The 57,671-nt window shown below is 51.0% G+C and carries 59 protein-coding genes, 1 tRNA gene and 1 pseudogene (1 of these 61 running past the window's edge); 24 read left to right on the forward strand and 37 right to left on the reverse strand.

The genetic code is table 11. From position 1 onward, the window contains the following. From nuoN to Q9O24_12610, 22 genes and pseudogenes are all read right to left on the reverse strand, one after another. A partial coding sequence (gene nuoN / locus Q9O24_12505) for an NADH-quinone oxidoreductase subunit NuoN (GenBank protein ID MDQ7075935.1) occupies positions 1 to 1,422 on the reverse strand: 1,422 nt, incomplete at its 3' end. A gap of 21 nt (positions 1,423 to 1,443) precedes the next feature. Then, the gene (locus Q9O24_12510) at positions 1,444 to 2,955 is read right to left on the reverse strand and encodes an NADH-quinone oxidoreductase subunit M (protein MDQ7075936.1); all 1,512 of its coding nucleotides are present in this window, start codon (positions 2,953 to 2,955) and stop codon (positions 1,444 to 1,446) included. Between the two features lie 32 nt (positions 2,956 to 2,987). Further along, positions 2,988 to 4,940, reverse strand: a complete 1,953-nt coding sequence (gene nuoL / locus Q9O24_12515; protein ID MDQ7075937.1) for an NADH-quinone oxidoreductase subunit L — start codon at positions 4,938 to 4,940, stop codon at positions 2,988 to 2,990. A gap of 4 nt (positions 4,941 to 4,944) precedes the next feature. Further along, on the reverse strand, positions 4,945 to 5,250 hold the full coding sequence (nuoK, locus tag Q9O24_12520; protein MDQ7075938.1) for an NADH-quinone oxidoreductase subunit NuoK: 306 nt from the start codon (positions 5,248 to 5,250) through the stop codon (positions 4,945 to 4,947). A 54-nt stretch (positions 5,251 to 5,304) separates the two neighbouring features. Further along, entirely contained in the window at positions 5,305 to 5,907 is a 603-nt protein-coding gene (locus Q9O24_12525; GenBank protein MDQ7075939.1) for an NADH-quinone oxidoreductase subunit J, read from the reverse strand. 9 nt (positions 5,908 to 5,916) lie between these two features. Further along, complete coding sequence (gene nuoI / locus Q9O24_12530; protein ID MDQ7075940.1) at positions 5,917 to 6,396, reverse strand: NADH-quinone oxidoreductase subunit NuoI; 480 nt, start codon at positions 6,394 to 6,396, stop codon at positions 5,917 to 5,919. 26 nt (positions 6,397 to 6,422) lie between these two features. After that, entirely contained in the window at positions 6,423 to 7,457 is a 1,035-nt protein-coding gene (nuoH, locus tag Q9O24_12535; protein MDQ7075941.1) for an NADH-quinone oxidoreductase subunit NuoH, read from the reverse strand. A gap of 3 nt (positions 7,458 to 7,460) precedes the next feature. Next, the gene (gene nuoG / locus Q9O24_12540; protein MDQ7075942.1) at positions 7,461 to 9,812 is read right to left on the reverse strand and encodes an NADH-quinone oxidoreductase subunit NuoG; all 2,352 of its coding nucleotides are present in this window, start codon (positions 9,810 to 9,812) and stop codon (positions 7,461 to 7,463) included. 112 nt (positions 9,813 to 9,924) lie between these two features. After that, positions 9,925 to 11,214, reverse strand: coding sequence for an NADH-quinone oxidoreductase subunit NuoF (gene nuoF, locus Q9O24_12545; GenBank protein ID MDQ7075943.1), 1,290 nt, complete (start codon positions 11,212 to 11,214; stop codon positions 9,925 to 9,927). A gap of 3 nt (positions 11,215 to 11,217) precedes the next feature. After that, on the reverse strand, positions 11,218 to 11,709 hold the full coding sequence (nuoE, locus tag Q9O24_12550; protein ID MDQ7075944.1) for an NADH-quinone oxidoreductase subunit NuoE: 492 nt from the start codon (positions 11,707 to 11,709) through the stop codon (positions 11,218 to 11,220). Continuing rightward, positions 11,706 to 12,960 (reverse strand): annotated as a pseudogene (locus Q9O24_12555) (NADH-quinone oxidoreductase subunit D). The gene nuoE and the pseudogene Q9O24_12555 overlap by 4 nt, the downstream one beginning before the upstream one ends. Continuing rightward, positions 12,953 to 13,651: an NADH-quinone oxidoreductase subunit C gene (locus Q9O24_12560; protein MDQ7075945.1), complete on the reverse strand. Its 699-nt coding sequence runs from the start codon at positions 13,649 to 13,651 to the stop codon at positions 12,953 to 12,955. The pseudogene Q9O24_12555 and the gene Q9O24_12560 overlap by 8 nt, the downstream one beginning before the upstream one ends. Positions 13,652 to 13,664: 13 nt before the next feature. Then, positions 13,665 to 14,147 (reverse strand): NADH-quinone oxidoreductase subunit B family protein, encoded by a 483-nt coding sequence (locus Q9O24_12565; GenBank protein MDQ7075946.1) that lies wholly within the window; start codon positions 14,145 to 14,147, stop codon positions 13,665 to 13,667. Next, entirely contained in the window at positions 14,138 to 14,494 is a 357-nt protein-coding gene (locus Q9O24_12570; GenBank protein ID MDQ7075947.1) for an NADH-quinone oxidoreductase subunit A, read from the reverse strand. Before Q9O24_12570 ends, Q9O24_12565 begins: the two co-directional genes overlap by 10 nt. A 161-nt stretch (positions 14,495 to 14,655) precedes the next feature. After that, positions 14,656 to 14,740: transfer RNA gene (locus Q9O24_12575), tRNA-Leu, on the reverse strand. A 36-nt stretch (positions 14,741 to 14,776) separates the two neighbouring features. Next, positions 14,777 to 15,163: a preprotein translocase subunit SecG gene (gene secG / locus Q9O24_12580; GenBank protein ID MDQ7075948.1), complete on the reverse strand. Its 387-nt coding sequence runs from the start codon at positions 15,161 to 15,163 to the stop codon at positions 14,777 to 14,779. 11 nt (positions 15,164 to 15,174) lie between these two features. Next, entirely contained in the window at positions 15,175 to 15,927 is a 753-nt protein-coding gene (gene tpiA, locus Q9O24_12585; protein ID MDQ7075949.1) for a triose-phosphate isomerase, read from the reverse strand. A 223-nt stretch (positions 15,928 to 16,150) separates the two neighbouring features. Next, positions 16,151 to 17,488, reverse strand: a complete 1,338-nt coding sequence (gene glmM, locus Q9O24_12590) for a phosphoglucosamine mutase (protein MDQ7075950.1) — start codon at positions 17,486 to 17,488, stop codon at positions 16,151 to 16,153. 22 nt (positions 17,489 to 17,510) lie between these two features. Continuing rightward, positions 17,511 to 18,344 (reverse strand): dihydropteroate synthase, encoded by an 834-nt coding sequence (folP, locus tag Q9O24_12595; protein MDQ7075951.1) that lies wholly within the window; start codon positions 18,342 to 18,344, stop codon positions 17,511 to 17,513. A 124-nt stretch (positions 18,345 to 18,468) separates the two neighbouring features. Then, entirely contained in the window at positions 18,469 to 20,409 is a 1,941-nt protein-coding gene (gene ftsH, locus Q9O24_12600) for an ATP-dependent zinc metalloprotease FtsH (GenBank protein MDQ7075952.1), read from the reverse strand. A gap of 66 nt (positions 20,410 to 20,475) precedes the next feature. Continuing rightward, positions 20,476 to 21,099, reverse strand: coding sequence for a 23S rRNA (uridine(2552)-2'-O)-methyltransferase RlmE (gene rlmE, locus Q9O24_12605; protein ID MDQ7075953.1), 624 nt, complete (start codon positions 21,097 to 21,099; stop codon positions 20,476 to 20,478). Then, positions 21,083 to 21,370 carry a hypothetical protein gene (locus Q9O24_12610; GenBank protein ID MDQ7075954.1) on the reverse strand — a complete coding sequence of 96 codons (288 nt, stop codon included), beginning with the start codon at positions 21,368 to 21,370 and terminating at the stop codon, positions 21,083 to 21,085. The genes rlmE and Q9O24_12610 overlap by 17 nt, the downstream gene beginning before the upstream one ends. A gap of 18 nt (positions 21,371 to 21,388) precedes the next feature. Here Q9O24_12610 and yhbY point away from each other — a divergent pair, with 18 nt between their 5' ends. The 3 genes from yhbY to Q9O24_12625 are packed head-to-tail and all read left to right on the forward strand — an operon-like array spanning position 21,389 to position 23,326. Next, positions 21,389 to 21,688 carry a ribosome assembly RNA-binding protein YhbY gene (yhbY, locus tag Q9O24_12615; GenBank protein ID MDQ7075955.1) on the forward strand — a complete coding sequence of 100 codons (300 nt, stop codon included), beginning with the start codon at positions 21,389 to 21,391 and terminating at the stop codon, positions 21,686 to 21,688. A gap of 15 nt (positions 21,689 to 21,703) precedes the next feature. Further along, positions 21,704 to 22,540, forward strand: coding sequence for a squalene/phytoene synthase family protein (locus Q9O24_12620; protein ID MDQ7075956.1), 837 nt, complete (start codon positions 21,704 to 21,706; stop codon positions 22,538 to 22,540). A 27-nt stretch (positions 22,541 to 22,567) separates the two neighbouring features. Further along, the gene (locus tag Q9O24_12625) at positions 22,568 to 23,326 is read left to right on the forward strand and encodes a YciK family oxidoreductase (GenBank protein ID MDQ7075957.1); all 759 of its coding nucleotides are present in this window, start codon (positions 22,568 to 22,570) and stop codon (positions 23,324 to 23,326) included. Here Q9O24_12625 and Q9O24_12630 read toward each other — a convergent pair. Together Q9O24_12630 and prmB are read right to left on the reverse strand one after the other, a co-directional pair. Next, a complete protein-coding gene (locus tag Q9O24_12630; GenBank protein MDQ7075958.1) occupies positions 23,313 to 23,591 on the reverse strand; it encodes an FHA domain-containing protein in 279 nt (92 codons plus the stop codon). The two genes, Q9O24_12625 and Q9O24_12630, sit on opposite strands and share 14 nt — an antisense overlap. A 38-nt stretch (positions 23,592 to 23,629) precedes the next feature. Further along, on the reverse strand, positions 23,630 to 24,532 hold the full coding sequence (prmB, locus tag Q9O24_12635; protein ID MDQ7075959.1) for a 50S ribosomal protein L3 N(5)-glutamine methyltransferase: 903 nt from the start codon (positions 24,530 to 24,532) through the stop codon (positions 23,630 to 23,632). A 108-nt stretch (positions 24,533 to 24,640) separates the two neighbouring features. On the opposite strand from prmB, the gene asd reads away from it, so the two are divergent. Beyond that, entirely contained in the window at positions 24,641 to 25,528 is an 888-nt protein-coding gene (asd, locus tag Q9O24_12640) for an archaetidylserine decarboxylase (protein ID MDQ7075960.1), read from the forward strand. Between the two features lie 50 nt (positions 25,529 to 25,578). Here the strand turns inward: asd and Q9O24_12645 are convergent, their stop codons facing one another. Genes Q9O24_12645 through efp form a run of 3 tightly spaced genes read right to left on the reverse strand, consistent with a single transcriptional unit; the run spans position 25,579 to position 27,602 of the window. Then, a complete protein-coding gene (locus tag Q9O24_12645) occupies positions 25,579 to 26,067 on the reverse strand; it encodes a hypothetical protein (protein ID MDQ7075961.1) in 489 nt (162 codons plus the stop codon). Beyond that, complete coding sequence (gene epmA, locus Q9O24_12650) at positions 26,067 to 27,032, reverse strand: EF-P lysine aminoacylase EpmA (GenBank protein MDQ7075962.1); 966 nt, start codon at positions 27,030 to 27,032, stop codon at positions 26,067 to 26,069. Before epmA ends, Q9O24_12645 begins: the two co-directional genes overlap by 1 nt. Beyond that, complete coding sequence (gene efp / locus Q9O24_12655) at positions 27,033 to 27,602, reverse strand: elongation factor P (protein MDQ7075963.1); 570 nt, start codon at positions 27,600 to 27,602, stop codon at positions 27,033 to 27,035. It lies immediately after the preceding gene. 40 nt (positions 27,603 to 27,642) lie between these two features. On the opposite strand from efp, the gene epmB reads away from it, so the two are divergent. The 5 genes from epmB (at position 27,643) to Q9O24_12680 (ending at position 33,335) form a co-directional block, all read left to right on the forward strand. Further along, positions 27,643 to 28,662: an EF-P beta-lysylation protein EpmB gene (epmB, locus tag Q9O24_12660; protein MDQ7075964.1), complete on the forward strand. Its 1,020-nt coding sequence runs from the start codon at positions 27,643 to 27,645 to the stop codon at positions 28,660 to 28,662. Positions 28,663 to 28,867: 205 nt separating this feature from the next. Then, complete coding sequence (locus Q9O24_12665; GenBank protein MDQ7075965.1) at positions 28,868 to 29,563, forward strand: PAS domain S-box protein; 696 nt, start codon at positions 28,868 to 28,870, stop codon at positions 29,561 to 29,563. Positions 29,564 to 29,570: 7 nt separating this feature from the next. Further along, complete coding sequence (locus Q9O24_12670; protein ID MDQ7075966.1) at positions 29,571 to 30,962, forward strand: GGDEF domain-containing protein; 1,392 nt, start codon at positions 29,571 to 29,573, stop codon at positions 30,960 to 30,962. A 245-nt stretch (positions 30,963 to 31,207) separates the two neighbouring features. Beyond that, positions 31,208 to 32,707 (forward strand): DNRLRE domain-containing protein, encoded by a 1,500-nt coding sequence (locus Q9O24_12675; GenBank protein MDQ7075967.1) that lies wholly within the window; start codon positions 31,208 to 31,210, stop codon positions 32,705 to 32,707. A gap of 214 nt (positions 32,708 to 32,921) precedes the next feature. Continuing rightward, positions 32,922 to 33,335 carry a GlyGly-CTERM sorting domain-containing protein gene (locus Q9O24_12680; protein ID MDQ7075968.1) on the forward strand — a complete coding sequence of 138 codons (414 nt, stop codon included), beginning with the start codon at positions 32,922 to 32,924 and terminating at the stop codon, positions 33,333 to 33,335. Between the two features lie 88 nt (positions 33,336 to 33,423). On the opposite strand, the gene parC is transcribed toward Q9O24_12680, so the two are convergent. From parC to rluD, 3 genes are all read right to left on the reverse strand, one after another. Further along, on the reverse strand, positions 33,424 to 35,673 hold the full coding sequence (gene parC, locus Q9O24_12685; protein MDQ7075969.1) for a DNA topoisomerase IV subunit A: 2,250 nt from the start codon (positions 35,671 to 35,673) through the stop codon (positions 33,424 to 33,426). Between the two features lie 176 nt (positions 35,674 to 35,849). Then, a complete protein-coding gene (gene pgeF / locus Q9O24_12690) occupies positions 35,850 to 36,578 on the reverse strand; it encodes a peptidoglycan editing factor PgeF (protein MDQ7075970.1) in 729 nt (242 codons plus the stop codon). Continuing rightward, positions 36,571 to 37,536: a 23S rRNA pseudouridine(1911/1915/1917) synthase RluD gene (gene rluD, locus Q9O24_12695; GenBank protein ID MDQ7075971.1), complete on the reverse strand. Its 966-nt coding sequence runs from the start codon at positions 37,534 to 37,536 to the stop codon at positions 36,571 to 36,573. The genes pgeF and rluD overlap by 8 nt, the downstream gene beginning before the upstream one ends. 89 nt (positions 37,537 to 37,625) lie before the next feature. Here rluD and Q9O24_12700 point away from each other — a divergent pair, with 89 nt between their 5' ends. The 5 genes from Q9O24_12700 (at position 37,626) to Q9O24_12720 (ending at position 41,485) form a co-directional block, all read left to right on the forward strand. After that, positions 37,626 to 38,375: an outer membrane protein assembly factor BamD gene (locus Q9O24_12700; GenBank protein ID MDQ7075972.1), complete on the forward strand. Its 750-nt coding sequence runs from the start codon at positions 37,626 to 37,628 to the stop codon at positions 38,373 to 38,375. Between the two features lie 120 nt (positions 38,376 to 38,495). Further along, positions 38,496 to 39,194, forward strand: coding sequence for a hypothetical protein (locus Q9O24_12705; protein ID MDQ7075973.1), 699 nt, complete (start codon positions 38,496 to 38,498; stop codon positions 39,192 to 39,194). Between the two features lie 350 nt (positions 39,195 to 39,544). Next, a complete protein-coding gene (locus Q9O24_12710; protein MDQ7075974.1) occupies positions 39,545 to 39,889 on the forward strand; it encodes a hypothetical protein in 345 nt (114 codons plus the stop codon). Between the two features lie 280 nt (positions 39,890 to 40,169). Then, a complete protein-coding gene (locus Q9O24_12715) occupies positions 40,170 to 40,580 on the forward strand; it encodes a hypothetical protein (GenBank protein MDQ7075975.1) in 411 nt (136 codons plus the stop codon). Between the two features lie 92 nt (positions 40,581 to 40,672). Continuing rightward, positions 40,673 to 41,485: a DUF3883 domain-containing protein gene (locus Q9O24_12720; protein ID MDQ7075976.1), complete on the forward strand. Its 813-nt coding sequence runs from the start codon at positions 40,673 to 40,675 to the stop codon at positions 41,483 to 41,485. Positions 41,486 to 41,615: 130 nt separating this feature from the next. On the opposite strand, the gene Q9O24_12725 is transcribed toward Q9O24_12720, so the two are convergent. From Q9O24_12725 to Q9O24_12735, 3 genes are read right to left on the reverse strand one after another with little or no spacing between them, the layout of a single operon-like run. After that, positions 41,616 to 43,208 carry an IS66 family transposase gene (locus Q9O24_12725; protein MDQ7075977.1) on the reverse strand — a complete coding sequence of 531 codons (1,593 nt, stop codon included), beginning with the start codon at positions 43,206 to 43,208 and terminating at the stop codon, positions 41,616 to 41,618. A 29-nt stretch (positions 43,209 to 43,237) separates the two neighbouring features. Then, positions 43,238 to 43,594, reverse strand: coding sequence for an IS66 family insertion sequence element accessory protein TnpB (tnpB, locus tag Q9O24_12730; protein ID MDQ7075978.1), 357 nt, complete (start codon positions 43,592 to 43,594; stop codon positions 43,238 to 43,240). Next, positions 43,588 to 43,947 (reverse strand): hypothetical protein, encoded by a 360-nt coding sequence (locus Q9O24_12735; protein ID MDQ7075979.1) that lies wholly within the window; start codon positions 43,945 to 43,947, stop codon positions 43,588 to 43,590. The genes tnpB and Q9O24_12735 overlap by 7 nt, the downstream gene beginning before the upstream one ends. Positions 43,948 to 44,237: 290 nt before the next feature. Between Q9O24_12735 and Q9O24_12740 the strand changes: the two genes are divergently transcribed. Next, the gene (locus tag Q9O24_12740) at positions 44,238 to 44,474 is read left to right on the forward strand and encodes a toxin-antitoxin system HicB family antitoxin (GenBank protein MDQ7075980.1); all 237 of its coding nucleotides are present in this window, start codon (positions 44,238 to 44,240) and stop codon (positions 44,472 to 44,474) included. Positions 44,475 to 44,480: 6 nt separating this feature from the next. Here the strand turns inward: Q9O24_12740 and Q9O24_12745 are convergent, their stop codons facing one another. After that, a complete protein-coding gene (locus Q9O24_12745) occupies positions 44,481 to 46,091 on the reverse strand; it encodes an NAD+ synthase (GenBank protein MDQ7075981.1) in 1,611 nt (536 codons plus the stop codon). Between the two features lie 99 nt (positions 46,092 to 46,190). Between Q9O24_12745 and Q9O24_12750 the strand changes: the two genes are divergently transcribed. From Q9O24_12750 to zapD, 9 genes are all read left to right on the forward strand, one after another. Next, complete coding sequence (locus Q9O24_12750; GenBank protein ID MDQ7075982.1) at positions 46,191 to 47,780, forward strand: ATP-binding protein; 1,590 nt, start codon at positions 46,191 to 46,193, stop codon at positions 47,778 to 47,780. After that, on the forward strand, positions 47,777 to 49,129 hold the full coding sequence (locus tag Q9O24_12755) for a sigma-54 dependent transcriptional regulator (protein MDQ7075983.1): 1,353 nt from the start codon (positions 47,777 to 47,779) through the stop codon (positions 49,127 to 49,129). Before Q9O24_12750 ends, Q9O24_12755 begins: the two co-directional genes overlap by 4 nt. 193 nt (positions 49,130 to 49,322) lie before the next feature. Continuing rightward, entirely contained in the window at positions 49,323 to 49,745 is a 423-nt protein-coding gene (locus Q9O24_12760; GenBank protein MDQ7075984.1) for a prepilin-type N-terminal cleavage/methylation domain-containing protein, read from the forward strand. Between the two features lie 40 nt (positions 49,746 to 49,785). Further along, on the forward strand, positions 49,786 to 50,253 hold the full coding sequence (locus Q9O24_12765) for a prepilin-type N-terminal cleavage/methylation domain-containing protein (protein MDQ7075985.1): 468 nt from the start codon (positions 49,786 to 49,788) through the stop codon (positions 50,251 to 50,253). A 220-nt stretch (positions 50,254 to 50,473) separates the two neighbouring features. Then, positions 50,474 to 52,189 carry a type IV-A pilus assembly ATPase PilB gene (pilB, locus tag Q9O24_12770; GenBank protein MDQ7075986.1) on the forward strand — a complete coding sequence of 572 codons (1,716 nt, stop codon included), beginning with the start codon at positions 50,474 to 50,476 and terminating at the stop codon, positions 52,187 to 52,189. Between the two features lie 5 nt (positions 52,190 to 52,194). Continuing rightward, complete coding sequence (locus Q9O24_12775; protein MDQ7075987.1) at positions 52,195 to 53,415, forward strand: type II secretion system F family protein; 1,221 nt, start codon at positions 52,195 to 52,197, stop codon at positions 53,413 to 53,415. A 23-nt stretch (positions 53,416 to 53,438) separates the two neighbouring features. After that, the gene (locus Q9O24_12780) at positions 53,439 to 54,308 is read left to right on the forward strand and encodes an A24 family peptidase (protein MDQ7075988.1); all 870 of its coding nucleotides are present in this window, start codon (positions 53,439 to 53,441) and stop codon (positions 54,306 to 54,308) included. A 3-nt stretch (positions 54,309 to 54,311) separates the two neighbouring features. Beyond that, complete coding sequence (gene coaE / locus Q9O24_12785) at positions 54,312 to 54,968, forward strand: dephospho-CoA kinase (GenBank protein ID MDQ7075989.1); 657 nt, start codon at positions 54,312 to 54,314, stop codon at positions 54,966 to 54,968. 206 nt (positions 54,969 to 55,174) lie between these two features. Further along, complete coding sequence (zapD, locus tag Q9O24_12790) at positions 55,175 to 55,942, forward strand: cell division protein ZapD (GenBank protein ID MDQ7075990.1); 768 nt, start codon at positions 55,175 to 55,177, stop codon at positions 55,940 to 55,942. Here the strand turns inward: zapD and Q9O24_12795 are convergent, their stop codons facing one another. The 3 genes in view from Q9O24_12795 to argJ are tightly spaced (at most 6 nt apart) and all read right to left on the reverse strand, a layout consistent with a single transcriptional unit that may run on beyond the window. After that, positions 55,943 to 56,389, reverse strand: coding sequence for a hypothetical protein (locus Q9O24_12795; GenBank protein ID MDQ7075991.1), 447 nt, complete (start codon positions 56,387 to 56,389; stop codon positions 55,943 to 55,945). Then, positions 56,386 to 57,336, reverse strand: coding sequence for a Nudix family hydrolase (locus Q9O24_12800; protein ID MDQ7075992.1), 951 nt, complete (start codon positions 57,334 to 57,336; stop codon positions 56,386 to 56,388). The genes Q9O24_12795 and Q9O24_12800 overlap by 4 nt, the downstream gene beginning before the upstream one ends. A gap of 6 nt (positions 57,337 to 57,342) precedes the next feature. Continuing rightward, positions 57,343 to 57,671: the 3' end of a bifunctional glutamate N-acetyltransferase/amino-acid acetyltransferase ArgJ gene (gene argJ / locus Q9O24_12805; protein ID MDQ7075993.1), read on the reverse strand. 886 nt of this gene lie beyond the right edge of the window; the window shows 329 of its 1,215 coding nt (coding positions 887-1,215); the start codon falls outside the window, past its right edge; the stop codon is at positions 57,343 to 57,345.

Consider the following 57,671-nt stretch of genomic DNA (forward strand, 5'->3'; position numbering starts at 1 on the left):
ACCATTCAAAGCAGCAGCACAAAGCGCCATCAGACCCGCAGGAAAAAGACCCAACGCAAGAACAGTCAGGCCATTGGCACTCAGGGCAAAGCGGAAGCTGAGGCACGGTTGCAGTTCACTCTGATCTTCAGCGGCATCAAAATACATCATCTTCACCGCACGCAAATAGTAGAACGCACCGATCACCGAGAAGATCACCGCCACCGTAGCCAACCAGATCAGATCCACATTAACCACCGCCGTCAGCACCGACAACTTCGCGTAGAAACCAACGGTCGGCGGAATGCCCGCCATCGAAAAGAGAATGATCAACATCATAAAGGCAAACCACGGGCTGCGTTCATTCAGCCCCTTAAAGTCATCCAGCTCTTCCGCCTCAAAGCCCTTACGACTGAGGAACAGGATCATGCCAAACCCACCCAGCGCCATCAGCGCGTAAGTCAGCGCGTAAAACATCGAAGCGGCATAACCCTCACCCGTACCCGCCAAAATACCCAGCAGCAAAAAGCCCACATGAGAGATGGTGGAGTAAGCCAACATGCGCTTGATGCTGCTCTGTGCGATGGCGACAATGTTACCCAAACCCAGCGACAACACCGCCAACACCATCAACATCGTCTGCCAATCGGCCTGCAATGACCCCAAACCCTCCACCAACAGACGCATCGTCATAGCAAAGGCGGCGATCTTCGGCGCAGTGGCAATGTACAACGTCACCGCCGTCGGCGCACCGTGATAGACATCGGGAATCCACATATGAAACGGCACCGCACCCAACTTAAAGGCCAAACCGACAACGATAAAGGCCAAGCCCAACAACACCCCAACGCTGCTGCCCTGCTCCGCCAAACTGCTGCTGATCTCGATAATATTTAAACTGCCGGTCATGCCGTAAATAATCGACATGCCGTAGAGCAAGATACCCGAAGCCAGCGCACCCAAGACAAAATACTTCATCGCCGCCTCAGAAGCGCGTTTGGAATTGCGACAAAACGCCACCATCGCGTACATGGAGAGCGACATCAGCTCCAGCCCCAAATAGAGGCTCAACATGCTGTAGGAGGAGATCATAATCATCATCCCCAAAACCCCAAACAGCCCCAAGACGTAATATTCGCCTTTAAACATGCCACGATCTTGCAGATAACGACGTGAATAGAGCAACACCCCCATCGTCACCACATAGACAAAACACTTCAACACCACACTCATCAGATCACTGATAAAAGTGCCATTAAAGGCCAATTGAGTGCCATCGGGTTGATAGGCTAACGTTAACAACAAGGTTAAACCCAAAGAGACTTGCGCCAGCAGATAGGTGATGTTGCGCTGGCTGTCTTTTAAAAACAGATCCACCGTCAACACCACACACACCATACTAAGGAGGAAAATCTCGGGGAGGGCGGTAATAAAATCGCTCATCAATCTGTCCTGTAAGTCCGCTTAAAGCTTAGAAGCTGAAATGTGTTGCAGTAAGTTTTCCACCGTGGGGTGCATCACCTCCACCATAGGATCAGGCCAGAGACCGAAGAGCAGCACCATCGCCGCCAGCAGCCCCAAGATCAAAAACTCACGCCCGTTGATGTCTTTTAACTCCGCCACTTTCTCATTGCCCACCTCGCCAAAAATCACCCGTTTCACCATCCACAAGGTGTAGGCCGCACCGACAATCAAGGTGATCGAGGCCAAGAAGGCGTACCAGAAGTTGGCTTTGAAGCTGGCCAGAATCACCATGAATTCACCAACAAAACCCGACGTACCCGGCAGACCGGCGTTGCTCATGGCAAACAGCACCATAAAAGCAGCGAAAATCGGCATGGTGTTGGCCACCCCACCGTAATCCTTGATCTGACGAGAATGCACACGGTCGTACATCACCCCGACGCAGAGAAACATCGCCGCCGAGATAAAGCCGTGGGAGATCATCTGCACCATCGCCCCCTCAATGCCCATCGCCGCGCCGCTGCCCGCCTCGCTGCCACCGTTGGCAGCAATGCCAAAAACGATGAACATCCCCAAGGTGACAAACCCCATGTGAGAGATAGAGGAATAGGCAATGAGCTTCTTCATATCTTCTTGCACCAAAGCCACAAAACCGATGTAAACCACCGCAATCAAGGAGAGCACAATCAGCAACAGATCCAGCTCACGGCTGGCATCAGGCGTAATCGGCAAGGAGAAACGCAAGAAACCGTAACCGCCCATCTTCAACATGATCGCCGCCAACACCACCGAACCGCCCGTTGGCGCTTCCACATGAGCGTCAGGTAACCAAGTGTGAACCGGCCACATGGGGATCTTGACCGCAAAGGCGAGCAAGAAGGCCAAGAAGATCAAAACCTGCGCTTCCATTGTCAGCGGCAAATTGTGGAAATCAAGAATACTAAAGCTGCCCGCTTTGCTGGCCATGTAGATCAAGGCGATCAACATAAAGACCGAGCCAAGGAAGGTGTAGAGGAAAAACTTGATCGTCGCATAGACCCGATTTGGGCCACCCCAGATACCAATAACCAAAAACATCGGTACCAGCATCGCCTCCCAAAAGACGTAGAACAACATGGAGTCAAGGGCAGAGAAGACCCCCACCATTAGACCTTCCATAATCAGGAAGGCCGCCATGTACTGCGCGACCCGTTTTTGAATCACTTCCCAACCGGCCAGCACCACAATCACACTGATAAAGGTGGTGAGCAGAATCAACGGCATGGATATGCCATCAACACCCAAGGAGTACATGATGTTAAAGGTCGGCACCCACTGCGCGCTTTCACTGAACTGCATCGCGGCGGTGGTCAAATCAAAACCCGTGTACAAGGGAATCGACAAGACAAAGGTCAGCAGTGACACCATTAGGGCGAGCGGACGCGCGAGTTTATCGCCCGCGTACAAGATCAGGAAACCACCGAAAATCGGGGCCCAAATCACCAAACTGAGTAACGGCAAATCTGCAAACATTCGCAAAAGACCTTATAAACTTTGGACAGAAATTATCGAACCACAAACCAAGTGAGCAGCAGCAACAAGCCGATGATCATGGCAAACGCGTAGTGATAGAGGAAACCGGTCTGAATGTGGCGCAACTTACCAGAGAACCAGCCTACCGCTTTAGCCGAACCGTTCACCAACAGACCGTCGATCAACTTGATGTCACCGAACTTCCACAACAGATTGCCGAGCTTCAAGCTGCCACCACCAAAAACAGCGGCGTTGAACTCATCAAAGCCGTATTTTTTCTCCAAAATTCGGTGCAACGGACGCAAACGATTGTAAAACAAGGTCGCCAAAGCGGGCTGTTTCAAATAGATAAACCAAGCAGAGAAGATCCCCGCGAAGGCCAAATAGACCGCTGGCGCTGACAAACCGTGCAGCACAAAAGACCAGACCCCATGGTAACTTTCACCAATCTGCGCCACCACATCACGGCTCGGATCAACAAAAATCACCCCATTGAAGAAGTCACCAAACAACATCGGCCCGATGGCCAAAGCACCAATGATCACCGAAGGAATCGCCAATAAAATCAGCGGCACCGTCACCACCGGTTTGCACTCATGGCAATGAGATTTAGTCTCTTCGTCCATGCGCGTTTCACCGTGGAAGACCAAGAAAAACATGCGGAAACTGTAAAATGCGGTGATAAACACCCCTGCCATCACGGCAAAATAAGCGTAACTCGCACCGACGATTTCAGAGTGATGCACCGCTTCAATGATCGCGTCTTTAGAGAAGAAACCGGCAAAACCTGGAAAGCCGATCAGAGCCAAAGAACCGATCAGCGAGACCCAATAGGTGATCGGCATGTACTTTTTCAGCCCACCCATTTTGCGAATGTCTTGTTCATGGTGCATCGCAATGATCACCGCACCGGCAGCCAAGAACAACAAGGCTTTAAAGAAGGCATGGGTCATCAGATGAAAGATCGCCGCCGAATACGCCGAAGCGCCCAGCGCCACGGTCATGTAACCGAGCTGTGAAAGCGTCGAGTACGCCACCACCTTTTTGATGTCGTTTTGCACCATACCGATCAAGCCCATAAACAGAGCCGTGGTCGCACCAATGATCAAAATAAAGCTCAGCGCCGTCTCGCTCAATTCGAACATCGGTGACATACGCGCCACCATAAAGATACCGGCGGTCACCATCGTTGCGGCGTGAATCAGAGCCGAAATCGGCGTAGGGCCTTCCATAGAATCGGGCAGCCAAACGTGCAACGGCACCTGCGCTGATTTACCCATCGCACCGATAAAGAGCAAGATGCAAATTACGGTGATCACATCCCAAGGCGAACCAGGAATAATCTCAATGGTCTGCCCCACCAGCGACGGCATGGCTGCAAAGACGGTGTCGTAATCAAGGCTACCGGTGTACATCAAGACCGCCGCGATGCCGAGCAAGAAACCAAAATCACCGACGCGATTGACCAAAAAGGCCTTCATATTGGCGTAGATGGCGGTCTCTTTTTTATACCAGAATCCGATCAACAGATAAGAAACCAGACCCACCGCCTCCCAACCAAAGAAGAGCTGCATGAAGTTGTTCGACATCACCAACATCAACATGGAGAAGGTAAACAGAGCAATGTAGCTGAAGAAACGCTGATAACCAGGATCGTCGTGCATGTAACCGATGGTATAAATATGCACCATCAAGGAGACACCCGTGACCACACACATCATCATCACGGTCAAGGTATCAACCAAAAAGCCCACTTCAAAGCGGATGCCGTCGCTGACCATCCAAGTGTAAACGGACTGGTTAAAGACCTCACCGCCATCAAAAACAATGTGATTAAACGCAATCAGAGATAAGGCAAAGGCAGTGCCGACGCCCAAAATAGTCACCCAGTGCGAGGCCGTGCGGCCAATTTGATGACCAAACAGCCCCGCTAAAATAGCGCCCACAAGCGGCGCCAAGGGAATGGCAAGATAGAGATTTTCCATAAAGCTAGCCCTTCATGCTATCCAAGTCATTAACGTTAATGGTGCGCCAATTACGGAACAACACCACCAGAATCGCCAAGCCAATCGCCGCTTCCGCCGCCGCCACAGTCAAGATAAAGAAGACAAACACTTGACCTGCGGTATCACCCAAATAGTGTGAAAACGCGACAAAGTTCATATTGACTGCCAACAGCATAAGCTCAATGGACATCAACAAAATAATGATGTTTTTTCGGTTCAGAAAAATACCCGCGACGCTCAAGCCAAACAGCACAGCTCCAAGAATCAGGTAATACGATAACGGTACCATAACGCCCCTCTGACCCACTCTAGGCAGGCAAACCCTTCAGCACACGCTGAAAATTTAGTGTTGTTCCGATTTCATTTTTACAATGCGCAAGCGATCCGATTTTTTTACCTTAACCTGCTCTGACGGTTTTTGGTATTTGGTTTCGGGACGTTTGCGCAGGGTCAAAGCGATGGCGGCAATGATCGCCACCAACAAGATGACCGCCGCAATTTCAAACTGATAGAGGTAATCGGTGTAAATCGCTTTACCCAACTCCTCGGTATTACTGTAATCAGCACCGTGCGCCACCGCATTGCTCAATTTCTCTGAGCTGAACTTGGGCGAAGCCACCACCAACACCATCTCGGCCACCATCACCAAGCCAACCACCAAGCCCAAGGGCAAATAACGGGTAAAGCCTTCTTTCATCGGTGCGGTGTCCACATCCAACATCATCACCACAAAAAGAAACAGCACCATCACCGCACCGACGTAAACCAGCACCAAGGTCAAACCCAAAAATTCCGCTTCCGCCAGCAACCAAATGCCCGCACAACTGAAAAAGGTCAAGACCAAAAACAGCGCCGCATGCACCGAGTGATTAACGGTAATGACCCGCACCGCCGAAGCCACCGCCACCAAGCTAAAGGTTAAAAAGACCCATACTTCTATATTCATATCTCAACCCTACCGGTAAGGTGCGTCGATGGCACGATCTGCGGCCAACTGTTTTTCATACTGATCGCCCACCGCCAGCAGCTTCTCTTTGTTCATGATCTGTTCGCCACGATTTTCAAAATGGTACTCAAAAATCCGCGTTTCCACGATGGCATCCACCGGACACGCCTCTTCACAGAAACCACAAAAAATGCACTTAAACAGATCAATGTCGTAACTCTTAGTCCGACGACTGCCATCGGCGCGCTGCTCTGATTCAATCGTGATCGCCAGTGCTGGGCAAACCGCTTCACAGAGTTTGCAGGCGATGCAACGCTCTTCCCCGTTGGCGTAACGACGCTGCGCGTGCAGTCCCCGAAAACGCGGCGACATTGGGGTCTTCTCTTCGGGATACTGAATCGTGATCTTTTTTGCAAACAAGTAACGACCGGTCAAGCGCATCCCCAGGAGCAGCTCCCAAAGCATAAATGTCTTTAAAAAATTGAGCATTTAAATTCTCTCCTCAGAAATTCCTGTTACAGCCAAGGCTGCCAACCTAATAAAATAGCCACCCCTTCCACCGCCAGCCAGATAATGGTCACGGGAATAAAGATTTTCCAACCCAGCCGCATGATCTGATCGTAGCGATAACGTGGGAACGTGGCGCGGAACCACAAAAAGAAGAAGGACATAAAGGCGGTTTTAAACACAAACCAATGCATGCCATCACCCAAAATAGGCAAATCAGCCCAAGCCCCAACCGGCGACAACCACCCCCCCAAGAACATCAAACTGGCCAAGGCGGCGATCAAAATCATATTGGCGTATTCGGCCAAGAAGAAGATCGAAAAGGCCATGCCCGAATATTCCACATGGAAACCGGCCACAATCTCAGACTCACCTTCCGCCACATCAAACGGCGCACGGTTGGTCTCTGCCACACCGGCCAAATAATAAACTATAAAGAGCGGAAACAGCGGCAACAGGAACCAATCCAAGAAACCGCCCTGCTGCGCCAAAACAATTTTATTCAGGTTCAAGCTGCCACTGGCCATCAACACCCCCACCAGAGCAAACCCCATCGCAATTTCATAGGAGACGATCTGCGCTGCGGCGCGCAAGGTACTGAGCATGGCGTATTTTGAGTTGGAGGCCCAACCGGCGACGATCACCCCATACACACCCAAGGAAGTAAGCGCCAAAATGTAGAGCAAACCGGCATCAATGTCGGCCAAAATCAGACCGTCACCAAAGGGAATCACCGCCCAAGCCGCCAAGGCCGGTGCCAGTGAGATTACGGGTGCCAATAAAAAGAGGAAACGGTTGGCGTTGGTGGGGATGATGATCTCTTTGGTCATCAACTTGAGCGCATCGGCAATCGGCTGCAACCAACCCTTTGGTCCGACACGGTTTGGCCCCAAACGCACCTGCATATAACCAATAATTTTGCGTTCCGCGTAGGTCAAATAGGCCACCGCCAACAGCAGAGGCCCAACAATAACCATAATCTTGATTACGATCCAGAGCGGTGTCTGCAAAATTTCAGGTAACAACAGCATCAAATCAGGCATGGTCTACACCTTCTCCAGTTCAACAGTTGCATAAAGAGAACCGAGTGTGGTGGCCGCCGCAATGCCCGCAGGCAACCAAACCGCGCCAGCGGGAATCGACTCATCCAGCCGCAGGGGCAACTCAACAGAGCCCGTCGCCTGAGTCACTTTCACCGTCTCAGCAGAGTCCAGCGCCAGACGTTTTGCCTCAGCGGCATTGATCACCACCGCCTCCACATCCGCATCAACCGTGGCTTGCAGTGCCGTAGCACGGCGCACCAACGCATCGCCGTGGTAAATCGGCACATCACCGCTGCGCAGCAAACCCGCAGGTCGTTCAGCCAAGTTCAGACTGGCGCTGACGCTCAGACCATTATCCAAACTCAAATCACGACACGCCACTTTCAACTCATCGCGTACCTCTTCCGAAGAGATGAACTCAAAACCGTCCAGATCCAATAAGTTACCCAAGACACGCAGCACCTTCCAAGCAGGACGTGCTTCACCCACCGCTTTGGACGCGCCTTTACAGGACTGCCACAAACCGGTGGCGTTAACGTACGTACCTGAGGTTTCAGCAAACGTGGCCACCGGCAGCAGCACATCGGCCAGCGTTTTCATCGACTCACTGGCAAAGGCAGTCATCGCCACCACCTTGGCATTTTGCAACGCGGCGGTCGCCAGAGCGGGATCGGCGCAATCGCGTTCCGCCTCCACTCCAAGCAGCAGATAAGCCTGACGCGGCTCTTGCAACATCTGCTGAGCGTTCAGGCCGTGCTCTTTGCTCATGCCAGCCGGACCACGGTGTGGCAACACACCGGCCAACCAAGCACCCGCACTGTTGGCCGCTTCGGGTAAATAAGAGAAAAGCGAATCGGTCGCAACAGCAATGGCAGAGGCCAACGCTCTCAAAGCCGCGTAATGAGGATTAAGCACCGCCAAGTTACCCAACATCACACAACTGTTGTCGGCTTTTAAGCTGTTGGCAATGGCCTGATGTGCGTCGTTCGGTTTGGCATCGGCGATCCAGCTGCCCAGATCAGAAGCACCGCTCTTCACACCCACTGCCGCCGCGATGGCGGCCAGCTCAGCGACCATATCAAAAGGATCTACGCCGATATTTTCCGCCAAATTAAAATGGAATTCGTACACTTTTGGGTTAACAAAACTGATCTGTGCGCCGTTCAAACTGGCTTTACGCAGCCGGTGAGCAATCAGAGGCTGCTCTTTACGCACATTGGAGCCAACCAGTAAAACAGCATTCAAAGATTCCAGCGCCTCAATGCTCTGCCCCAACCACGGCATCACGGGTGCCTGCTCTTGATCGCTGAAATCCAGTTGACGCAGACGATGATCAATGTGGTTTGAACCCAAACCACGCATCAACTTCTGACCCAAATACAACTCTTCCAGAGAGGCGTTGGGTGATAACAGTGCGCCGACCTGATCCGCGCTGGGGGTTTTCAACAGGTCGCTGGCCACGGCCAAGGCCGCTTCCCAGCTCGCTTCCTGCCACTGACCGTTTTGCTTGATCATCGGGGTGCTCAAACGGTCATCGGCCTGCAAAGCTTGGTAGCTGAAACGATCACGATCCGAGATCCAAACCTCATTGATCGACTCGTTGTCACGCGGCACAACGCGAGTGACCCCGCCTTGCCAGGTGTGTAAAAACAGATTGGAACCGACGCTGTCGTGCGGCGCAACGCTGGCGTGCTGCATCAGCTCCCAAGCGCGGGCGCTGTAGCGCGAGGGTTTGGCGGTCAACGCGCCCACAGGGCAGAGATCAATGATGTTGCCGGACATTTCAGAGCTGATGCTTTTTTCGATAAAGGTGCCGATGCGCACATGTTCTGAACGCCCCGTAGCTCCCATCTCCCGCATCCCAGCAATCTCTTCACCAAACCGCACGCAGCGGGTGCAGTGAATGCAGCGGGTCATCTCGGTAGCAATCAAGGAGCCAATGTCCTCATCCACCACCACCCGTTTCTCTTCACTGAACTGCGAGACATCGCTGCCGTAACCGATGGCCACATCCTGCAACTCACACTCGCCGCCTTGATCGCAAATCGGGCAATCCAGCGGATGATTGATGAGCAAAAATTCCATCGTGCCTTTTTGCGCCGCAATCGCTTTGGCAGAGCGGGTGTGAACCACCATGCCCTCCATCACTTGTGTGGCACAGGCGGGCAACGGTTTCGGCGCTTTTTCCACCTCCACCAAACACATGCGGCAGTTGGCCGCCACAGAGAGTTTTTTGTGGTAACAAAAACGTGGGATTTCAATGCCGTTTGCATCGGTCACGTCAATCAACAACGCCCCACGAGGGGCTTTAAGTGCCTGCCCATCCACTTGGATTTCGACCAGATCTTCGCTCATACTCGCCTCAAAACCACTCATTCTTGCTAAAAAGCTGCCGCAGTAACCTAACAGGCTGCATTTCGGAAGCGTGCTCTGACCCCATTGGGTCGATATTTTGGCTCAGGATAACTTACGCTGCGCTGCCCAGTTTCTCTGCCACCAGACTGCGATTGTGTTCGATGTAATACTCAAACTCATGCCGATAATGTTTAATAAAACTGCGTACCGGCATCGCTGCCGCATCACCCAAAGCACAGATGGTACGGCCTTCAATTTTACTTGCCACACTGTCCAGCCGATCCAAATCTTCTGACCGACCTTTGCCATCAACGATGCGACACAACATGCGGTACAGCCAACCGGTGCCTTCACGGCACGGGGTACATTGACCGCATGATTCAGAATAATAAAAACGTGAAATACGGCGCAGCGCCAACACCATGTCGGTGGTTTCGTCCATCACGATCACCGCGCCCGAACCGAGCATGGAACCGGCTTTGGCAATGGAGTCGTAATCCATATTGCACTGCATCATCACTTCCGCAGGCAGCACCGGCACTGATGAACCACCCGGAATGACCGCTTTCAGGGCGCGACCATCCTTCACCCCACCGGCCAAGGCCAGCAGATCAGTAAAAGGAGTTCCCATCGGAATTTCAAAGTTACCCGGGTTGTTCAAATGACCGGACATGGAGAACAGTTTCTCACCACCAGCCGTTGGCACACCCAAACTCTGGAACCATTCACCGCCTTTTTGCAAAATCACCGGCACCGAGGCCAAGCTCTCGGTGTTGTTGATCGTGGTCGGTTTGCCATAAAGGCCAAAATTGGCTGGAAACGGGGGTTTGAAACGCGGCTGGCCTTTTTTGCCTTCCAGCGATTCCAGCAGCGCCGTCTCTTCACCGCAGATGTACGCACCGGCTCCCAAAGAGCCGTAAAGATCAAAGTCGATCCCCGAGCCTTGAATGTTTTTGCCTAGAAAGCCTTGATCGTAGGCCTCTTTCAGCGCCTGCTCAAAACGAGCAAAGGGTTCATCGCCAAATTCGCCGCGCAGGTAGTTGTAACCCACCGTGGCACCGATGGCAAAACCGGCAATGGCCATACCTTCAACCAAAGCATGGGGGTTAAAGCGCAAAATATCGCGGTCTTTGCAAGTGCCCGGCTCCGACTCATCGGAGTTGCAGACGATGTATTTTTGCATATCGCCTTTGGGCATAAAACTCCATTTCAAACCGGTGGGGAAACCCGCACCGCCGCGTCCGCGCAGACCGGAGGATTTCACCACCTCAATCACTTCAGTGGGGGTCATCTCACCGGCAATTATTTTTTTCCAGCTCTGATAACCGCCAATTTTCAGGTAGTTGTCGTAAGACCACGGCTGGTCAAACTGCAACGTCTGGAAGCAAACTTGATTCGTCATGAGCTACTCCAGATTGTCCAGAATCTCATCCACTTTATCGGTGGTGAGTTCGGTGTAATAAACGTGATTGACTTGCATCATCGTCCCACCGGAACAGGCGGCCAGACACTCCTCTTCCTTCTTCAGGAAGATGCGACCATCTTCGGTGCTTTCACCAATTTTGATCCCCAACTTGCGTTCAACGTGATTAATAATCGTTTCCGAGCCCATCAACATGCAGCTAATGTTGTCGCAGATAGAGACGCTGTTGCGCGCCACTGGCTCCAGCTCGTACATGGAGTAAAAACTGGCCACCTCGTAGACGGCAATCTTGTCTTGCTCCAGATAAGCCGCCACCGCATCCATCAATTCGGTGGTCAAATAACCCTGATTTTCATGCTGAACAATTTGCAGTGCAGACAACAGAGCTGAACGTTTTTGCTCTTTGGGGTAACGCGCCACCCAACCGTCAATCTCTTCACGGGCGTGAGCAGACAACAACAATGCTTCACTCATCGGTCAACCTCCCCGAAAACAATATCTTGTGTGCCGATAATCGCCACCACATCGGCCAACATGTGGCCACGAGACATCTCATCCAAACCCGACATATGAGCAAAACCAGGCGCACGAATCTTGACCCGGAACGGTTTATTCGCCCCATCGGAGATCATATAAACACCGAATTCGCCCTTAGGGTGCTCAATGGCAGCATAGGCCTCGCCCTCAGGCACACAGTAGCCTTCGGTAAAATGTTTAAAGTGATGAATCAAAGACTCCATATCGCCTTTCATTGCTTCGCGTCGAGGCGGGGTGACTTTGTGATCGGCAGCCAAAACTTCACCTGGGTTTTTCCGCAACCAGTCGATGCACTGTTCAATGATGCGATTCGATTGACGCATCTCTTCAACCCGCACTAAATAACGGTCATAAGAGTCGCCATTGGTGCCAACGGGAATATCAAAATCGAGTTTGTCGTAGACTTCGTAGGGCTGCTTTTTGCGCAAATCCCACTCCACACCTGAGCCACGAATCATCGGGCCGGTAAAACCCATCTGCATCGCCCGCTCTGGGGTCACCACCCCGATGCCGACGGTGCGCTGTTTCCAGATGCGGTTGTCGGTCAGCAGGATTTCGTACTCATCCAAATAGGTGGGGAAACGTCTGCAAAAATCTTCGATAAAATCGAGTAACGAACCTTGGCGGTTTTCGTTCAAACGTTGCAGCTCTTTTTTTATTGCGCCAGCGAGAAGGCTCGTACTGCGGCATGTGATCGGGCAGATCCCGCGCCACACCACCAACACGATAATAGGTGGCGTGCAGTCGCGCACCGGAGACCGCCTCATAACAATCCATTAGGTCTTCACGCTCACGAAAAGCATAAAGAAAGACCGTCATCGCCCCGATGTCCAGCGCATGAGCACCAATCCACAACAGATGGTTCAAAATACGGGTGATCTCATCAAACATGACGCGGATGTACTGCGCCCGTTCCGGCACCTCCAACTCAAGCAGTTTTTCGATCACCATCACATAGGCGTGTTCGTTGCTCATGGTGGAGACGTAATCGAGACGATCCATATAACCGATGCTCTGGTTATAGGGTTTGCTCTCCGCCAATTTTTCTGTGCCACGATGCAACAGACCGATGTGCGGATCGGCACGCACAATCACCTCGCCGTCCATCTCCAGCACCAAACGCAAAACGCCGTGCGCCGCCGGATGTTGTGGACCAAAGTTGAGGGTGTAATTACGAATCTCAGGCATCGGTTTGTCCCTCTTTACGAATCACGCGGGGAACCAAGACACGCGGCTCAATGCTCACTGGCTCGTAGATCACCCGCTTTTTTTCCTCGTCGTAACGCATTTCAACATGCCCCACCAGTGGGAAATCCTTACGGAACGGATGACCAACAAAACCATAATCGGTCAAAATACGTCGAAGATCGTCGTGACCTTCAAACAAAATACCAAACAGATCAAAAGCTTCACGCTCAAACCAATCAACGCCGTTCCAAATTGAGGTCACGGAAGGCAACAGCGGCATATCGTCATTCGGAGCCGAGCAACGCAGTCGCAGCCGCCGGTTAAAGGTGTAAGAGAGCAAGTGAATAACAACCGCAAAACGGGGGCGATCCAGCGCAGCAGTCTCTAACTCGTCACCAAAAACCAAACGACCATTGGCAGAACCACTCTCAACCCCACGGCTGAAACCGCTGCTGGAAGCGTCACTGGTGTCCCACTCCACCTCACCGTAACTGCTGTAATCCACCCCACAGAGATCAATCAGCTGTTCAAACTGAAACTCACTGGCGTCTTTTAGGGTTTCACACACCGCCAACAACTGCTCACTGGCAACCTCAATGGTCACCTCATCCAACACCACCTCACAACTCAGCAACTGATCTGCAAACTGGCTGCGCAGCGCACTGGCTAGATTTTCTACTCGTTCGGACATCTACCCGCCTCGCTTAGCTGACACGCGCAATGGTGCTGGTTCGACGAATCTTATTCTGCAATTGCAAAATACCGTACAACAACGCCTCTGCCGTCGGTGGACAACCTGGCACATAAATATCAACAGGAACAATGCGATCGCAGCCCCGCACCACCGCGTAGGAGTAGTGATAATAGCCTCCGCCGTTGGCACACGAGCCCATCGAAATCACCCAGCGCGGTTCCGGCATCTGGTCATACACTTTACGCAGCGCCGGAGCCATCTTGTTCACCAAGGTACCCGCTACAATCATCACATCGGACTGCCGTGGGCTGGGGCGAAACACAATGCCAAAGCGATCCAGATCGTAACGCGACGCACCCGCCTGCATCATCTCCACCGCACAACAGGCCAGACCAAAGGTCATCGGCCAGAGTGAACCGGTACGCGCCCAGTTGATCAGCTTATCGGCATTGGTGGTGACAAAGCCCTTCTCTAGAATTCCTTCTATTCCCATTCCAATGCTCCCTTCATCCACTCGTACATGAAACCGATCAGCAACAATCCGAGGAAGATCCCCATGGCCACAAAACCGGCCAAGCTGAGCTCATCCAATACCACCGCCCAAGGAAAGAGGAAGGCGATCTCCAGATCGAAAATAATAAAAAGAATGGCAACCAAATAATAACGAACATCAAACTTCAAGCGCGAGTCTTCAAAAGGCTCAAAACCACACTCATAAGTTGAATTTTTTTCCTTATCCGGTCTGTTCGGCCCGATCATCAGCCCCATAGAGAGCACAACAGCGGCAACCACCAGACCGATGATCAGGAAAATCAAGATAGGCAAATAGCTTTCTAACATTAAGGTGCTCCCAAACCAGAAACTCTTCTGGCTAACCTTTAGCAGTGTAGAAAAAACGGTTTACGAATAGGGCAAAAAACCCAACTAACACATCAGAGCTTAAAACCTGTCAGCTGGGCAATTACAATCACCTCTTAGTTGCACTGACAGCCTTCATAAAATGGTGCCGACGCCCGGACTCGAACCGGGATGGCTTACGCCACTACCCCCTCAAGATAGCGTGTCTACCAATTCCACCACGTCGGCTAAAGGTCAAACCAAAGGCTCAACCCAAAAAAACAGTTACTTCATTTTAGGCAAATCTTGCTCACCTACACCGCTTTCGCTGCCCTCGACGGGAATCAACGGCGGCAGATCATTTTTAATCGAGGGTTTTTCAACCAGCGGTGCCGAGACAGTTGACTCTTGCACCGCATCCAAAATACTGCCCGCCTGAGTGCGAGAGGCCGCGATGTAAGCCAAAAGCAAGCTGCTGGCAAAAAAGAGGATAGCAAAGGTGGTGGTCAACTTAGCCATAAAGGAGGTTGCACCGCGAGAACCAAACACCGTTGCCGATGCACCGCTGCCAAACGCCGCTCCAGCATCAGCGCCCTTGCCGTGTTGCATCAACACCAAGGCAATCACACCAACGGCCAAAAAAACATGCACAACCAAAAAGAAAGATTCCATTTAATTCGCCCCTACCCTGCCGCTTGGCAGATTGCCAAAAAGCTCTCCGCTTGCAGTGATGCGCCACCAATTAGACCACCATCAATATCGGCCATCGACAGAAGATCTGCCGCATTGCCTGCGTTCATACTGCCGCCGTATAAAATCTGTACTTTCTCAGCCACGTTGCTGTCCAGTGCCGCCAACTTCTGACGAATAAACGCATGTACCTCTTGCGCTTGCTCAGGGCTGGCGGTTTTACCGGTACCAATTGCCCAAACGGGTTCATAAGCAATGACCGCATTCGCCAGCGCCGCAATGCCTGCGCTGTTGATGATGGCATCCAATTGTGTGGCCACCACCGTTTCTGTGTCACCGGCCTCACGCTCTTCAAGCAATTCACCCACGCACAAAATCGGTTTTAAGCCTGCGGCTTGCACAGCAGCAAATTTCTTTGCCACCAGAGCATCGTCTTCGCCATAAATATTACGCCGTTCAGAGTGACCTAAAATCACATACTCGCAGCCGAACTCTTTCAGCATCGAAGTAGCAATTTCACCGGTGAACGCACCGTTCTCTTGATCTGCTGCGTTCTGCGCACCGAGCTTGATGCCGCTTTCACCGATGGCCTGCTGCACGTCTGCTAAATGAACAAACGTCGGGCAAACTACCACTGCGCTCTTACTGACCGCACTCATGCCTGCGCTAATGCCCGAGATCAGTGCCGTAACACTCTCTCGTGAACCATTCAGCTTCCAGTTTCCAGCAACCATCGGTTGACGCATATCAGTCTCTCTACAAGCCATTCCTAAAGGCAGGCAAGCTTACCTTTACAACAGCGATAAATCAATTTGAAATCGGACAAAAGTGACATTTATTGGCACACCCTTTGACCTAAAGAAAACTTTCAACGTTTATTCACACTCAACCAGCTGCAAAAGCCCGCGAGGCAGAAGATGCCTCACTGGGAATAAAAATGCAACCCTTATAAAACATTAAACGTTGCGTTTACTCAACGGAGTCACGTACCACTGAGGCAATGCGCTCGGCAATATCGCGTACTTGACGCTCATTTTCGCCCTCAACCATGACACGCACCACTGGCTCAGTTCCCGAAGAGCGCAGTAAAACACGCCCTGTTTCACCCATCTCCGCTTCGGCTTCCTCTACGGATTTCATCACCGCCGGCAAAGTGCTCAGATCCACCCGATAAGGAATGGGCACATTAATCAAAATCTGTGGGCATTTGTGCATGCCCTCTTTCAGCTCATGCAGACCTTTTTCTGAGGCCACTAGATAGGCCAGCACCTGCAAGGCCGCAATAATGCCATCACCGGTGGTGGTGCGATCCAGACAGATAATATGGCCAGAGGACTCACCGCCCAAAATCCAGCCCTTTTCGTTCAACTGCTCCATCACATAACGATCACCCACATCGGCACGTACAAAAGGCACGTCCATTTTGGCCAAAGCGTGTTCCAGACCCAAATTACTCATCACCGTACCAACCACACCGCCGTTTAAAGCCCCTTCAGACTTACGCGCCCGCGCCAAGATGTAGAGGATCTCATCGCCATCAACAATATCACCACGACTGTCCACCATGATCAAACGATCACCGTCACCGTCCAGCGCCACACCCAGATCCGCCCGTTCCAACAACACATGAGCACGCATGTTCTCCGGTGCCGTCGCGCCGCAATCTTGGTTGATGTTCAGACCGTCCGGCTCCACTCCAATGGGAATCACCTCTGCACCCAGCTCACGGAACACACGCACCGCAATGTCATAAGACGCACCATTAGCGCCGTCCACTACCATCTTCAACCCCGTCAGGGACGCACCAAAAGGGATGGTGCTTTTACAAAATTCAATGTAACGCCCAGCGGCATCCAAAACGCGATCGGCTTTACCCAGCTCAGCGGAATCCACCGTCTCAATGGGACGATCCAACAGCGCTTCGATTTGCAGCTCTACCTCGTCGGGCAATTTGGTGCCTTCGTGGGAGAAAAACTTCACCCCGTTATCATAATAAGGATTATGCGAGGCACTGATTACAATGCCTGCGGAAGCACGAAAGGTGCGAGTCAAATAAGCAATGGCTGGGGTGGGCATCGGCCCTAATAGACGCACATCGACCCCCGCCGAGGACAAACCGGCCTCCAAGGCCGCTTCAAACAGATAACCCGAGATCCGAGTATCTTTGCCAATCAAAACCTCTTTTTTACCCTGAGAGGCCAACACACGACCGGCAGCCCAACCCAAACGCAAAACAAACTCCGCATTCATTGGCGCATCACCGACCTTGCCACGAATGCCATCGGTACCGAAATATTTCCTGCTCATGGTGTTTCTCCTAATTTTTTATTTATGCGTTATTCACTGCTCGGCAAATGGCCAACGCCTCAGCCGTCGCTTTTACATCGTGTACACGTACTATTTTTGCCCCTTGCACCACCGCCATCAGCGCAGCCGCCACACTGCCCTGTAGACGTGCCTCAAGCGGCGCATCCTTCAGCACCGCAGCAATCATGCGCTTACGCGAAAGCCCCACCAACAGTGGGAAACCCAGCTCACGCAGTTGGCCTACGTTTTTCAGCAGCACTAAATTATGTTGCAGACTTTTACCAAAACCAAAACCGGGATCCAGTAGAATATTTTTTGCCTCGATACCCGCAGCCAAACAGGCCGCCACCCTCTGATTCAAAAAGTCGGCCACTTCTCGCACAACGTCCTCATAGTGAGGTGCTTTTTGCATGGTGCGCGGCTCGCCCTGCATGTGCATCAAGCAAACTGGCACCTTTAACTCCGCCACCGTCTCCAAAGCCTTTGGCGCTTGCAGAGCAAAAACATCGTTCACCATCCCTGCTCCCGCTTCTACTGCGGCTCGCATCACTTCTGGTTTAGAACTATCAATAGAAATCGGCACCGACAATTCTTGCGCCAGTCGCCCAATCAGAGGAATCACCCGTTCCAATTCTGTCGCCACTGAAACCGCCTGCGCCCCAGGCCGAGTAGATTCACCACCAATGTCGATGATGCTCGCTCCCTCAACCACCATCTGTCGTGCTTGAGCCAAAGCCGCTTCAAGCTCGATAAAACAACCGCCATCAGAAAAAGAGTCAGGCGTGACGTTTAAAATCCCCATCACCACCGATTCCGAGAGATCCAAGGCTTTATTTCCACACTGAAGCACGGGCATTAATTTACTTCTATTTTTTAGAAAGGAGGTTATATCCTGTCACTACAGACAATTTCCAGACATAAAAAAACGCCACCCAAAGCGGACAAAAGCCGCTTCAAGATGACGTTATCATGACAAACGATCAGTGCAGACTGGCAGGGCCACCAATCGAACCGTCTTTACCTTCTTTTTTGACCTCTTCATCACTGGACTTGCCTTCACCACTGCCTGCTTTGGGTGTTTTATCATCATCCCCCCAATCACTCGGCTCACCGGGTTCACGCCCTTCCATGATGTCATCAATCTGCGTCGCATCAATGGTCTCGTATTTCAACAAGGCTTTTGCCATTGCATGTAACTTATCGTTGTGCTCTTCCAACAGATCGTGAGCGCGCTGGTAGTTGCGATCAATCAACGAACGAATCTCTTCATCAATAACGTGTACGGTCTCATCGGACATCTGTTTGTGTTGCGTCACTGAGCGACCCAAGAAAACCTCTCCCTCTTCCTCGCTGTAGGTCATGGGGCCCAGCTTGGTGGACAAACCCCATTTGGTCACCATGCTGCGCGCGATGTCAGTAGCACGTTCGATGTCGTTTGATGCACCAGTGGTAACCGCATCGGCACCAAAAATCATCTCCTCGGCAATACGACCGCCGTAAAGGCTGGAAAGTTGGCTTTCGAGGCGTTTTTTGCTGTGACTGTAACGATCCTCTTCGGGCAAGAACATGGTCACACCCAAGGCACGACCACGGGGAATAATACTGACCTTATAAACTGGGTCGTGTTCTGGCACCAAACGCCCAACAATCGCGTGACCCGCCTCATGATAGGCGGTGAGGTTTTTCTCAGCGTCGCTCATCACCATGGATTTGCGTTCCGCACCCATCATGATTTTGTCTTTGGCGCTTTCAAACTCCGACATATTGACGGTACGTTTATCCGAACGAGCGGCAAACAACGCCGCTTCATTAACCAAATTGGCCAGATCAGCACCGGAAAAACCAGGCGTACCACGGGCAATCAGCGCCGGTTTAACGTCGTCACCCAAAGGCACCTTGCCCATGTGCACATTCAAAATTTGCTCACGACCACGCACATCGGGCAGTGGCACCACCACCTGACGATCAAAACGCCCCGGACGCAGCAGCGCAGGATCAAGCACATCAGGACGGTTGGTGGCCGCGATCACGATCACGCCTTCATTGCCTTCAAAGCCATCCATCTCTACCAGTAGTTGATTTAGAGTCTGCTCACGTTCATCGTGACCGCCACCCACACCGGCCCCACGATGACGACCCACGGCATCAATCTCATCAATAAAGATAATGCACGGCGCGTGTTTTTTCGCCTGCTCAAACATGTCTCGCACCCGCGAGGCACCGACACCAACGAACATCTCAACAAAATCAGAACCGGAAATGGTAAAGAACGGCACTTTTGCTTCACCGGCAATGGCTTTGGCCAGCAAGGTTTTACCCGTACCAGGTGAGCCGACCATCAACACACCGCGCGGAATATTGCCACCGAGTTTTTGAAACTTACTCGGCTCGCGCAAAAACTCCACCAGCTCGCTGACTTCGTCCTTGGCCTCTTCAACCCCTGCCACATCGGCAAAAGTGATTTTAATCTGATCTTCACCCAGCAAGCGGGCTTTACTTTTACCAAAGGACATCGCTCCTCGGCCACCACCGCCGCCCTGCATCTGGCGCATAAAAAAGATCCAGACCCCAATCAAGAGCAAGAAGGGAAACCAGCTGATAAAGATCTGCGTCAACATCGAAGGCCGCTCCGGCGGTACACCTCGAATATCCACATTGGCCTCGATCAGATCACCGATCATTGAACGATTGTCCGTTTCGGGGCTGTACGTAGTAAAGGTCTCGCTACTGGTCAATCGTCCCTCGATTTCGCGGCCATCAATGACCACCATACTCACCTGACCCGACTTCACCTCAGTCAAAAACTGCGTGTAGGTTAAAGCTTGGCTGGGTGACCTTTGGGTGCCCAAATTGTTAAAAACGGTCATTAAAATCACCGCAATCACAACCCATAACAGCACATTCTTAAGCAGGTCGTTCAATGTCACACCTCAATAATTTTGTCAAAAATGGTTAAAATAAATACAACTCAAGATCATTAGACCCTACTACAGTTTCAGCTGCCGTGCCAGTACATAGACCTCACGACTGCGAGGCCGCGACGCTTTTGGTTTACGAATCACCACCGTGGCAAAGGTTTGACGCACTTCTTTTAAAAACTCATCAGAGCCAGCCCCCTGAAACAATTTGCACAAAAACACCCCAGAAGGCTTCAACACTTCTTTGCACATCTCCAGCGCCAACTCGACTAAATAGATCCCCTTCGGCTGATCAACAGCGCCCACACCACTCATATTGGGGGCCATATCGGAAATTACAAGGTCCGCCTGCTCACCATTCAAGACCGACAAGATCTGATCCAAAACCGCCTGCTCACGAAAATCACCCTGCACAAAGGTAACGTCGCTAAAGCTGTCCATCGGCAAAATATCCGTTGCCACCACGTGTCCGCTATGGGTCACCTTTTCAGCGGCGTACTGCGTCCAGCCCCCCGGTGCCGCCCCCAGATCCAGCACCAACTGCCCCGCTTTGAGCAGCTGATCTTTTTTATCAATCTCAATCAATTTATACACCGCCCGTGAACGGTAACCCTCTTTTTTAGCACGCTGCACATATTCATCTTGAAAGTGCTCATCCAACCAGCGACCACTGCTGTTACTTTTCTTTGCCACGTCCACTCAACTCCATACGTTTAATCACTTTCTGCGTCCGCCAAATCAGCCAACCCATGCCCAACAGCCCCCCCACAAACAACAACAACAATTGCGACACCGACTCATGCAACCAAAAATCATGCACCAGCCAGAGCATCAACAACAACGCCAAAATAATACCTAACTCCAACTTAACGCCGTTGAAGGGGCTGGCTTCCACTGTCATTCCCGCTCCGCGCTGTGCTACACTCGCGCCGCTCGCTTGCGGGGATTCACGCTTTTTTTCCATTATCTAAGACTCACTCAAATGACACTCAATAAACTTCAAGAAAAATTTCTCCGCTCTCTCGCCCACGCGCTCAAACCGGTCATACGGGTCGGCCAAAACGGCCTTACTGAGAACGTCAAAGACGAGATCAAAAACGCGCTGGAATACCACGAACTGGTTAAAATCAAAATCAACGTCGGTGACCGTGATGCCAAAGCCGAGTGCATTGAACAGATTCAACAGCTGAGCAAAGCCAATCTGATCCAAAAAATCGGCAATACCGCGACATTCTATCGACGCCACCCCAAAAAGCCTAAAATTGAATTGCCGCGTCGCTAACCTCAGCGCGTCACGATGAGCCAAACTCCGGTTCCATCCGGCTCCAGCAGGCATTACAGTCTGCTGTTTGTCACCCCCTCCCAACGGAGTGCCATTCACAGTCTGTATCAATTTCAGCAGAAAATCAGCCGCGTTATTGACCAGTGCAGCGATACCAACACCGCCCAGCACAAATTAGCGTGGTGGCAAGCAGAGGTAGCACGTCTATTTCAAGGCGCAGCACGACACCCCCTCAGCCAGCAGCTTCAGCACGTTTTACAACAGCACGCTCTACCAGAGAGTCTGTTTCAAAACATCATTCAAGCCGCTGAAACCGACCTCACCTACAGCCGCTACCGCACGTTTGCCGATCTCGTGCTCTACTGCGAAACAGATTTCGGCGCACTGCAACAACTGGTTTCACAGGTGCTGGGAGGGCAGAAAAACAGCGTCCAAGCCTACGCAAAAACCTTAGGTGTCGCATTGCAACTAAGCCAAATGCTGCGCGATCTGCATCGGCACGGACAACGGGGAAGGATTTACATTCCAAGCGAAGAGCTTGAACAGTTTAACATCCAAGCCGAGCAGTTACTGCAACCCAGCGTCACACCACCAGACGCTTTGGCCGAACTGCTGGCGCTGCAAGCCCAGCGCATCCGCCAGCAGTTTCAAACCACCGTAGAACAGCTGCCCAGTGAAGCCCGTTACGCCCAACGCTCAGGGCTGGTGCTGATCAAACTGCATCAAACCCTGCTGGATGAAATGCAGCAAGCCAACTACCCCCTGCTGCAACAACGCATCAGCCTCACGCCACTGCGCAAACTGTGGCTGGCTTGGAACACCGCACGCAAAGAAAAACCCGCAGCGCCATAACAGACCGATTCATTTTTTAACAAAAGTATGTTTATGAAGATTGAAAACTACAGCCCCGAAGCCGATCTGCTAAACGATCGTGTCATTCTCATCACCGGAGCCGGAGATGGCCTTGGCCGCGCCGCCGCCAAAGCCTGCGCCCAACACGGCGCAACGGTGATTTTATTAGGCCGCACAGCGCACAAACTGGAACAGGTCTACGATGAAATCGAAGCCCTTGACGCACCACAAGCGGCCATTTACCCCTTAAATCTGGAGGGGGCAACCCAACAAGACTACCAAGATCTGGCCAACACTCTGGAAAACGAGTTCGGTCAGCTCAACGGCATTCTACACAGTGCCGCATGGCTGGGCGCATTAACGCCAATGGAAAGCTACGACGCAGAAACGTGGTTTAAAGTAATGCAGGTTAATCTCAACGGCCCTGTACAACTGACCCAAGCCTGCCTACCGCTGATGCACCAGAGTGAGACCCCCAGCATATTGTTCACCTTGGACGATAAAAATCGCGCCTACTGGGGCGCTTACGGGGTTTCCAAGCACGCCCTAAGTGGCTTGGTAAAGGTCTGGGCAGATGAGCTGGAAAACGACACGCCCTCAGGCAAGCGTCGCCGCATCCGCGTCAATGGCATCAATCCTGGACCCACTCGCACCAACCTGCGCACAAAAGCCTATCCAGGTGAACTGCCCAGCGAACTGCCCAGCCCAGAAGAAAAAATGACACGCTATCTCTATCTGATCGGCAATGACAGCCAACACATCAGCGGCGAGATCATCCGCCTTTAGGCGCAGCCTCTCCCACGGCTGCCAACAGGTCACTCACCTTCCACAGGGAGTGGCCGAACAACACCTGCTGATCCGCTTGCACATAACCTTCTTGAAACGGGATTTTTTGCTCGCCATTCAGCAAGTAGGTACCGTTGGTCGAGTTGAGATCCGTTAAATAGATCTCATTGTTCAATACCTGCAATTCTGCGTGACGATTGCTCACCGTCACACCATCCAGACAAATTTCTCCCAAGCGCCCAATCGTATAGGTTCGATCTTGCACACGTTTTCCCTCCAAACAAACCACGCAAAAAGAAGCAGCTAAAAATAACCTTGGTACTGCTTCAACTCATCGGCGGTGAGCATAAACACACCCTCACCGCCGTATTCAAACTGCAACCACAAAAAAGGCACCTCTGGGTAGAACTCTTCCAGCGCTTGCGCACTGTTGCCCACCTCAACCACCAACACCCCGTGATCCGTTAAAAATCGACCCGCATCTCGCAACATCCGTTGCACAATGTCCAAGCCCAATTCACCTGCCGCCAAACCCAATTTAGGTTCGTGTTCAAACTCTTGACTGAGCTGCGCCATCTCTGCCGTATCCACGTAGGGCGGGTTACTGACAATCAGATCATAACGCCGATCTTCAAGCCCTGCAAAAAGGTCGGCCTGCTGCACCTTGACCCGCTCCGCCACTCCGTGCTGTTCAATATTGATCTGCGCCACATCCAGAGCATCACTGGAGATGTCAGCCAAATCCACCTGCGCATCGGCAAACGCATAGGCGCAAGCAATGCCGATGCAACCCGAGCCGGAGCAAAGATCCAGAACCCGCTCCACACCAGCAGGATCAAGCCAATCAGCAAACCCCGATAAAATTGGCTCAGCCAAAGGCGAACGGGGCACCAACACCCGCTCATCAACATAAAACGCAAAACCAGCAAACCACGCCTGCCGAGTCAAATAAGCCGCTGGCAGACGCTCCTCTGCTCTACGTTTCAGCAGCGCCTTCACTTTAGCCACCTCTGCATCGCTCAGCAGGCGATCCGGCTCCGCAATCGGCTCATCCACCGGCAGATCCAAGGCAAACAGCAGCAGCCACGCCGCCTCATCGTTGGCGTTATCGGTACCGTGACCATAACAAAGATCCGCTGCGGCCAAATATTCCCCACCCCAACGCAGCAACTCTTGCAACGTCATCGCGTTATTATCAGAAATCATATTCATTTAGTTTACAGAGTAAAAGACAAACGGCATTATTGTCGCCCTTGCAACGAACCACAAGCCAGACGGCTGCAATTCTCCCCACTTACCCAACGAGTTTCACTTATGAGTTCACAACACCAAGGCGCTTCACTGGGCGACTATCTAAAAGCCCTGCCACAATACCTCCTGCCCCATCACGCCTTATCACGAGTGATCTACTTTTTTACCCGCCTCAAAACACCGCTAAAAAACCCCGTTGGACGCTGGTTCATTAAAACCTTCAAAGTTGATATGAGCGAAGCTCAAGAAGCCAATATCGAAGCGTACGCCAGCTTCAACGAATTTTTCACCCGTGAGCTAAAAACCGGCTTGCGCCCCATCGACCCGACTGAACATGGCCTCACCAGCCCCGTGGACGGCACCGTTTCACAAGCCATGCCGATTGAAAATGGTTCGGTTTTTCAAGCCAAGGGGCGTGACTACACTCTACTAGAACTGCTTGGTGGTGATGCCGACCTGACCGCACGTTTCGACGGTGGCATCTTCAGCACCCTCTATCTTTCACCGCGAGACTACCACCGCATTCACATGCCTCAAGAAGGCACACTCAAACAGATGATCTACATTCCAGGCCGTCTGTTCAGCGTTGCCGCTCACACCGTGCGCGTAGTGCCGCGCCTGTTTGCCCGCAACGAACGGGTGGTCGCGCTGTTTGAAACCGAACACGGCCCCTTAGCAATGGTGCTGGTGGGAGCGATGAACGTCTCCGCCATCGACACCGTTTGGCAGCAGAAGATCACCCCCAGCAAAGGCAAAGGCGTTCGCCGCTGGGACTACTCTGATGAGCAGGCCATCACCCTCAAACAGGGCGAAGAGATGGGGCGCTTTAATATGGGTTCTACGGTGATTCTGGTCGCCAGTGCAGGCGCGCAGTGGAGTGAGCATCTGCAAGCCGGTGAACCGGTACGCATGGGGGAATTGATTGGCCAACGGGCCATATCATCCAAATAAAAAACCAGTAGAGAGAAGGCACGCCTTCTCTCTCAGCCTATTTTTTAAATTTAAACCCGCAACTTACCCGTCAACACCCCCATTTCATCCAGCAAACCGTAACGCTGTAACCACTGCACCGCATCCTCTGCATCTCTTTCAAACCAGACCTGCGCCGAACCAAGGCGAAAGCTGTAACCCCACGCATCCATATCCAACCACATGCGCTTTCGCCCCATTGGCAAACGTTCTGCCAACAGAATTTGCAGATAACAAACCCCGTTTTCTTCGTCGTAATCACCCGCCGCATCGGTGTCCAGCGCCGCCCGACGCTGACCGTCCATGCAGAGGTAATGACACGCTTCATGCAGTGCCGAATGCACCGGCGTATCAGGGCGAACATAGAGCCGATTGGCCACCAACCCCGCCTCTTCATCCCCCCAAAAACTGCCGGTAATCGTCTCACCCTCAGCCAGCCAAATCAGTTGCAGACCGTATTCGGCCAACACCGCCTCTAAAGCCTTCGGCTCCAATTCAGCACAACGCAAAACAGAATTCATCACGCCCTCTCAATGGAAAAGGCCAACACATCACGAATGTGCTCCGCCCCACTCAATACCATCAACAGCCGATCCAACCCCAAAGCCACCCCCGCACAAGCGGGCATCCCCGCCTGCAAGGCAGCAATTAAATTGTAATCCAGCGGTGGTTGAGCCAATCTCCGCACTTGACGCTGTTGCAACTCCGCTTCAAAACGCGCCTGCTGCTCAGCGGCATCCAGCAGCTCATGAAAACCGTTCGCCAGTTCTAACTCGCCCCAATAACACTCAAAACGCTCGGCAATCGACGGATCATCAATCGAAAGCCGCGCAAGAGACGCTTGTGATGCAGGGTAGTGGTAAATAAAAGTAGGCCGATCAAGAGGAAAACAAGGTGCAACGCCTTGGCTCATCAGCCAATCAAGCAAGCTATCTCGACTCTCATCCTCTGGAAAATGAGGTGCAGACACCGGCAAACCTTCAATCACCTGATGCAGTTCAGCCACGGCAGCCGTCAGCGGGTTCAGATTCAAAAAGCGCTCAAAGGCCTGCTGATAACTCAATTTCAACGCAGGAGGAGATTCCGGCAGCAAAACCAGCAACAACGCCTCTACCTCAGCCATCAAAGAAAAATGATCAAAACCAAGCCGATACCACTCCAACAAAGTAAATTCAGGGTTGTGATAACGCCCCTGCTCGCCTTGACGAAACACTCGGCTGACTTGGTAAATATCACCCAGATCGGCAGCCAACAGGCGTTTCATGGCAAATTCGGGCGAACTGTTGAGAAAACAGCGCCGCCCATCGGCCAGTACGGTCTGCAAACATTCAATATGAGGATCGCTGCCTGCGGCGTTGGAGAGAATGGGGGTCTCCACTTCCAACACCTGCCGCTGAGCAAAAAAGGCACGAATCTGCACCAACATCTGTGCCCGCTGCTGCAACCGGCTTAACGACGCCGTTGGCCGCCACTCAAGCGCCAAAATCTACGACTTCACGCGAGAGACATACTCACCAGTACGGCTATCAATTTTCAACATTTCACCCTCTTCGATAAACAGCGGCACCCGCACCGTCGCACCGGTTTCCAATGTGGCCGGTTTGGTTCCACCCTGCGCCGTATCACCCTTCACACCGGGATCCGTTTGTGCCACCGCCAACTCAACAAAATTTGGCACCGCCACACTCAAAGGCGCACCGTTCCAAAGAGTCACATTGCAAATCTCTTGTTCCTTGAGCCATTTAGAGGTATCACCCACCGCCATCGCATCAGCCGCAATTTGTTCAAACGTGGCCGCATCCATAAAGTGCCAAAATTCACCGTCGTTGTAGAGGTATTGCAGATCCACATCCATCACGTCTGCCGCTTCCACGCTTTCACCCGACTTAAAGGTTTTCTCCACCACACGACCGGTTTTAAGATTACGTACTTTGACCCGACTGAACGCCTGACCTTTTCCGGGTTTTACAAACTCATTTTCCACAATCGTATGCGGATCGTTGCCCAACATAATTTTAAGACCGCTTTTAAACTCATTGGTACTGTAGGTTGCCATGCTGACCTCTGTTAGAATTACGAAAAAAATTGACCGGCCTATGATACCCCGAAGCGACCCCTTACAGCAGCCATCGCAATGGCAAAAAGAGCTGGCCTGCGCCATCCGCGAGCCAAAAAAACTCTATCACGCACTGGAGTTAAACCCAGACACCCTAAATGGCAGCCTCGCCGCCCACAAATCCTTCCGCTTGCTGGTGCCGCACGCCTATCTGGCCAAGATGAAAAAGGGCGATAAAAACGACCCCCTGCTGCTGCAAGTGCTGCCGCGCGAGATTGAAAATCAGACCGTCAGTGGTTTTGGCATCGACCCCGTTGGCGATCTGGCCGCCACGCAGACCCCCGGCCTGCTGCACAAATACCACGGTCGCGCCCTGCTCATCACCACCGGAGCCTGTGCAATCCACTGCCGTTACTGCTTTCGTCGTCATTTTCCCTACAACGCAAGCAATGCCAGCAGCCACCATTGGCAACCGGCTCTGGACTATTTGCACGCCAACAATGAAATCCATGAAGTGATTCTCAGTGGTGGCGACCCGTTGACGCTTTCTGACAAAAAATTGGCAGATCTGAGTCAAAAACTTGACGACATCCCCCACCTGCGCACCTTACGTATCCACACTCGCCTGCCTTTGGTGTTGCCGAATCGGATCAACGACGCACTTCTACACTGGCTGAGAAAAAGCCGCTTAAAAGTGGTTTTTGTCCTGCACGCCAATCACGCCAATGAGATCGACCACGACGTAAAACAGGTCTGCCAACACCTGCGGCATATTGGCGTGACCTTATTAAATCAGACCGTACTGCTTAAAAGAATCAACGACAGCGCAGAAAGCCTGATACAACTGAGCCACGCGCTGTGGGGCGCTGGAGTACTGCCCTACTACCTGCATTTATTGGATCGAGTTCAGGGCAGCGCCCATTACGAGTGTTCAATGCCAACCGCCTTGAGCCTTATGCAAACCTTACGAGAACAATTACCCGGCTATCTGGTACCAAAACTGGTACGAGAGGAGGCAGGCAAACAATTCAAAACCCCCATTCCAGATAAATTGGCATAACTTAAGCGTCAAAACGGATTATCGTTACATACGAGCATTTAACTGTGCCTGAATATCCAATAAATTTATGACTCCGGCGTTCAAAAGTCGCCATGCTTCACATTGTCAACTATCTATCAGGGTTAAGATTGACCCATAATGAGATCTGGATTTTTTATAACAGGGACAAATTCGCTGACAGAGACAGCGTTAGAGAGCAATCACTTTGACAAACCCCAACAGTTTACGTCTTATCATTATCGACAGCGATTTTCACAACGCCGAAACCTGCAACAGCGCACTGCGTGCTATGGGTTATGCCATCAAACCAACCCGAGTAGCAACTCAAGATGATCTAGATGATGCGCTTAAAAATGACCCTTATGAATTGATCCTCTACTGCATTGGTGCAGAGGTTCTCAGTCTGCAAGAGACGCAACAATGTCTCAATAACAATCAAAAAAACATCCCCGTTATCGCCTTAAGCAACAAACAAAATGAAAAAATTAATCCTGCTGAAATTATGCAACAAGGCGCTACCGATCTGATTCAAAGTGAAAACTTTCAACATCTAAAACAGGTCATCAAACGCGAACGCCGCCACTTTCAAAATCAACAACATCTGGAAAAAATAAATACCCTCTACAGTCACAGCGAAAAACGCTCGCAAGCGTTGATGAACAGCTCCCGTGATGCCATCGCCTACATTCACGACGGCATGCACATCCAAGTCAACGCGACCTATTTGGAGCTGTTTGGTTTAGAAGAAGAAGATATAACCAGCACACCCATCATGGATATGGTGACCACCGATCATCAGAATAAACTCAAAGAATTTTTACGTCATCAGCACAAAAACAAAAAAAGTCAGTGGCAAATTAGCGATTCAACTGCTGCACTCAGACCAAAAAACCCCCTTTAGCGGCGAAATGGAGTTCTCTCCCGCCAGCATCGACGGCGAGCAGTGTACTCAAATTATCATTCGTGATCGCAGCGATGCCAAAGAACTGGAACGCAAACTTCTACATCAAAGCCGTACCGACTCACTCACCAGCCTTTACAACCGCCAACACCTCACCACTCTGCTAGCACAAGAGGCAAAAAAAGCAAAAAATGGCAACCACAAAGCCACCTTGCTGCAAATTCGTCTTGACGATCTGGGTACCATTCAAAAAACCTGCGGAATTATCGGTGCCGATCAATTTTTAGTCGCCATCAGCAAAGTCTTGCGTGAGGTAGCTGATCCCAAAGACCTGCTGTTTCGCTTTACCGGCCCAACCTTTATGCTGCTCAGCCATGAAAGTGATACTGAAAAAGCCAAGCACTACGCGCAACGGATCATCTCTCGGGTTGAAAAATACATCTGCACCCTAAGCGGTCACACCACCTCCAGCAGCTGCTGCATCGGTATTTGCCAAATCGACGACAGCACCAAAACCGCTACCGATATTTTGTCACGCTCAGATCGAGCCCTAAATACCGCCATCGACAATAAAGACGACGACAGCAGTTTGTCTCTCTATCAACCCAACACGGCTGAACAAAGTCAAAAGCAAGTGGATCACACTTGGGCACAAAACATCACCAAAGCATTGAGGAATAATGGCTTTCGTCTTTTATATCAACCTATCGTGGCACTGGAAGGCGATCACACCGAACGCTACGAAGTGGACATTCGCCTGCTGGATGAAAACAATAAAGAGTTGGCACAAACCGAATTTCTCAATGCAGCTCAACGCACCGGCCTCTCCCGTGGCATCAACCGCTGGACAATCAACAAAGCCATTGAGCAACTGCACAAAAAACACAAATCAGGCAACAACACGGTCTTTTTTATCAAATTGACCAAAAATGCTCTACAAGATCCCGACCTGTTTCGTCACATTCATCAACAGATCAAAACCGTTCGCATCGCACCGGACAGCTTGGTTTTTGAGATTGAAGAAGAGACTGCCCACAGTCAGCTGAAGCAAGCCCGCGCCTTTGCCAAAGCACTGTTACAGATCAACTGTCGAGTGGCCATATCCAACTTTGGACGCAGTGCCAAACCGTTCCAACTGTTTAAACACGTACCGGCTCAATACCTCAAAATTGATGACGACCTGATGGAAGAGCTAAGCAGCAACAGCGAAAGCCAAGCTGTGGTGCAGGCCATTATGGCCGAAGCAAAATTGAAAAAAATCGCCACCATCGCTCCCGGAATTGAAAATGCCAACAGCCTTTCCGTGCTCTGGAGCATGTCTGCCGATTACATCCAAGGCGGATTTTTACGCCACGCCAGCGAAAACCTCGATTACGATTTCAGTGCCATGAGCGCTTAACCCCCTTTCTCAAGCAAAAAAATGAGATCTTTTCCTATTGTCGGGAAGGCCTCTACTGACATACACTCACACACTTCATGACCCCAACAAACGGCACGGAGCTTGTGTGCGCTGTTCATCACAAAAACCACACCGCTCACTCAGCTTAAAAAAAACTTAAGCAATGGATCACGTTTTTACTCACTGGATTCGCTTACGATAGAGCCATCAAAACTTTCTCCATCACCTTAAAAAGAGTCAGACGCATGGACATAAAATTATCCACACTTTCAGCGGGCATTTTAACCTGCACATTAGCCAGCTTCAGTCACTCCGCATTCGCTCTTAGCCCCATCGCCTTAGAAGGTGAAACACTGTACGGCAACCTCTGCGCCGGTTGTCACGGCAGCAATCCGGCCAATGACAAACGTCGCATCACCCGTGGCGTTACCGCCGCCGCCATTATCGGCTATCACGGCACCGGAAAATCCAGCACTGCTGAATCAACTAAAATCGCCACCTACATCGACGAAGTCATTAACGGCAGTCCTGTGACGGCTCCAACCACGCCACCGCCGCCCGCCCCGACACTCTCAGGAGCCGACCTTTACGCCGCCGCGTGTTCTGGCTGTCACGGCGCGGATCCTGCCAATGGCCGCAATAAAATAGCCAGAGGCACCAGTGCCAGCACCATTGTGGGCAAACATGGAACCCAATATTCATCCAGTACCGAATCCGCTTTAATTGCCACCTACATCAGTGGCCGCGTGGCTCCCGTACCAACACCACAACCCACCACTCCACCACCTGCTCCGGTTATTCCTCCCAGCAGCAATTTACTTCCGGTTGTGGATTTTAGAAACGGTGTCTACCCTACACCCAATTATCAAGGCACCCAAGACACCTACATCTCACAAATCACCCCCGATGTGAATCATGGCAATGAAACAACCTTACTCATTGATGGAGCCAACCCCAGCCCCAATGATGAAAGCACCTTAATCTCTTGGGACATCACCAGCATCCCCAGCAACGCCACCATCGACACAGTGAAACTCACCTTCAATGTCACCAATCCAACGGATCAAGCCTACGGCATCTATCAAGCCTTAAAACCTTGGGTAGAAAACCAAGCCACCTGGGTCAACTACGCGGCTGGACAAGCCTGGACTCAAGCCGGTGCCAATCTGCTCTCTGAAACCTTAAGCAACAGCGGTGTGGTCACCACCAACAGCAACCCAGATCGAGGCGTGTTAGTGGACACGGTCAACGTCATCGACACCGTCACCTCCGCGTCTACCTTCAACCCAACAGCCATCGTACTGACACTCAACAGTTTGGGCGTTGATATGGTGCAAGGCTGGGTTAATGGCAATCAACCCAACTACGGCATCATCATCGCCGACACCAACGTCACCAACGGTCTGGACATTTCATCCAGCGAAGATCCCGTGCTTAATAATCGTCCCAAACTTTCTGTCAGTTACACCGTTCCTAACGGCACCGCAGGCGAAACTGGAACTGGAACTGGAACTGGAACTGGAACTGGAACTGAACTGAACTGGAACTGGAACTGGAACTGGAACTGGAAACACCACACCACCTGCGGACAACAACACCCAATCCGGTCAAGCCATCTACGCCAATGCGTGCGCAGGTTGCCACGGCAGCGATCCTGCCAACGGCAGAAACAAAATCGACCAAGGCACCGTTGCCACAAAAATCACCGCCAAACACAGCTTTGTCACCTCAGGCGATGCCGATAAAGTAGCCGCTTACATCAGTGCTGCACTGACCGGCCAACCGGCACCAACCGCACCCGTAGTCATTCCTCCTCCACCTGCGCCCGTCACCTCCAGCAACGGCGCACAACTCTACGCCGACCAATGTGCGGTCTGTCATGGAGCCAACCCCGCCAATGGCGACAACAAAATTGATCTGGGTACCAATAAAGCGATCATTCTGGGCAAACACAGCTTTGTGATTGATGCCGACGCAACAGAAATCGCCGCCTTTATCCAAACCTCGCTCAATAATGCCGCCGCGCCAATTGGCAGCAACAACACCGGCACCGGCAGCAGCACCGCCAGCCCCTCGCAGCTCTACGCTGACCTCTGCTCCAGCTGTCACGGCGATGATCCCGCCTATGACAATTTTGGTATTCTCGTGGCCGCAACCGACGCCGCTCGAATTGACCACTACTTTGTGAAACAAGACGATGCGGCCAAAATCGTACCCTTCATTCAAGAGCGCAAAGCAGCAGCAGACACCGCAGCAGCCGTGCGCTTGCCCACGCCCACAACAACAAGCAGCTCCACCAGTAGCGGTGGCGCACTCACTCCCCTCTGGCTGATGTTGCTCGGCCTCATCGGCTTAGCACGCCGTCGAGGTTAAAAACTAAGCCCACAAAAAAGCCCCAGACTGTTTTCAGTCTGGGGCTTTTTTTTGCCTGCATTTTAACGCTTAAAATACTGAAGCTAGGTTAACCTTTACCCAGCACCACCTTCTGCACACTCTGGAAACCTCGTGGCAACTTGCTGCCCCGCCGTCCTCTTTCGCCTTGGTAACTGTCCAACTCATCGTACTTCAAGCGTGTCAGGCGTTTGCCACTGTAAAGCGTCAGCGACTCACCCACTGGCAGCGACAACAACCCCACCAGCTTCTCCTCACCGCTTTTCAATTTCGCCGCCGGAATACCGATGATTTTATTGCCCTTACCACGCGCCATTTCCGGCAACTCGGTGATCGCGTAACTGAGCAAGTACCCGCCACTGCTCACCGCCACCACCCGATCCCGTTGATGATTAAAGATCGGCACCGGCATCATCACTTTCGCCCCGGCAGGCACACTCAACACCACCTTACCGGCTTTATTGCGACTGATCAGATCCGCCAATTTAGCCACAAAACCGTAACCGGCATCGCTGGCCAACAGGTAACGTTCTTCTGGATCACCCATCATCACCGCCACAAAATGCGCACCATCGGCGGGCTTCAAACGCCCCGCCAAAGGCTCACCCAAGCTGCGCGCCGAAGGCAGGGTGTGCGCGGGCAAAACATAGACCCTTCCTGTGGACTCCAAAAACAGCGCCAATTGATTGCTCTTGCCGCAGGCCGAAGCTTGGAACCCATCCCCAGATTTGTAATTCAAACCCGCCGCATTGACCTCATGACCTTTGGCTGCGCGCACCCAACCCCGCTGTGACAGCACCACCGTCACCGCTTCGCTGGGCAGCAGATCACTCTCATCCATCGCTCTCGCCGCTGGGCGCTGCTCCAAGCCCGTCCGACGCGCATCGCCGTACAATTTGACATCCGCCAATAGCTCTTTTTTGATCAGTGTCTTTTGTCGCCGTTCCGAAGCCAACACGGTTTCCAACTGCGTGCGCTCTTTGGCCAATTCGCCCTGTTCCCCACGAATTTGCACCTCTTCCAGCTTGGCCAGATGGCGTAGCTTCAGATCCAGCACCGCATCGGCCTGCAGCTCACTCAAACCGAAACGCACCACCAGCTCCGCACGCGGATCATCCTCTTCACGAATGATGGCGATCACCTCATCAATGTTCAAAAAGGCGATCAGTAACGCATCTAAAATGTGCAGCCGCGAAAGCACTTTATCCAAGCGCCACTGCAAACGACGGCGCACAGTATCGCTGCGAAACTGCAACCATTCGGTCAAGATAGTACGCAAATTTTTCACCTGAGGACGACCGTTGGTGCCGATCATATTCAGATTGACGCGATAACTGCGCTCCAGATCCGTGCTGGCAAACAGATGCAACATCAAAGCATCACGATCCCATTTTCGACCTTTAGGGACAATCACCAAGCGCGTCGGGGTCTCATGATCCGATTCATCGCGCAGATCCTCCACCATCGGCAGTTTTTTCGCCTGCATCTGCTGCGCGATTTGCTCCAAAATTTTCGCCCCCGAGACCTGATGCGGCAATTCGGTGATGATAATCTCACCCTCTTCCTGCTCGTAACGGGCGCGCATCCGCACCATGCCTTTGCCCGTTTGATACATCTGCCGCAGCTCCGCAGAGCTGCTGACAACCTCACCACCCGTGGGATAATCCGGCCCTTTGATCAGCTCGTACAGCGCATCATCAGAGAGGTTCGGCTTCTCCAGCATCGCCACACACGCGGCAACAATCTCACCTAAATTGTGCGGTGGAATGTCCGTTGCCATTCCCACCGCGATGCCGGTGGTGCCGTTCAATAAAATATGCGGCAAGCGCGAGGGCAGCAGAGTCGGCTCTTTCAAGGTGCCATCAAAATTCGGTGCCCACTCCACCGTCCCCTGCCCCAACTCTTGTAACAACGATTTGGCAAAAGGTGACAGGCGCGACTCGGTGTAACGCATCGCTGCAAAAGATTTAGGATCATCCGCCGAACCCCAGTTGCCCTGACCGTCCACCAACGGGCAGCGATAGGAAAACGGCTGAGCCATCAACACCATCGCCTCATAACAAGCCGAATCGCCATGAGGATGGAACTTACCCAACACATCCCCCACGGTGCGCGCTGATTTTTTATGTTTGGAGCTGGCCGACAATCCCAATTCCGACATGGCATAAATGATGCGCCGCTGCACCGGTTTCAGGCCGTCACCGATGTGCGGCAAGGCTCGATCTAAAATCACGTACATGGAATAATCCAAGTACGCCTTTTCGGTAAATTCGCTTAACGCTTGGCGTTCAACGCCGTCGTGACTCAACTCATTGCCCATAACAGACTCTCACTGCCTCTTTAAATTTTATAGTTTGATCTGATCTTGCTCGTCATTCCCGCGCACGCGGAAATCCAGATAAAGTCTTGACCAGCTCGCATAGATTCCCGCCTTCGCGGGAATGACGGATCTTATCAGCGCCAAGTCGGGTCTTATCAGCGCCAAGTCGGGTCTTATCAGCGCCAAATCAGTGTGGCCATGCGTCCCGTCTGATTCTCTCGTCGATAGGAGAAAAACCGCGCATCGCTAAAGGTGCAATGGTCGCCGCCGTAAACCTGCTCCACTCCCGCACGGCGCAGACGGTTTTTCGCCAAACAATAAAGATCCGCCAACCAACGATCACCCTCGGCCACAAAGGCCGCTTCATCCTCGGCGTGTTGCTGCACAAAGGCCTCCACCACCTCCGCTCCCACCTGAAACGCTTGAGCAGAAATAGCCGGCCCGAGCCAAACCATCACCTGATTGCCTCGCACCGGCAGCGTTGCCAAAGTCTGCTCCACAATACCAGCAGCCAAACCACGCCAACCGGCGTGCGCGGCAGCAATGTAACGCCCATCCAAGCTGCAATAGAGCAGCGGCAGGCAGTCGGCGGTCAACACCGCACAGACCCGACCCGCCGCATCGCTCCAAATGGCATCGGCATTAGACGGAGACCCCATTAGAGCCAAGGGCGCTTTGATAATCTCTCGGCCATGAACCTGATTAAGCCACTGCGGTTCAGCGGGTAATTTAGCGTGGTGCCGTAACAAACGCCGATTCTGCGCCACCGCCTCTGGATTATCACCCACATGAGAAGCCAAATTAAACCCATCAAACGGCGCTTGGCTAACCCCACCAATTCGCAATGTGCTCAGTGCCTGCACCCCTTTTGGCGCAGGCCAATCAGGGCGCAGCAGATCAATCAAAGCCATTGATCTTCATGTCCTCTTGCAACGCCGCCAACAGGCGTTGAAAATCTTCCGGCAGCTCCATTGTCCACGCCATCTCTTCGCCACTGACAGGATGAATCAGTGCCAAACGTGCGGCGTGCAAAGCTTGGCGTTTAAAGTTTTGCAAACAGTGACGCAGAGGCGTGTCACCGCCAGCGGGGTTTCTCAACCGACCGCTGTAGACTTGATCGCCCACCAAAGGCAGATGAATGTGCGCCATATGCACTCGAATTTGATGAGTACGCCCCGTTTCCAATTTCAAACGCAGGTGCGTGTGCGCGGTAAAACGCTGCAACACGCGGTAATGGGTGATGGCCTCCTTGCCTCCCATGCGCACCGCTACCCGCCGCCGATCCGACGGATGCCGCCCTAACGGTTCATCTACCGTGCCACCGGCCACCGCCGTGCCGTAAGCCACGGCTTCGTACTCGCGGCTGACGGAACGGGCTTGCAGCTGATCCACCAAGTGTTTGTGCGCTTGCAGGGTTTTCGCCACCACCAACAGACCGGTGGTCTCTTTATCCAACCGATGCACAATGCCCGCTCGTGGCAGCTGAGCCAAGGAAGGATTGTGTGCCAATAAACCGTTGAGCAAGGTGCCATCGTGGTTACCCGCCCCTGGGTGCATCACCAACCCAGCCGGTTTGTTGATCACCATAACGGCCTCATCTTCAAACAAAATATCCAGCGACATCGGCTCCGCTTGCGCTTGGCTAACCACCTCCAGCTGCACCTTCAATACAATCTGCTCGCCACCAAGCAATTTATGCCGTGGCACCGACGGTTTGCCATCCAACAGCAGATGCCCTTGTTTGATCCAGCCACTCAAACGGCTGCGAGAGTAGTCTGGCAGCAGCTTGGCCACGGCCTGATCGAGGCGTTTACCCGCCCATTCGGGGGGAATTTCTAAGCTTTCTTCTACGGTTTCAAACATAATTAAGACAAATCCTGGCGGTTCAACCACCCTGCAAGCAATGATTGGGTATAATACGCAACTTTGCTGCTCTTTAGATGGAAAACTCGATGAAATTTCGCCTGTTACTGATCTCAATCACTTTGTTACTGAACGCTTGCGCTTCCTTGGAGAAGGAGGAGTCGGCTGATTGGAAGGCAGAACAGTTTTATAAACAGGCCAAACGTGATCTGGACAAAGGCAGTTTTGAACAAGCCATCGCCAACTTTCAGCTGCTGGAAGCCCGTTATCCTTTTGGCTCCTACACTCAACAAGCGCAGCTCGATCTGGCTTACGCGTATTACAAATTTGATGAGCACCTCTCGGCCATTTCATCGGCGGATCACTTTATTAAGCTGCATCCACGACATCAAAACGTCGATTACGCCTACTATCTGAAGGGCTTGGCCAATTTTCATCGTGGCCAAGGTTTAACAGAAAAGTTCTTTAAGCGCGATTACAGCAAAATCAATCAGCGTCAACTCAAAGACGCTTACCAGAGTTTTGATACCTTAATCCGTAAGTTTCCCGACAGCCGTTACAACGCCGATGCCCGTCAGCGAATGATTTTTCTGCGCAACAAAATGGCGCAACACGAGCTGCAAACGGCGCAGTACTACTTCAAACGCAGCGCCTACATCGCCGTCGTCAATCGCGGCCACTACATACTGAGCCACTTTGACGGTGCGCCCAGCATCCCCAACACCCTCGCACTGATGGCACAGGCCTATGAAAAATTGGATATGCCAGAGTTAGCCAAAGAGAGTTGGCAGATTTTGCAGGAGAATCAAGCGGATCATCCGGCTTTGGCGAGCCGTTGAGAGTTTCAGGCAAACTGTTTTCGCTTCCGTATATCTCACTTTTTGGGTGGTATACAAAACTGTATAATCACTTGTTATATTGCTCAAAACCAAGCGTCGTGCCAAAGGGGATAAATATTTATGGAATTATCAGTTCTAACAAAAAAGAGACGAGAGCATATTAAGTCGTGTCGTGATAATAATGATAATTCACATGGAATAATAGCTGGTCTATATTCCGACCCTTCTCATTTTATCTATGAGATTTTGCAAAACGCAGATGATGCGGGTGCATCAGAAGTAATATTTGGATTAACACTGAAGTCATTATCAATAACACATAATGGCAATAAACTATTTAATTTTGACGATGTTGACTCTATAACAACCGTTGGTTCATCAACAAAAAAGGATGATGTAAATTCAATAGGCACATTCGGAGCAGGTTTCAAGTCTGTTTTTGCAATCACAAAAACACCACATATCCATTCAGGAAACTTTCATTTTAAAATTACCAACTTCATAGTTCCAGAGGAAATAGCCCCAGCAAATATTGGTGAAAAAACTACACAGTTCACTTTGCCATTTAATCATCCTGGCATTTCCTCTGATATTGCTTACAAGCAAATATCTGATCGTTTGCAAGCATTGGAATCAGAATCGTTGTTATTTTTGCATAATATTAAAGAAATTCAATGGAGGACTGAAACTGATAGCGGGCATTATCTATCAGAAATTGACGGTAATAAGGCAAGTTTGATCTCCATGGTTAATGAAGAGGGCAACCTGACAGAATATTTTTGTTCACAAAAAATATTGAAGTTGATGATACAATGCTAAATATCATTGTTGCTTATCCATTAAATAGCAATGGGGAAATCGTTCCAGTACATGATTCTAAATTATTTGTATTCTTTCCAACGAATGAAAGAATCGGATTCAAATTTTGGTTCACGCCCCGTATAAAACGACCCCCAGTAGAGAGTCGATTCCTTTTGATGATAGTCAAAATCTGCTTATTACAGCGGAATTATCCGCTTTAGTCTCCGAAAGTATAATCGGTTTAAAAAATAGTGGCTTACTGAATGTTGATGTTCTATCAATACTACCAATTGATTCTGAAAATGAACATCCAATATATTGTGCGACATTCCACAAAGTTAAGTCTATTTTTTACAAATGAGGCACTATTGCCAACGGTAACTGGGGGTTATGAAAGCGCAGATAAGACCATACTAGCAAGAGAAAGAGAGTTAACTAACCTGTTGGAAAATACAGATTGCTCAAAACTTTTCAACAGAAAAACTTGGCTGAATACCGATATAACATACGATAAAACAAGGATATTAAGGGATTATTTGACTGGAGAGTTAGGTATACCTGAAATTACGATGCAAAAGTTTTGTTCCGAAATTACTGAAGAATTTATCAAGGTAAAGCCAGATAGCTGGATTGTAGAATTTTATTCAAGTATTACAAAAACAAAGCCCTTTATAGAGTTAGTGCAGGCTACCAAAAAAGGGGGTTTTACGTGAGCGCCCAATTATTAGACTAGAAGATGGCTCGCATATTTGCCCTGAGAATAGTTCAGGAGACATACAGGTTTATCTACCAACAAAAGATGATTCGAAGTTTAAAACAGTAAAAAGGGCTTTAGTTGATATTGACGAATCCAGTGAGTTCCTAAAAAGCCTTGGTCTTGTAGCCCCAAGTCAGATTGCAGAAATTAAGGAATTCATTATTCCAAAATATCAAGGCGCTATTATAGAGAAAGAGGAGTACATAGAGGATGTTAAATTAGTCATAGGAACTTGGGTGGACTCTAACCAGTATCAAAAAAATGAAATATGTGATCTGCTAAAATCATGTTGGTTTGTCCGTAGTAAAAATCAGGTGGGTGATATTTCTTTCCAAAAGCTGGAGGATACATATGTATATTTCGATTCAAAAATATTATTAAGTTGGTTTTCTGAAGGAACAGATAAAACAATTTATTTTATTCATATTGGTTTAGAGATTACTAATGAAATTAAAGACTTTTTCAAGTGCCTTGATGTAGATGACACTTTAAAAATAATTGAAGAGGAAGATTCTGTTTCAAATATAGATAGTCGGTATGTTCAACGTATAGATGGCTTTAATCCAAACATCAAAATCAACGGTCTAGAATATTCACTTGAAAATATCAATAAATTTCGCTCTACTTTTTGTGGCAATTTTTATTAACTAACAACCCCAGCAGGTTGTCTGGACGAACAAAAAGGAAAAACTACTTATACGAGGAATTTAGGACAGGAGACATCGAAAATGCTGAAATTTTGGAATCTTTGAAAGGAAAATACTGGCTATACAACAAAGAATCAATCCTAATTGAAAAGCCATTATCAGAAATATTGCTCAATGACTTAAACGACGACTATAACAAAGACCATAATAATACCGAAAAACTGGTTAAAGTGCTTGAGTTGAAACTCAATAAGGTTTCAGAGTTTGAAGAAGAAACTGGGTTAAAAGTTGTTAATAGAGAAAAATATGAGAAATGGATGAATGCACAAAGTGATGATTCCAGTGAAAATAATGAAGAATCTGTTTGGAGTCCTGACGTAAGCCCAGAAGAAGCAAACATAAGTATTGATGAGTCTGACTTTCAAGATCATTCACAAGAAGATTTATCTGGTCAGGGCACAAAAGAAAGCTCTGAAACTGATGATGCGGATAATAATGGTGACAATTCAAACAAACCCAAAGATAGTAAAGCGATAGGTGATTGGGGAGAATCTATTGCCAATGAATACTTGGTAAGAAAGTTTCCGAACAACGAAGTAGTTTGGCTAAATAAAAGTGGGAATGTCGGCAAGGGATACGATTTTGTAATAAGAGATAATGGCGAAGATATTGCCTACTACGAAGTCAAAAGCAAAACAGACGAGGTACCGCAACTATTTCTAATATCTGGTACACAGTGGGGCTGGGCGAGGAAATTACATAACTCAAAGAAAGGGGAAATGTATAAAATTTTGTTGATTTCTAATGCGGGCAAAAAAGAGCCGAAAGTTAGAGAAATAGTAAACCCTATTGAACTTTGGAATTCTGGAGAATTATATGCGGATCCAGTAAAAATTGAGCTGTAGCAGCATGAAAACGCAATATAACAAGGCGCTACACACGGACAAAATAAAGCTGCGTTCGTTCCTCACTACGCTTTATTTGTAAGCGCTCAATAAACCCCACCTTGAAGTGAGCAGTCACATCGCGTAGACCTTAAACTGAATTACTCACATTCCAAGGCAACAGCGCCTCAATCTCTTCAACGCAGTTGGCCTTGGGCAGTTCCGTAAAAACCCTTTTGAGGTAATGATACGGTTCTACCCCATTGGCTTTGGCCGTTTCAATCACACTGTACAGTGCCGCACTGGCCTGCGCCCCTTTTGCTGTATCACTGAAGAGCCAATTTTTTCGACCAATCACAAAGGGACGAAGGGCGTTTTCGGCTCCGTTGTTGTCAATCTCCAGACGACCGTCTTCAAGGTACACCTGCAACTTCTGCCAATTCTTATCCAGATAGCTCAACGCTTTACCCAACAGTCCTTTGGGCAAGACGTGATTCTGATTTTTGTCGAGCCAGGCTCGGAACTGTTGCAAGATCGGTTTGGCCTGCTGTTGCCGCACCCGTTTGCGCTCGTCGGGTGGCTGATCTTTGATCTGGCGTTCAATGCCGTAGAGCTTGCCGATAAAACTCAACGCCATGTCGGCTTTGCCGCTTTTGCTTTTGCCTCTGTTTTTTCCCTTCGGTTTGTTGGCCATTTGCGCCTCGATGAATTTACGTCGAGCGTGCGCCCAACAACCCAGAAGTTCGATCCCTGCCCACTGACCCAGAGCGTGGTAAGCGGCGTAGTCGTCGCTTTGCAAATAACCCTGATACCCGTCCAACAGCTGCTGGGCTACGGCACTCGCACGGCTCGCTGCGTAATGGAACAAGATGATGCGTTTTTCTGCTTCTCCACCACGGCGAATCCACATGTAAGAGCGTTGTTGAGCGCGGCGTTCGGTTTCATTGAGTACCTGTATCGGCGTCTCATCCATTTGAATCATCGCGCCTGCAAGCAGCTGATCTTGCAGTAAGTTGAGCAGTGGTTGAAGTAATTGACCCGAGCGGATCATCCAATAGGCTAAGGTTTGACGACTCAGCTCAATGCCGTGACGTTTTAGAATGTGGTGTTGTCGATAGAGCGGCAGAGCATCTTGGTATTTGGCAACGGCAACGTGTGCCAGCAACCCGGGGGCGGCGTTGCTTTTGGGAATCGGTTGCGCAGGCAAGGGGGCGGTGATCGGGGCGCTTTCACAGCGACGACAGGCGTATTTTTTTCGAACGTGAAGCAAGACCCTCAGTTGAGCCGGTATGATCTCCAGCTGTTCGCTGCTGACCTCACCAATGAGGTGGCGTTGGCAACCACAGGCGCAGCGCTTCTCTTCATCGGACAGGTCGTGTTCAATCCGAATCCGAGGCAGATGCTCGGGTAAGGGTTTGCGTCCCCGAGGTTTGGCGCGCGTCTGTGGGGCTGACTCACTTATGACGTTAGAGTCCTGCGCGTCCTGCGCGGCTTCCTCGACCTCGACCTCAGACGCTTCACTCTCTTCAAACGCTTCCGCTTCGTTAAAGAGGTCGTCTTGAACCTCACTTTTTTGTTGTTCACTGCTGCTGGAAAATTGTTTTTGCTGATAAAGACGCAGGTACTCTTCTAGAACCAAAATGCGCTGTTGTTGCGTCACAATGAGCTGTTGCTGCTCCTCAAGGAGAGCGTGTAGTGTTTTTACACTGCTGCTGAGAGGGTCACTGTTTTGGCGCGTTGTCATCAGAGCATTTTAACGCAAACCGAATGAGATTAACCTACGGAGTGAAAAAAGAGGCGTTCGTGTGGTTTATTATTCCAAAGATCAAATCCGTCCAGCAGTCGGTTTAACTCACTCACTGTGAGGGTCAGAGGTTCGCCTTCCTGCCACTCAGGCCATTTGAAGCGCTGTTTCTCCAGCCGTTTGTACCAGACGATAAAGCCGTTACGCTCCCAACAGAGCAGTTTGATTTTGTCTCGCGCTCGGTTGCAAAAGACAAACAGGGCTTCACTCATGGGAGGCAGATCCATCTCTTGCTCGACCAACAGGGAGAGACCGTTAATCGATTTACGCATGTCTACGGGGACGGTGTAGAGGTAGACGCTCACGTTGTCGCTCGGTCTTAACATCCTTTTGACCCTAGGCTGGCGTAGAGAATCGGTAAGACTTGGCTCAGTTGATCCAAGGGAACCGACAGTGAAACGCCATTAATACAGAGGTGCACAGGCTGATGGGATCTTGAGGGGACAGTGGAGGAATCAGGGCTGATCTGAAGGGCTTGAAAACGGGCTTTGACTGCGGTCTTCGTTGGTTGAGTGGAAACGTGAATGACACGAGGTTGCAGCCGCCGACGCCAGAGACTGAAATTGGCCAAGGTGATGCGAGCCTGTTGGCAGTAGGCTTTTTGGGTCAGACCGCTCTCGCTCCATTGGTTTAGGTGACGGTGCCATTGGGCTACTTTTGTGGTGCTGGTTTTGCTCATGAGGACCTCCTGTGAATGTGGAGGTACCGTAACTCAGACGTTCTGGGATGTTTAGGTGGGGTTTATTGAGCGCTTACGCACTAACCAAAGGGCAGTGCGCCGATAAAACCAAGCACTCAATCATGACATACAGTGGTCTTGCTCGTCATTCCCGCGAAGGCGGGAATCTATACAAGACAATCAAACTCTCATGTGGATTCCCGCCTTCGCGGGAATGACGAGAGTTACGATGCACTTATTTTTTAACCAACTACGCAACATCAGTTCTTAATTGAAAAAGGAGTATTGAAATGAGCACATTAAGTTTAAGGTTACCCGATTCACTGCACAAAGAAGTGAAGTCCTTAGTTCAGAAGGAAGGCGTTTCAATCAATCAATTTATCTCATCTGCCGTTGCCGAAAAGATGTCGGCCTTATTGACAGAAAGTTACTTAGAAAATCGATCTTTGAAGGGCGATAAAACATCCTTTCTTCACGCAATGACAAAAGTTCCTGATGTCGAACCAAGTGACGAAGATAAGTTATAGCCAACCTCAACGATGATAAGCCGAGGTAATCGGGTAACGTCGATCACGTCCAAACGCCCGCTGCGTCACCCGCACTCCCGGTGGCGCTTGACGGCGTTTGTACTCATTGATCACCACCATGCGCATCACCCGCTGCACCGTTTGGCGCTCAAACCCCGCCGCCACCATCTGCTCTAAAGACTCATCGCGCTCCACAAAACGCTCCAAAATGGCATCTAAAATAGCGTAGGGCGGCAAGCTGTCTTCGTCTTTCTGATCCGGTGCCAACTCCGCCGACGGCGGACGCACAATGACTCGCTCAGGAATCACCTCCTGCTCACGATTGCGGTAACGCGCCAAACGATAAACCAAGGTTTTTGGCACGTCTTTCAATGGGGCAAAACCGCCTGCCATATCACCATAAAGGGTAGCGTAGCCCACCGCCATCTCGCTTTTATTGCCCGTGGTGAGCAAAATTTTGCCCTTTTTATTCGAAATCGCCATCAAAATCACCCCACGGCAGCGCGCCTGAATGTTCTCTTCTGTGGTGTCGGCTTTCAAACCAGCAAACTCATCCTGCAAGGCAGTCAAAAACCCCTCAAACAGCGGCTCAATGGAGATGGAGCGGTACAACACCCCCAAACTCTTCGCCTCCGCTTCTGCGTCCTGCCGACTCATATCAGCGGTGTAGCGAGAAGGCATCATCACCGCCTCCACTTGATCGGCACCCAGCGCGTCCACGGCAATCGTCAAGGTCAACGCCGAATCAATGCCACCGGAAAGCCCAATCACCGCACCCTTGAAACCGTTTTTGGTCACATAATCACGCACCCCCAACACCAAGGCTTGATAGGTGGCCGCCTCTTCGCTCAACTCTTCTACTGGATTAACGCACAACGGCGTTAGCTCACCTTCAGCGTTAATCTCAAAGGGCAACAGCGCCTCTTGAAACGAGTGACCTTGCAACACCACCTTGCCCTTCGCGTCCAACAGCATCGAATCGCCATCAAACACCAACTCATCTTGGCCGCCCACCTGATTGACGTACACCAACGGCAAGCCCGTCTCAGCACTGCGCGCCTGCAGCACCGCTCGGCGCTGCTCGCCTTTGCCCCAATGAAACGGCGACGCGTTCAGATTCAACAACAACTGCGCCCCCGCCTCTTTCGCTTGCGCTGCCACCTTGGCCGTCCAGATGTCTTCACAGAGACTGATGCCCAGTTTCAGCCCGCGAAACGCCACCACACACGGCTGATCTCCGGCGATAAAATAGCGTTTCTCATCAAACACACCGTAATTGGGCAGCTGCTGCTTATGATAAAGCGCCAACACCTCGCCCTCGCTGAGCAGCATGGCGGAGTTGTAAAGCCCCCTTTGGCCAAAGCTGGGCAGCCCAAACAGAATCGCCACACCCTTGACCGACCGCTTCAATGTCTGCACCGCCGCTTCAATGCGCGCTTGCAGACCTGGGCGCAGCAGCAGGTCTTCGGGGGGGTAGCCCAACAGAGTCAATTCAGGGAAGATCACCAGATCCGCAAAGCAGCGTTGGCGCGCTTCGGTTGCAGTGGTTACAATCAATTCGGTGTTTCCAACAACATCACCCACCGTCGGGTTTATCTGTGCAATGACAATACGCATAACGTTTAACAGTACTCGTAAAGGGGCAACGCCCGTGATTTTGGCAGGCCGTATTCTCCCTTATCCCAGCTCAATTCGCAAAATGCCAAACAAACTGCAATGACAGCGAACCTTCATCATCCCGACCGAGCCAATAAACGCCTGCTGTCACTGCTGGACGGTTATCGTCTTCTGCTGACCTTCATCCTAATGAGTGTTGTTCTACTGGAAGTGGGGGATGCTTTTTTAGGCTCCAGCAAACCTCTGCTGTTTTTAGTCACCACGGCGCTTTACGCCATAACCAGCGTCGGTTTTTTACTCTCAACCCACTTCAAACCCTCGACTTTCGAACAGCAACTGTGGCGGCGTGCGAGTGCGGACATCGTTTTTATTGTCGCGCTGATGCACAGCAGCGGCGGCATCAACAGCGGTTTGGGCATGTTGTTGATCATCAGCATCGCCGGTTTCGGCGTTTTGATGTCGGAACGTTTGGCGCTGCTGTTTGCCAGTTTGGCCAGTTTGGCCATTTTGGCCGAGCAGTTCTACACCCACCTCAATCTCGGTCAGAGCAGCACCCACTACCCACAAGCGGGCATTCTCGGCGCGACCCTGTTTGCCACCGCACTGCTGGCGATGATGCTGGCGCGTCGCAGCCGTGAAAGCGAAGCTCACGCCACTCAGAGCCAAATCGACCTGAAAAACATGGCGCAACTGAACGCCCTGATCATCGAAAAAATGGAGTCGGCCATTTTAGTGGTGGACAGCCGCCAACAGATTCGCCTTGCCAACCAGAGCGCCCGCACACTGCTCAAACTCGGTCACCTTGGCTCACAAGCCGCACTCAAACAGCACGCACCTCGACTGCACTACTCGCTCAACCAATGGCATCACGCCAACAAAGAGCTGCCCTGTTCGATCAAAGAACCCAACAGCCAGAGCGAAATCCAGCCCCATTTCACCCCACTGGAAGATCAAGGCTGGCTGATCTCACTGCAAGACACCTCCGCCATTCGCGCCCAACTGCAACAGCTTAAACTCGCCTCTCTCGGCCATTTGAGCGCCAACATTGCCCATGAAATCCGCAACCCACTCAGCGCCATCAGCCACGCTTCACAACTGCTGGCCGAGTCGCCAAACATCAACGTCGAAGAGGGCCGCTTGCTGGAGATCATTCTCGATCACGGCCAACGCATCAACCGCCTGATTGAAGACGTGATGCAAATTTCTCGACTGAAAAAATTCAGCGGTCAGGCGATAAAATTGCACCCCAGCCTAGAGCAGTTTGCCCACGATTTTTGCCAACAAGAAAAACTACCCAGCGCGCGTTTGCAACTGCATTTCTTCAACGAAAATCCTTCGATTTACATGGAATCTCTGCATCTGCATCAGGTGTTGTGGAATTTATGCTGCAACAGCCTCAAACACGGCGGCCAAAAGAACATTAAGATCAAAATAGAGTCTGGCAACGACCCCGACACCGGTCAGCCGTTTTTAGATCTGTGTGACAATGGCCACGGCGTTTCTCAAGCACAGATCGACAAACTGTTTGAACCCTTCTACACCACCAGCCACAGCGGCACTGGTTTGGGCCTGTTTATGGCACGGGAACTGTGCCGTTTTAACGGTGCCTCTTTACGCTACCTTGTCGAGCCACAAGGCAGCCGCTTCCGCATTGTTTTTAATCAAGATTTGGACACCCTCACACCATGAAACCCGCCACCGTTCTGATCGTTGACGATGAAGCCGATATTCTTGAGCTGTTGGAGATCACCCTCAAGCGCATGGGCATTCAAACCCGCTGCGCCATCAATCTCAAGCAAGCACACGACGCTCTAAAACAGCAGCACTTTGACCTCTGCCTGACCGACATGCGCCTGCCCGATGGCAACGGTCTGCAACTGGTAGAACATCTGCAACAACAGCATCCAGAGCTGCCCGTGGCGGTCATCACCGCCCACGGCAATGTGGAGTCTGCCGTGGAAGCCCTGAAAAAAGGCGCGTTTGATTTTGTCTCCAAACCCGTGGATCTCAAGGTGCTGCGCAACCTGATCAACACCGCCCTCAAGCTGGAACGCACCGCAACCCCAACACCTCAGAACGAAAAGCAGAACGGCTCGCGTCCCTTGCTCGGCCATTCAAAACCGATGATGCAGTTGCGGCGCACCATCGCCAAGCTGGCGCGCAATCAAGCGCCAGTTTACATTTGTGGTGAATCCGGCACCGGCAAAGAACTGGCTGCGCGGCAAATTCATCAGCAAGGTCCTCGCGCCCAGCGGCCGTTTATTGCCATCAACTGCGGTGCCATTCCCAGCGAATTGATGGAGAGTGAATTTTTTGGTCATCTCAAGGGCAGCTTTAGCGGAGCGGTAAACACTAAAGACGGTCTGTTTCAAGCCGCTGAAGGCGGTACGCTATTTTTAGATGAAGTGGCGGATCTGCCTCTGGCCATGCAGGTCAAACTGCTGCGCGCCATCCAAGAAAAACGCATCCGCCCCATTGGTTCCAACCAAGAAAAGCCAATCAATGTGCGCCTGCTCAGCGCCAGCCACAAAGATCTGGCCGATGAAGTTCAGCAAGGCCATTTCCGCCAAGATCTTTATTACCGTCTCAATGTCATTGAGCTAACCACGCCGCCTCTGCGCGAACGCCCTGAAGACATCGAAGAACTCGCTCACGCCATTTTGCAGCGCCTCGCGCCGCACTACCCCGATGCCAACCCCAACCTAAGCAAAGCGGCGCTGTTTGAACTGAGTCAATACGAGTATCCCGGCAATGTACGTGAGTTGGAGAACATGTTGGAGCGCGCACTGGCTCTGCAAGAGGGTGAGCAAATTGAGGCCGATGATCTACAGCTTGAAAACAAGGCCAGCAAACCCTCTGCCATCTTCAGTGAGGGTGAAGGCGAACAGACTTTGGAACACATCATCAATCAGCAGGAACGACACGCTCTGATGGAGGCTTTGGAGAAAAGTCGCTGGAAAAAAAGCGCCGCAGCTCAGGTTTTGGGCATCAGTTACCGTCAATTGCGTTATCGCCTGAAAAAAATGGGGATTGAATGAATGCGCCAATTGTCAGGAAGTGACAAAACCTGTCCATAAGCAACAAAGGCTGTTATGTTAAAAACTGAGAGCAAGGATAATAATAAAAATAAGTCTTATTTTCAATAACTTATAGTTTATATATTTTCTGGCCTGCAATCTGCTATTACTCCTGTACCGAAGGAGTTGCATGGCCCTATCAGGGAGAAAGACGATGAAGAGATCCAATGGATTTACGCTCATTGAACTGATGATTGTCGTTGCCATTATTGGCATTCTGGCGGCTATTGCGATTCCTCAGTACCAAAACTTTACCAATCGTGCCGCGTTTCAGGAGATGGTGTCATTGGTTGCGCCGTTTAAAATGGCCGTTGAGATGTGTGCTCAAGATAATGCAGGGGATGTCAGTCGTTGTGATAACGATTATTCCGGCACCTTGGGAACCATCCCAGCACAAATCAATGATCAAGAGGACATCAATGAGTTAACCACCGCTGCCGGTGTCATCGAACTCAAAACCATTGATGACTCTTTTGGCCAATCAGATCACACCTATTACATCTTAACCCCCGTGTTCACTGGCAACGCGATCACTTGGAACATAACAGGCAATTGCAGAGATCGTGGTCTCTGTTAACACCACAGATTTACCAAACCTTAAACCTAGGAGCTACACCATGAAAATGCAGAACAAAAAACAGCAAGGTTTTACTCTAATCGAACTGATGATTGTGGTCGCGATTATCGGCATTCTGGCCGCCATCGCGATTCCTCAGTATCAAAACTTCACCAATCGTGCCGCCTTTAAATCTGTCACTTCTATCATTTCACCCTACAAATTGGGCGTAGAACTTTGTTCTCAAGAAAACGGAGGTGTACTAACCGCATGTGTACCTGGCTATCTTGGCAACCTCGGCTCTATTCCAGTCGCACCAACCAACCTCCCTATGGCACTTGATACCACCAATACATTAACGGCATTAACCATCGTTGCTGGCGTAATTACTGCCACCACTGCGGCTGGTGACTTTGGGCAAACAGCAGCAACCACTTACAGTTTGACTCCCGTTACTGCTCCAGGTAGCTCATCCATTACTTGGACAAAAGGTGGTAGTTGCGCAACTGCCGCTGTCAATCTCTGCTAAATCCGCTTCAAAACTCGCTCTACCAACAAAGCCCCTTTTCAGGGGCTTTGTTGTTTCTATACCACTCTAAATCTATTTCTACTCCAACTGCCCCATGCAGAACAAACCATCCATCACCTTTTCAGCACAGCCCATATGGACAGATTGGGCAATTTATGCCTTAATTGCGTGATCATTAAAACAGCCTCAACCCCCACTCCATTCGAAGGACGTACTGTAGATGGCGAAAACACAGACCAACTTAAGTCTGGGCGGCCTCCCCCGGCGCTTGGTACAAGACGGTATTGTTGACGAAGAAGTGATTCTACAAGCCGTTGCCAGCGCCCAAAAAAGCAAAAAATCCATTGTCACCGTCTTAGTTGAAGAAGGCCTTGCCTCCAGCCTCGCCGTTGCCATCGCCGCCTCACAAGAGTTTGGCCTCTCCCTGTTCGACCTTGATGCACTGGAGATCGACTCACTCCCCCCCACGCTGGTGGACGGTGACCTGATTGAAACCCACCACGCCCTGCCGCTGCTCAAACGTGGCCCGCGCCTCTTTGTTGCCATCTCAGACCCGACCAACTTAATGGCGCTGGATGAGATTAAATTTCACACCGGCATCTCCACCGACCCCATCTTGGTCGAAGAAGACAAACTGCAGAAAAAAATTCAACAGTTCCTCAGCAGCCAACACACCGCCAGCATGGACACCATTCTGGATGCCGATCTGGATAACTTAGAGATCGCCTCCGAAGAAGACGACAACAACGATCAAGACCCCGGCTCAGAAATAGACGACACCCCCGTGGTGCGTTTTGTCAACAAAGTGATGCTCGACGCCATCAATAAAAGCGCCTCCGACATACACGTTGAACCCTACGAAAACACCTTTCGCATCCGCTATCGCATCGATGGCATTTTGCAAGAGATGTCAAAACCACCACAAGCCATGTCCACCCGCATCATCTCCCGGATCAAAGTCATGTCGCGCATGGACATCTCGGAGCGGCGCGTCCCGCAAGACGGTCGCATCAAAATGAAATTGTCGAAAAATCGCGCCATCGACTTTCGGGTCAACACCTGCCCGACGCTGTTTGGCGAAAAAATCGTCATGCGTATTCTCGACCCCAGTAGCACCAAACTGGGCATCGAAAGCCTCGGTTTTGAAAAAGATCAACAAGAAACCTATCAAAAAGCCCTGTTACAACCTTACGGTATGATTCTGGTCACCGGCCCCACCGGCAGCGGTAAAACCGTCTCGCTCTACACCGGCCTCAATATGCTCAACACCATCGACCGCAACATCTCCACCGCCGAAGATCCAGCAGAGATCAACCTGCCGGGAATCAACCAGGTCAACGTCAATACCCGCGTTGGCCTGACGTTTGCTGAAGCTTTACGAGCCTTTTTACGTCAGGACCCTGATATCATCATGGTGGGTGAAATTCGTGACATTGAGACCGCCAACATCGCCATCAAAGCGGCGCAAACGGGTCACTTGGTGCTCTCTACGCTGCACACCAACGACGCGCCGCAAACCCTGTCGCGCTTGGCCAATATGGGCGTTGCCCCCTTTAACATCGCCACCTCGGTGTCGCTGATTATTTCACAACGGTTGGCAAGAAAACTTTGTACAAAATGCAAAACCCCCGAAGATATTCCACGCAAAACCCTAATTGATGAAGGTTTTGATGAAAAAGAAGCACGCACCATCAAAGTCTATAACGCCACGGGCTGCGACCACTGCAACAACGGCTGCAAAGGACGGGTCGGCATCTATCAAGTGATGCCGGTTACCGAAGAGATGGGGCGTATTATTATGGCCGGAGGCAACTCGATTGAAATTGCCGATCAAGCCAAAAAAGAGGGCGTTATGGATCTGCGTCGCGCAGCACTCAATAAAGTCAAAGCAGGTCACATCAGCCTTGAAGAAGCCAACCGAGTGACCAAGGAATAAGCAACATGGCGAGTAAAAACAGCGCAAAAACCAGTTTTGACTGGGAAGGAAAAGACGGTCGAGGCCACAAAGTCAAAGGCCAGATCAACGCCGTTAACGCCGATTTAGCCAAAGCACAATTGCGCCGCCAAGGCATCACTCCGCTGCGGGTGCGTAAAAAGGCAGCGCCTCTGTTCGGCAGCGGTAAGAAAAAAATCACCAGCAAAGACATCTCCATTTTTGCCCGCCAAATGTCCACCATGATGACCGCTGGGGTACCCTTGGTACAATCCTTCGAGATCGTCGGCCAAGGCCACGACAATCCCGCCATGCAGGAGCTGATTTTTAACATCAAAAACGATATTGAATCCGGCTCCACCATGGGCACAGCACTGAGCAAACACCCAAAACAATTTGATAATCTGTTTTGCAGCTTGGTCAGTGCCGGTGAACAGTCCGGTACCTTGGAGTCCTTGCTGACCAAAATCGCCACCTACAAAGAGAAAACCGAAGCCCTTAAAGCCAAAATCAAAAAAGCCCTCTTTTATCCCGTCGCCGTACTCGTCGTAGCCTTTGTGGTAACGGCCATTTTGCTGGTTTTTGTGGTACCTGAATTTCAAAAACTGTTTGAAGGCATGGGCGGTGAACTGCCCGCTTTCACCCAGTTTGTGATGCAGCTCTCCGAGGGCTTTCAAAAATGGTGGTGGCTGATTGTCTTGGTCATTGTTGGCTCGCTCAAACTGTTTGGCTACCTGCGCCTCAACAACAAAGCCTTCTCCGATATGATCGACCGCCTGCTGCTGCGCCTGCCGGTGGTGGGTGACATGCTCGAAAAAGCCGCCATTGCCCGTTTTGCTCGCACGCTCGCCACCATGTCCACCGCCGGTGTGCCATTGGTGGAAGCGATGGAGTCCGTCGCCACCACCTCCGGCAACAGCGTCTACTACAACGCCATTATGCAGATGAAAGACGACGCGGCCAGTGGCCAGCAATTGCAAGTCTCCATGCAGCAGACCGGCCTGTTTCCCAACATGGTGGTGCAAATGGTGGCCATCGGTGAGGAGTCCGGCGCACTGGACAGCATGTTGGCCAAGGTCGCCGATCTTTACGAAGAGGAAGTAGACAACGCCGTTGATGCCCTCACCAGCTTACTCGAACCGCTGATCATGTCCTTTCTTGGCGTGGTGGTTGGCGGCTTGGTCATCGCCATGTACCTACCCATATTCAAAATGGGCGATGCTTTTTAACTCACAACGGATGCCTGCTCATCATGGGCTTATTTGACCCTCTGCTGCACAACCCAACGGGTTTTATCATCGCCATCGGCCTCTTTAGCCTGCTGGTTGGCAGCTTTTTAAACGTCGTCATCTCACGCCTACCGATCATGATGCAGCGCCAATGGCGCAGCGAATGTGAACAGTATCTCGACCCTGACAAAGAGCCGCCCGTAGAAAAAACCTTCAACCTCAGTCGTCCACGTTCGCACTGCCCCAGCTGCAAACAACCCATTCGGGCCATCGAAAACGTCCCTCTGCTCAGCTACCTGTTTCTCAAAGGTTGCTGTCGCCACTGCGGTACACACATTTCATGGCAATATCCCGCCGTCGAGCTGCTCACCGCCCTGCTTTCGATGGCCATTGCCGCTCACTTTGGTGCCAGTTGGCTGACCCTAACGGGTTTACTGTTCACTTGGAGTCTCATTGCTCTGAGTGTTATTGATCTGCAACAGACGTTGTTACCTGACAGCATCACCCAACCGATGCTCTGGCTCGGGCTGCTGCTCAGCCTGAGCAACAGCTCCGCCATCAGCACCGAAACCGCCCTACTGGGCGCGATTGCGGGGTACTTGGCACTCTGGTCGGTCTACTGGCTGTTTAAGCTGCTGACGGGCAAAGAGGGCATGGGGCACGGCGACTTTAAATTGCTGGCCATGCTCGGTGCTTGGCTCGGTTGGCAGGCGTTGCCGAGCATCATCATGATCTCTTCACTGCTGGGAGCCACTGTGGGTATTTTACTGATTCTGTGTAAAAAACAGGATCGAAACATCCCCATTCCCTTTGGTCCTTACCTTGCTTTTGCCGGTTGGATCAGCTTAATCTGGGGTGAGCAGATCAACCGTTATTACCTCAATTTTGGCTAAACCATGTTGATTATCGGCCTAACGGGTGGCATTGGCAGTGGCAAGTCCACCGTGGCTCAGCTCTTTTCTCAATACGGCACTCCCGTGCTGGATGCCGACCAAATTGCTCGCCAACTGGTGGAAGTAGGTCAACCGGCACTGGCAAAGATTGCCCAACGGTTTGGCCAACACATTTTACACACCGATGGCAGCCTAAATCGCTCAGCCTTACGACAGAAAATCTTCAACGACAGCAGAGCCAAACAGCAATTGGAAAACCTACTGCATCCACTGATACGCCAACAGATGCACATTCAGAGCAAGAAACTCTTGCAACAACAGCCCCCTCCCTCCTATTGCATTCATATGATCCCCCTGCTGATCGAAAGCCAGCAAACAGCCAACGTTGATCGCATCTTAATCGTTGACCTACCCGAACAGCTGCAAATTCAACGAGTCAGTCAACGAGACCAACAGAGCCAAGCAGAGGTGCAACGCATTATTGAACAACAAGTTAACCGTCAACAGCGCCTGCAAGCAGCCGATGAGGTGATTGATAACAGCGGCCATCTGACTGCATTGCAAAAACAGGTCAAACAGCTACACCAATGTTATGTGCAACAATCCCACCTGCCAACACCTGCCCATAGATCCAAAAGCGGTGTACAATCGCCGCCATGAGAATTTAGCGATTTGTCACCACCAATGAAACTGTGGAAAATGAAGCTAAAATGGAAACTATTATAAAATAGTCCCTCAAAAATGGGCTGTTTACAAAAAATTGAATAAAGTCAGATATCTGTAAACCGCATGGAAGCAAAATCAACCAAACAGTATAGGCCATAATGTCTCACTTTTACGCTACTTTACCAACAGGTAAACAAATTGTGTCAGATGAGTTAATTTTTGAACAACCGGTTACGGAACGCATTAGGACTTTTCTGCGTTTACAGCAGCTGTTTCAACGCATCGACTTTCATTTGGAGCAAAAATCAGCTTGGGATACCCAAGCGGCCGTCAGCACCCTATTGGAAATCATCAACTTAACCTCTCGGGGTGACCTAAAGGGCGAGGTGATCAAAGAGCTGGAACGGCAAAAAACAGCCATCCAACAAGCTCCCGACTCGGATCTCAAACGACTGCAACTGCTGCCCATTTTAGAGTGCCAAGCACCCATGATTGAACAGCTGCACAATCAAAAAGGTCAACTAAACCACAACTTTCAAAACAATGAGTTTCTCAATTCCATTCGTCGTCGTCGTACCGCCTCAGGCAATACCTGCAGCTTTGACCTACCTGCTTATCACCATTGGCTAAAACGCCCCACTCAGGAACGCCACACCGCGCTCAAAAATTGGCTAGAACCCTTTGATACGGTGAAAATTGCCATTGATACCATTCTAGATGCGATTCGTGAAACTCCAGAAACCAGTGTGCAAATGGCATCCAACGGCTTTTTTCAGCTCAATCTCAACCCCAGCCGCCCTCTGCAGATGATTCGCATCTACATCTCCGGCCCACCGGGGCTGTTTCCTGAGATGAGTGTCGGTAAACATCGTTTTACTATCCGCTTTTTTGCCCAGACGGCTCCAGAGAAAAAGGCCGATCAGGTGCAAAGCGATGTGGAGTTTCAACTCGGTTGCTGCATCCTGTAGCTACTTTTTCAGCCGAAACGGTACCGTAGCCAACCAACGCTGGCCACTAAGATCCGTCAACTGCAACTGCAATAACCACTCTTCACCACCGACAGCACAGATGGGCAAAACCACTCGACTCTGCCAATTTCCCTCGTTATTCTTCAATAAAGAATAACGATTTTTACCCATATCCATTGCCGCCATTTTAAAATCTACCACCGCAGATTTGACCTCATTCGGCCAGCCTGAAACATCAAGATTCAAAATAAAAGGCTGCAAGGGCAGCACCTTATCTGCAAACGAGAGACGCACCTCACCTTGCGATGCCGTGAGATGACATTCACCCTCTTGATTCAGACACACCGTTGAACTCAGCAGTAAATGTTCAGCCGGTTTTTCAACCGGTGTATCCTCAGCCTGGCAGGCAACCAACAACAGCAATAACAACAACACCCCTTTTTTCATCTCTTTTCTCCCCATAACGCACGAATCGCCGCTACCCCTTGTCCACCTCGCTGCTGAGCGGCAACCACATCCGTTTTTGATAAACCACCCAACGCATAAACCGGCAAAGCGGCTTGTTTTACCAAATCCTGAAACGCCCCCCAACCTAGCGGTTCTGCCTCTAGATGACTCTTAGTCGGCTGAACAGGGGATAAAACAGAAAAGTCTGCCTCGATTAACGACCCTTGCCGCAACGAAGCCTCATTATGACAAGAGACCGCCAACAGACACTCCCGCGCAACGGGGCGCTGTAAAAAAGAAGCCGCCAACCTCTGGCTCAAATGCACGCCGTCCGCCGCCACCCGCTGCAACAGATCAGGGGGCGCGTTCAGTAACACCTTAGCCCCCCAGCGATGACAGAGGCTCACCACCTCCTGCGCCAAGGTTTCATAGTCACGCGCCGAAAGCGTTTTTGCCCGCAACTGCACCAGTTTAATTCCAGTGGATAAACTCTGCTCCAGCGTACTCAAAAAGACCGCTCTGTCCTTTGGCTCAGGGGTAATCAGGTAAGTTTCCGGCAAGAGCAGCGCCTGTAAAATAGCACGATTGGCTTTGGGAAAAGAGTACTTGGGCAGTTCAGACAACTCAATCCAGCGCAGCGGCTGCCCTTCTCGGGCATGGGCTACGCCCTCAAAAGCCGTCACCCGCCAGACATTTAGACAGACCGTTACATCAGGGTAAGCGTGGGTAATGTTGATCAATGGAGTGGATGCGGTGATGCGAATACCCACCTCTTCCAACAACTCGCGTTGCAGGGTAGAAAATAGGCTTTCGCCTGCCTCTTGTTTGCCGCCGGGAAATTCCCAAAAGCCACCTTGATGGGCCTGTTTGGCACGTTGAGTAATCAGCAGACGACCTTTCGCATCAAAAATTGCCGCCAATACCACCTGCACCACTTTAACGCTCACAAAAAACTAGCTGCGGTATTCGGCATTAATGCGAACGTAATCGTAAGAGAGGTCACTGCTCCAGACGATGGCCTGTGCCTCACCCCGTCCCAGCTCAACGCGCACGCTGATTTCCGCTTGATTCATCACCGCCTGACCAGCGGCCTCACGGTACTCCTCGGCAGGATTGCCGTTTCGAACAATGCAGACGTGATCCAGATAGATACTGATCTGCTCCACATCCAACTCTGGCAGACCTGAACGCCCCACAGCGGCTAAAATTCGCCCCCAATTAGGGTCGCTGGCAAAGAAAGCGGTTTTCACTAAAGGGGAATGGGCGATGGTAAAGGCCACTT

Source organism: Gammaproteobacteria bacterium (genome assembly GCA_030949385.1).
Lineage (GTDB): Bacteria > Pseudomonadota > Gammaproteobacteria > JAUZRS01 > JAUZRS01 > JAUZRS01.

Excerpts from the sequence above, each read along its gene's own strand:
- rluD (MDQ7075971.1), bottom strand. The coding sequence starts at position 37,536 with ATGTTTGAAACCGTAGAAGAAAGCTTAGAAATTCCCCCCGAATGGGCG.
- Q9O24_12610 (MDQ7075954.1), bottom strand. The coding sequence starts at position 21,370 with ATGGAAAAAAAGCGTGAATCCCCGCAAGCGAGCGGCGCGAGTGTAGCA.
- efp (MDQ7075963.1), bottom strand. The coding sequence starts at position 27,602 with ATGGCAACCTACAGTACCAATGAGTTTAAAAGCGGTCTTAAAATTATG.
- Q9O24_12625 (MDQ7075957.1), top strand. The coding sequence starts at position 22,568 with ATGTTTATGAAGATTGAAAACTACAGCCCCGAAGCCGATCTGCTAAAC.
- yhbY (MDQ7075955.1), top strand. The coding sequence starts at position 21,389 with ATGACACTCAATAAACTTCAAGAAAAATTTCTCCGCTCTCTCGCCCAC.
- tpiA (MDQ7075949.1), bottom strand. The coding sequence starts at position 15,927 with ATGCGTCAACCGATGGTTGCTGGAAACTGGAAGCTGAATGGTTCACGA.
- Q9O24_12750 (MDQ7075982.1), top strand. The coding sequence starts at position 46,191 with ATGACAGCGAACCTTCATCATCCCGACCGAGCCAATAAACGCCTGCTG.
- Q9O24_12570 (MDQ7075947.1), bottom strand. The coding sequence starts at position 14,494 with ATGTTAGAAAGCTATTTGCCTATCTTGATTTTCCTGATCATCGGTCTG.
- Q9O24_12725 (MDQ7075977.1), bottom strand. The coding sequence starts at position 43,208 with ATGACAACGCGCCAAAACAGTGACCCTCTCAGCAGCAGTGTAAAAACA.
- glmM (MDQ7075950.1), bottom strand. The coding sequence starts at position 17,488 with ATGAGCAGGAAATATTTCGGTACCGATGGCATTCGTGGCAAGGTCGGT.
- Q9O24_12565 (MDQ7075946.1), bottom strand. The coding sequence starts at position 14,147 with ATGGGAATAGAAGGAATTCTAGAGAAGGGCTTTGTCACCACCAATGCC.
- Q9O24_12745 (MDQ7075981.1), bottom strand. The coding sequence starts at position 46,091 with ATGCGTATTGTCATTGCACAGATAAACCCGACGGTGGGTGATGTTGTT.
- Q9O24_12705 (MDQ7075973.1), top strand. The coding sequence starts at position 38,496 with ATGGAATTATCAGTTCTAACAAAAAAGAGACGAGAGCATATTAAGTCG.
- Q9O24_12780 (MDQ7075988.1), top strand. The coding sequence starts at position 53,439 with ATGGGCTTATTTGACCCTCTGCTGCACAACCCAACGGGTTTTATCATC.
- Q9O24_12700 (MDQ7075972.1), top strand. The coding sequence starts at position 37,626 with ATGAAATTTCGCCTGTTACTGATCTCAATCACTTTGTTACTGAACGCT.
- nuoL (MDQ7075937.1), bottom strand. The coding sequence starts at position 4,940 with ATGGAAAATCTCTATCTTGCCATTCCCTTGGCGCCGCTTGTGGGCGCT.
- Q9O24_12765 (MDQ7075985.1), top strand. The coding sequence starts at position 49,786 with ATGAAAATGCAGAACAAAAAACAGCAAGGTTTTACTCTAATCGAACTG.
- Q9O24_12645 (MDQ7075961.1), bottom strand. The coding sequence starts at position 26,067 with ATGAATTCTGTTTTGCGTTGTGCTGAATTGGAGCCGAAGGCTTTAGAG.
- nuoI (MDQ7075940.1), bottom strand. The coding sequence starts at position 6,396 with ATGCTCAATTTTTTAAAGACATTTATGCTTTGGGAGCTGCTCCTGGGG.
- Q9O24_12510 (MDQ7075936.1), bottom strand. The coding sequence starts at position 2,955 with ATGTTTGCAGATTTGCCGTTACTCAGTTTGGTGATTTGGGCCCCGATT.
- Q9O24_12560 (MDQ7075945.1), bottom strand. The coding sequence starts at position 13,651 with ATGTCCGAACGAGTAGAAAATCTAGCCAGTGCGCTGCGCAGCCAGTTT.
- Q9O24_12775 (MDQ7075987.1), top strand. The coding sequence starts at position 52,195 with ATGGCGAGTAAAAACAGCGCAAAAACCAGTTTTGACTGGGAAGGAAAA.
- nuoE (MDQ7075944.1), bottom strand. The coding sequence starts at position 11,709 with ATGAGTGAAGCATTGTTGTTGTCTGCTCACGCCCGTGAAGAGATTGAC.
- parC (MDQ7075969.1), bottom strand. The coding sequence starts at position 35,673 with ATGGGCAATGAGTTGAGTCACGACGGCGTTGAACGCCAAGCGTTAAGC.
- Q9O24_12620 (MDQ7075956.1), top strand. The coding sequence starts at position 21,704 with ATGAGCCAAACTCCGGTTCCATCCGGCTCCAGCAGGCATTACAGTCTG.
- folP (MDQ7075951.1), bottom strand. The coding sequence starts at position 18,344 with ATGCCCGTGCTTCAGTGTGGAAATAAAGCCTTGGATCTCTCGGAATCG.
- Q9O24_12795 (MDQ7075991.1), bottom strand. The coding sequence starts at position 56,389 with ATGAAAAAAGGGGTGTTGTTGTTATTGCTGTTGTTGGTTGCCTGCCAG.
- Q9O24_12735 (MDQ7075979.1), bottom strand. The coding sequence starts at position 43,947 with ATGAGCAAAACCAGCACCACAAAAGTAGCCCAATGGCACCGTCACCTA.
- Q9O24_12525 (MDQ7075939.1), bottom strand. The coding sequence starts at position 5,907 with ATGAATATAGAAGTATGGGTCTTTTTAACCTTTAGCTTGGTGGCGGTG.
- Q9O24_12675 (MDQ7075967.1), top strand. The coding sequence starts at position 31,208 with ATGGACATAAAATTATCCACACTTTCAGCGGGCATTTTAACCTGCACA.
- tnpB (MDQ7075978.1), bottom strand. The coding sequence starts at position 43,594 with ATGTTAAGACCGAGCGACAACGTGAGCGTCTACCTCTACACCGTCCCC.
- nuoF (MDQ7075943.1), bottom strand. The coding sequence starts at position 11,214 with ATGACGAATCAAGTTTGCTTCCAGACGTTGCAGTTTGACCAGCCGTGG.
- epmB (MDQ7075964.1), top strand. The coding sequence starts at position 27,643 with ATGATACCCCGAAGCGACCCCTTACAGCAGCCATCGCAATGGCAAAAA.
- asd (MDQ7075960.1), top strand. The coding sequence starts at position 24,641 with ATGAGTTCACAACACCAAGGCGCTTCACTGGGCGACTATCTAAAAGCC.
- nuoG (MDQ7075942.1), bottom strand. The coding sequence starts at position 9,812 with ATGAGCGAAGATCTGGTCGAAATCCAAGTGGATGGGCAGGCACTTAAA.
- Q9O24_12760 (MDQ7075984.1), top strand. The coding sequence starts at position 49,323 with ATGAAGAGATCCAATGGATTTACGCTCATTGAACTGATGATTGTCGTT.
- pilB (MDQ7075986.1), top strand. The coding sequence starts at position 50,474 with ATGGCGAAAACACAGACCAACTTAAGTCTGGGCGGCCTCCCCCGGCGC.
- secG (MDQ7075948.1), bottom strand. The coding sequence starts at position 15,163 with ATGGAATCTTTCTTTTTGGTTGTGCATGTTTTTTTGGCCGTTGGTGTG.
- coaE (MDQ7075989.1), top strand. The coding sequence starts at position 54,312 with ATGTTGATTATCGGCCTAACGGGTGGCATTGGCAGTGGCAAGTCCACC.
- Q9O24_12740 (MDQ7075980.1), top strand. The coding sequence starts at position 44,238 with ATGAGCACATTAAGTTTAAGGTTACCCGATTCACTGCACAAAGAAGTG.
- nuoK (MDQ7075938.1), bottom strand. The coding sequence starts at position 5,250 with ATGGTACCGTTATCGTATTACCTGATTCTTGGAGCTGTGCTGTTTGGC.
- Q9O24_12755 (MDQ7075983.1), top strand. The coding sequence starts at position 47,777 with ATGAAACCCGCCACCGTTCTGATCGTTGACGATGAAGCCGATATTCTT.
- Q9O24_12670 (MDQ7075966.1), top strand. The coding sequence starts at position 29,571 with ATGGAGTTCTCTCCCGCCAGCATCGACGGCGAGCAGTGTACTCAAATT.
- prmB (MDQ7075959.1), bottom strand. The coding sequence starts at position 24,532 with ATGATTTCTGATAATAACGCGATGACGTTGCAAGAGTTGCTGCGTTGG.
- nuoH (MDQ7075941.1), bottom strand. The coding sequence starts at position 7,457 with ATGCCTGATTTGATGCTGTTGTTACCTGAAATTTTGCAGACACCGCTC.